This is a genomic window from Moritella viscosa (assembly GCF_900120065.1).
Taxonomy (GTDB): Bacteria; Pseudomonadota; Gammaproteobacteria; order Enterobacterales; family Moritellaceae; genus Moritella; species Moritella viscosa.
The window spans coordinates 1-49,387 of sequence record NZ_FPLG01000079.1; the positions used below are offsets into that span (position 1 = coordinate 1).

At 38.6% G+C, this 49,387-nt stretch carries 39 protein-coding genes; 6 read left to right on the forward strand and 33 right to left on the reverse strand.

All coding sequences use genetic code 11. The annotated features are described in order from the left end of the window. Positions 1-7: 7 nt before the first annotated feature. The 9 genes from BT797_RS10540 to BT797_RS10580 all read right to left on the reverse strand — a co-directional run bounded on the left by BT797_RS10540 (position 8) and on the right by BT797_RS10580 (position 10,264). Positions 8-523 (reverse strand): acyltransferase, encoded by a 516-nt coding sequence (locus BT797_RS10540; RefSeq protein ID WP_045111753.1) that lies wholly within the window; start codon positions 521-523, stop codon positions 8-10. Between the two features lie 88 nt (positions 524-611). Further along, complete coding sequence (locus BT797_RS10545; protein ID WP_045111754.1) at positions 612-1,868, reverse strand: lipopolysaccharide biosynthesis protein; 1,257 nt, start codon at positions 1,866-1,868, stop codon at positions 612-614. 197 nt (positions 1,869-2,065) lie between these two features. Next, positions 2,066-3,301 (reverse strand): hypothetical protein, encoded by a 1,236-nt coding sequence (locus tag BT797_RS10550; RefSeq protein WP_045111755.1) that lies wholly within the window; start codon positions 3,299-3,301, stop codon positions 2,066-2,068. Next, positions 3,291-4,430: a UDP-N-acetylglucosamine 2-epimerase gene (gene neuC, locus BT797_RS10555; RefSeq protein WP_045111756.1), complete on the reverse strand. Its 1,140-nt coding sequence runs from the start codon at positions 4,428-4,430 to the stop codon at positions 3,291-3,293. The genes BT797_RS10550 and neuC overlap by 11 nt, the downstream gene beginning before the upstream one ends. Before the next feature lies 1 nt (position 4,431). Then, positions 4,432-5,475: an N-acetylneuraminate synthase family protein gene (locus BT797_RS10560; RefSeq protein WP_045111757.1), complete on the reverse strand. Its 1,044-nt coding sequence runs from the start codon at positions 5,473-5,475 to the stop codon at positions 4,432-4,434. Beyond that, positions 5,468-6,157, reverse strand: a complete 690-nt coding sequence (locus BT797_RS10565) for an acylneuraminate cytidylyltransferase family protein (RefSeq protein WP_045111758.1) — start codon at positions 6,155-6,157, stop codon at positions 5,468-5,470. Before BT797_RS10565 ends, BT797_RS10560 begins: the two co-directional genes overlap by 8 nt. Before the next feature lie 170 nt (positions 6,158-6,327). Next, a complete protein-coding gene (locus BT797_RS10570) occupies positions 6,328-8,520 on the reverse strand; it encodes a polysaccharide biosynthesis tyrosine autokinase (RefSeq protein ID WP_045111759.1) in 2,193 nt (730 codons plus the stop codon). 105 nt (positions 8,521-8,625) lie between these two features. Further along, the gene (locus BT797_RS10575) at positions 8,626-9,057 is read right to left on the reverse strand and encodes an arsenate reductase/protein-tyrosine-phosphatase family protein (protein ID WP_045111760.1); all 432 of its coding nucleotides are present in this window, start codon (positions 9,055-9,057) and stop codon (positions 8,626-8,628) included. 43 nt (positions 9,058-9,100) lie between these two features. After that, positions 9,101-10,264, reverse strand: a complete 1,164-nt coding sequence (locus tag BT797_RS10580; RefSeq protein WP_045111761.1) for a polysaccharide export protein — start codon at positions 10,262-10,264, stop codon at positions 9,101-9,103. A 701-nt stretch (positions 10,265-10,965) separates the two neighbouring features. On the opposite strand from BT797_RS10580, the gene BT797_RS24100 reads away from it, so the two are divergent. Together BT797_RS24100 and BT797_RS24105 are read left to right on the forward strand one after the other, a co-directional pair. Next, positions 10,966-11,565, forward strand: coding sequence for a Wzz/FepE/Etk N-terminal domain-containing protein (locus BT797_RS24100; RefSeq protein ID WP_217653257.1), 600 nt, complete (start codon positions 10,966-10,968; stop codon positions 11,563-11,565). Next, on the forward strand, positions 11,562-12,158 hold the full coding sequence (locus BT797_RS24105) for a GNVR domain-containing protein (protein WP_211705476.1): 597 nt from the start codon (positions 11,562-11,564) through the stop codon (positions 12,156-12,158). Before BT797_RS24100 ends, BT797_RS24105 begins: the two co-directional genes overlap by 4 nt. Before the next feature lie 87 nt (positions 12,159-12,245). Here BT797_RS24105 and trmB read toward each other — a convergent pair whose 3' ends face one another. The 4 genes from trmB to hpt all read right to left on the reverse strand — a co-directional run bounded on the left by trmB (position 12,246) and on the right by hpt (position 15,500). After that, positions 12,246-12,947, reverse strand: coding sequence for a tRNA (guanine(46)-N(7))-methyltransferase TrmB (gene trmB / locus BT797_RS10590; protein WP_075472017.1), 702 nt, complete (start codon positions 12,945-12,947; stop codon positions 12,246-12,248). Between the two features lie 91 nt (positions 12,948-13,038). Further along, positions 13,039-13,809, reverse strand: a complete 771-nt coding sequence (locus BT797_RS10595; protein WP_075472019.1) for an ABC transporter permease — start codon at positions 13,807-13,809, stop codon at positions 13,039-13,041. Continuing rightward, the gene (locus tag BT797_RS10600; RefSeq protein WP_045111765.1) at positions 13,806-14,765 is read right to left on the reverse strand and encodes an ABC transporter ATP-binding protein; all 960 of its coding nucleotides are present in this window, start codon (positions 14,763-14,765) and stop codon (positions 13,806-13,808) included. Before BT797_RS10600 ends, BT797_RS10595 begins: the two co-directional genes overlap by 4 nt. 201 nt (positions 14,766-14,966) lie before the next feature. Next, complete coding sequence (gene hpt / locus BT797_RS10605) at positions 14,967-15,500, reverse strand: hypoxanthine phosphoribosyltransferase (RefSeq protein ID WP_045111766.1); 534 nt, start codon at positions 15,498-15,500, stop codon at positions 14,967-14,969. Between the two features lie 315 nt (positions 15,501-15,815). Between hpt and BT797_RS10610 the strand changes: the two genes are divergently transcribed. Continuing rightward, positions 15,816-16,445 carry a TetR/AcrR family transcriptional regulator gene (locus tag BT797_RS10610; RefSeq protein ID WP_075472021.1) on the forward strand — a complete coding sequence of 210 codons (630 nt, stop codon included), beginning with the start codon at positions 15,816-15,818 and terminating at the stop codon, positions 16,443-16,445. A 41-nt stretch (positions 16,446-16,486) separates the two neighbouring features. Here BT797_RS10610 and BT797_RS10615 read toward each other — a convergent pair whose 3' ends face one another. From BT797_RS10615 to BT797_RS10625, 3 genes are all read right to left on the reverse strand, one after another. After that, positions 16,487-17,110 carry a flavin prenyltransferase UbiX gene (locus BT797_RS10615; RefSeq protein ID WP_170860741.1) on the reverse strand — a complete coding sequence of 208 codons (624 nt, stop codon included), beginning with the start codon at positions 17,108-17,110 and terminating at the stop codon, positions 16,487-16,489. A gap of 68 nt (positions 17,111-17,178) precedes the next feature. After that, entirely contained in the window at positions 17,179-18,594 is a 1,416-nt protein-coding gene (mpl, locus tag BT797_RS10620; protein ID WP_075472025.1) for a UDP-N-acetylmuramate:L-alanyl-gamma-D-glutamyl-meso-diaminopimelate ligase, read from the reverse strand. A gap of 4 nt (positions 18,595-18,598) precedes the next feature. Then, positions 18,599-19,303, reverse strand: coding sequence for a hypothetical protein (locus BT797_RS10625; RefSeq protein ID WP_045111770.1), 705 nt, complete (start codon positions 19,301-19,303; stop codon positions 18,599-18,601). A gap of 102 nt (positions 19,304-19,405) precedes the next feature. On the opposite strand from BT797_RS10625, the gene serB reads away from it, so the two are divergent. Beyond that, positions 19,406-20,539 carry a phosphoserine phosphatase SerB gene (gene serB, locus BT797_RS10630; RefSeq protein WP_075472027.1) on the forward strand — a complete coding sequence of 378 codons (1,134 nt, stop codon included), beginning with the start codon at positions 19,406-19,408 and terminating at the stop codon, positions 20,537-20,539. An 87-nt stretch (positions 20,540-20,626) separates the two neighbouring features. On the opposite strand, the gene BT797_RS10635 is transcribed toward serB, so the two are convergent. The 10 genes from BT797_RS10635 to BT797_RS10680 form a co-directional block, all read right to left on the reverse strand. Next, the gene (locus BT797_RS10635) at positions 20,627-22,987 is read right to left on the reverse strand and encodes a PilZ domain-containing protein (RefSeq protein WP_075472029.1); all 2,361 of its coding nucleotides are present in this window, start codon (positions 22,985-22,987) and stop codon (positions 20,627-20,629) included. 215 nt (positions 22,988-23,202) lie between these two features. After that, a complete protein-coding gene (locus BT797_RS10640) occupies positions 23,203-24,834 on the reverse strand; it encodes a GGDEF domain-containing protein (protein WP_045111773.1) in 1,632 nt (543 codons plus the stop codon). A 266-nt stretch (positions 24,835-25,100) separates the two neighbouring features. Beyond that, positions 25,101-26,771, reverse strand: coding sequence for an energy-dependent translational throttle protein EttA (ettA, locus tag BT797_RS10645; RefSeq protein ID WP_075472031.1), 1,671 nt, complete (start codon positions 26,769-26,771; stop codon positions 25,101-25,103). A gap of 223 nt (positions 26,772-26,994) precedes the next feature. After that, positions 26,995-27,708, reverse strand: coding sequence for a purine-nucleoside phosphorylase (gene deoD / locus BT797_RS10650; protein ID WP_045111775.1), 714 nt, complete (start codon positions 27,706-27,708; stop codon positions 26,995-26,997). Positions 27,709-27,795: 87 nt separating this feature from the next. Continuing rightward, entirely contained in the window at positions 27,796-29,010 is a 1,215-nt protein-coding gene (locus tag BT797_RS10655) for a phosphopentomutase (protein WP_075472033.1), read from the reverse strand. Between the two features lie 62 nt (positions 29,011-29,072). Beyond that, positions 29,073-30,404: a thymidine phosphorylase gene (gene deoA / locus BT797_RS10660; RefSeq protein WP_045111777.1), complete on the reverse strand. Its 1,332-nt coding sequence runs from the start codon at positions 30,402-30,404 to the stop codon at positions 29,073-29,075. Positions 30,405-30,596: 192 nt separating this feature from the next. Next, a complete protein-coding gene (gene deoC / locus BT797_RS10665) occupies positions 30,597-31,385 on the reverse strand; it encodes a deoxyribose-phosphate aldolase (RefSeq protein ID WP_075472035.1) in 789 nt (262 codons plus the stop codon). Between the two features lie 699 nt (positions 31,386-32,084). Further along, a complete protein-coding gene (locus tag BT797_RS10670; protein ID WP_075472037.1) occupies positions 32,085-33,308 on the reverse strand; it encodes a NupC/NupG family nucleoside CNT transporter in 1,224 nt (407 codons plus the stop codon). Positions 33,309-33,978: 670 nt separating this feature from the next. Beyond that, a complete protein-coding gene (locus tag BT797_RS10675) occupies positions 33,979-35,202 on the reverse strand; it encodes a NupC/NupG family nucleoside CNT transporter (protein ID WP_075472039.1) in 1,224 nt (407 codons plus the stop codon). A 218-nt stretch (positions 35,203-35,420) separates the two neighbouring features. Continuing rightward, positions 35,421-36,188 (reverse strand): TatD family hydrolase, encoded by a 768-nt coding sequence (locus BT797_RS10680; protein WP_075472041.1) that lies wholly within the window; start codon positions 36,186-36,188, stop codon positions 35,421-35,423. 122 nt (positions 36,189-36,310) lie between these two features. On the opposite strand from BT797_RS10680, the gene BT797_RS10685 reads away from it, so the two are divergent. After that, complete coding sequence (locus BT797_RS10685) at positions 36,311-37,342, forward strand: GGDEF domain-containing protein (protein ID WP_045111781.1); 1,032 nt, start codon at positions 36,311-36,313, stop codon at positions 37,340-37,342. Positions 37,343-37,417: 75 nt separating this feature from the next. Here the strand turns inward: BT797_RS10685 and BT797_RS10690 are convergent, their stop codons facing one another. From BT797_RS10690 to dauA, 4 genes are all read right to left on the reverse strand, one after another. Then, positions 37,418-39,484, reverse strand: coding sequence for a S9 family peptidase (locus tag BT797_RS10690; protein WP_075472043.1), 2,067 nt, complete (start codon positions 39,482-39,484; stop codon positions 37,418-37,420). Positions 39,485-39,659: 175 nt separating this feature from the next. After that, on the reverse strand, positions 39,660-41,510 hold the full coding sequence (locus BT797_RS10695; protein WP_075472045.1) for a DEAD/DEAH box helicase: 1,851 nt from the start codon (positions 41,508-41,510) through the stop codon (positions 39,660-39,662). Between the two features lie 344 nt (positions 41,511-41,854). Continuing rightward, a complete protein-coding gene (gene prfC / locus BT797_RS10700; protein ID WP_045111784.1) occupies positions 41,855-43,441 on the reverse strand; it encodes a peptide chain release factor 3 in 1,587 nt (528 codons plus the stop codon). 80 nt (positions 43,442-43,521) lie between these two features. Next, positions 43,522-45,246 (reverse strand): C4-dicarboxylic acid transporter DauA, encoded by a 1,725-nt coding sequence (gene dauA / locus BT797_RS10705; RefSeq protein WP_075472046.1) that lies wholly within the window; start codon positions 45,244-45,246, stop codon positions 43,522-43,524. 317 nt (positions 45,247-45,563) lie between these two features. Between dauA and BT797_RS10710 the strand changes: the two genes are divergently transcribed. Then, on the forward strand, positions 45,564-46,481 hold the full coding sequence (locus BT797_RS10710; RefSeq protein ID WP_045111786.1) for a manganese-dependent inorganic pyrophosphatase: 918 nt from the start codon (positions 45,564-45,566) through the stop codon (positions 46,479-46,481). An 86-nt stretch (positions 46,482-46,567) separates the two neighbouring features. Here the strand turns inward: BT797_RS10710 and BT797_RS10715 are convergent, their stop codons facing one another. The 3 genes from BT797_RS10715 to BT797_RS10725 all read right to left on the reverse strand — a co-directional run bounded on the left by BT797_RS10715 (position 46,568) and on the right by BT797_RS10725 (position 49,344). Beyond that, positions 46,568-48,358, reverse strand: coding sequence for an AMP-dependent synthetase/ligase (locus tag BT797_RS10715; RefSeq protein ID WP_075472048.1), 1,791 nt, complete (start codon positions 48,356-48,358; stop codon positions 46,568-46,570). Between the two features lie 133 nt (positions 48,359-48,491). Next, positions 48,492-48,932: a ribosomal protein S18-alanine N-acetyltransferase gene (rimI, locus tag BT797_RS10720; RefSeq protein ID WP_045111788.1), complete on the reverse strand. Its 441-nt coding sequence runs from the start codon at positions 48,930-48,932 to the stop codon at positions 48,492-48,494. Positions 48,933-48,942: 10 nt separating this feature from the next. After that, positions 48,943-49,344: a DNA polymerase III subunit psi gene (locus tag BT797_RS10725; protein ID WP_045111789.1), complete on the reverse strand. Its 402-nt coding sequence runs from the start codon at positions 49,342-49,344 to the stop codon at positions 48,943-48,945. Between the last annotated feature and the right edge of the window lie 43 nt (positions 49,345-49,387).

Sequence of the window (49,387 nt, forward strand, 5' to 3'; positions counted from 1 at the left end):
TTATGTATTATGTATTATGTGATGAGTCTAAATTTTCGTAATGAGAAACACTTCTTTCAGAAAATTGTTTCGCAGGATGCCCCCCCATGATTGCTAATGGCGGTACATTTTTAACAACAACACTACCAGCTTGAATAATTGAACCATAACCAATCGTAATACCGGCCAGAATTATTACACGAGATCCTAGCCATACATTTTTTTCTATAATAGTATCCGGGGTTATCAGTTTCTCATCATAGGGTAATTTTCCCGCAATTTTATAATCATGCGCATCAGAGATAATAAGACAATCCCGTCCGCTATGAAAGTTATCACCTATAAATACTCTCCCCTTCCCAGTGATAGAAAGTCCATTAAAATGAGTATTAAAACCTAAATGAGTTCTACCATTAAATTCTGATCTTACATTGATTATTGGCTTTCCTTTAAAAGAAGCAATATTTCTTTTAGCAAAAAGAAAGTTTATATTTATATTTAGCCTCCGTCTAATATTCTTAATTATATACTTTAATTTTTCCATCCCTGTATTTACCTCTTAGAAAGCGTTCACATTACAAAAATAATTTATATTCGATTATTAACTAGTAGTCGAAGAACAATCATGGAACCTACATTTTCCACACAGCCCAAGGCATACTAAATACCTTTGCACTTACAATCCACGTCCCAACAAATTGAAATAAATTAGCTATCATAAACGAAATAGCAGCCCCTTTTATTCCTAAATAAGGAATTAGCCATACAAGTAAAACTATATTTAGAACACCTGATGATATTGTAATCATCGATAAATATTTATTTTTTTTAGCATAAAAAATATAATTTGTAACAATAAAGTACATACCTAAAAATACTTGACCTAATATAATAATTGGCACGATATCAGCTACTGAATGGAACTTTTCACCAACAATAAATTTTAGAATCGTAGGTCCTATAATAAAAGATAATGCAGAAAAAAAGAGTAAAAACACAAAATACAAATAAGATATTTTTACAACTTTCTTCTTTTGTGATAATTCATTTTTATTTAATTCAGAAAACAGCCAAGGTGAGTACGCTTTATTAACACTGCTTAAGATTACATTAACTACCAAGCCTAAATTCACTGCAACCATATAAATACCAGTTGCCTCTACTCCAAGTTCTTTATTTATAACTAATCTATCAATAGATAACAACAAAAAACCACCTAATAGGTGAGGGACCAAAGGTATACCAAATTCTAAGGCGTACTTCACATCTTTTTTATTATATTCGAATATAAGTAGATTATCTATTCTCAACAAAAAAAATGATACCAAAAGCACTAATAAACTTGTTATTGAAATCCCATAAATACGCCCTTCAGGGCCTAAGTTAAATAAAATAATAAATACTAAACTAAGGAAAACATTTAAAATTGAGTTGCTTATTTGAAGAGCACCATATGCTTTTGTTTTCCCTCTTATTTGCCATTGAACAAATCTAATGTTTAATAAAAAACTACTAAAAGCAGTTAACACACCGAAATAAACCCAGTAATTAGGAATAGATAAATATCTAGCCAAATAATCATTTGAAAAATATAAAGTAATAGACGTGGCTATTGTACTGACTAATAATATAAAAACACAATTGCCATTAAACCTCGCCAATTCATTTTCTGACACATTCAGTTCAAAAAAACGTCGGCTACTTGCTCCATGCACGCTTAGTCCAATAAGAGCGCTTAAGGCTGAAATTAATAGACTAAACATAGCAATTTGCCCATACTCACCAGGTGTTAAGTAACGAGTTAAGATGGGTAATAAAGCAAATGGAATTGCAGCACTAAAGACTGACGAAAATAAATATGAAAAAATATTTTTAAAAACTGGACTCATTACATTAACCTTATTAAAAAAATGAACAAGTTTCAATCATATTATATACGTCCTATATTTTAATTTATTGGAGGTCCGATCTTGCAATAATTTAATCATACGAAGCCCCTTGAGTCTATAAGATTGGCCATAAGCGCTAATTATTCATCCTGATTTTTATTTTATCTAAATTTGTAAGTTAAACGATTATCACTAATTTAAAATATTTCATTTATCTTTTCGTTAACAACTTCCATATAACTTTTATTTGGCGTTATTTCATAATAAAATTTAGCGGCTTCATATGCATTGTCTTCCAAAGATTTTAAAGGGTGTTCAGCTAATATTTCAAATAATTCAGCAGCATTTTTTATTTTAATACACACATTATTATCTAATAAAGAGTACCAATCAGGTACACTTGATGAACCATTAAAGCAAAAAGAAGGGACTTTCTTAATAGCAGCTTCCAGAAGGAGTCCAGACATCGGACCAACTAATATTGAAATATTGTTTAAGTATTCTATTGGTTTTTGAGCACACGGATTACTATATTCAATTTTATTTTTTAAAGCTAAATTTTTCCATTCACTCATTCTATGATCTGCTGGATGTGGTCTCAATATTATTTTATATTTCCTTTTTAACTCTAGGACCAAATCATTTATTTCGTCCACTTGACTAATTAACCCAGTAGATATACCTATGAGGCAGCCTATTTTATTAGATTTTATCAAATCGTTTATATTCGAACCGACAAGTGTGACCTTACATCGTTCAAATATTCGATATGTTTGATATGCATGTTGACCTTCAAGAAACGCATAAGAAAAATCAAGTTGAGGAAACCCCTTAACTGCCGGAGCATGTTGTACATATAATGTTTTTATTGATAAATCATTACAAGCATACATCAATGTTCTATTTATTGGGTTATGATCATTTGACATTACAACTAATGTTGGTTTATTTTTTTTCAGTCTTATATACCAGCTGATATAAATACCTATCGATAGCAAATAACCATCAAGATTATATTTCAAAGAATCTAATAAATATCTATCATTTCTTTTAAAGCAATATAGTATAAAAAACGGTGACAAAACAAAAGAAAAGATATAAGCAGAGAATAGTGATACTTTAATATCACTATTTAATTGTTCTGAACAGCTTACGCAATCATCTCTCCACAGTAGATGTTCCAATGCTTTCTTTTGATTTACGGAGCCATAATATACCATTTTTTTATCTTTCAATTTTTCATCTTTATCCGAAAAATTCAATTCAAATGCTCTACATAATTTATAAAAAAATAATAAAAGCCTTTTAAATAACCCTATTTTTTTTCTAGATAAAAACAATTCAAAATTACCAACTCGATTAAGTTCTGAACTAGACCATGCAAAATTAGCATCTGAATAGTTGAAGTTAAATATTCTTTTTTTAAATTTCATGTTTTATTTTTATATCTAAAAAAACTTTTTGGCTTGATGTATACCATAAATTTTCATTATTAATAGCCTTAAAAAACAATTTGTTACTTTCGCCAGTTCCAAATTCTTGTTCGGGAGCAAAACGACTTATCAACGACTTATCAATTAACTCCAAAATCACATGACTATCCTCATCACAATTGAGTATTGATATAGCGTTAGAGCGATTATCTTGTCTGCTTCCCAAGTTTATTGATGGTAAACCATAAAATGGCATTTCACGGATTCCGGCGCTGGAATTCCCCACCATAAACTGTGCATTTTTAAGCAACGTTAAAAAACATTCAAAACGTAAACTAGGAAATACTTTAAAGTTAGAATTATCTTTTAAACGAGACAATTCATTAATAATGATCTCTGAACCATGGTCGTTATTTGGATATATAACTACATAATTTTGCTTACTTTCAATTAACGCATCGATCGTTTCTCTAATATTCTTAGGTAAGCTATCAACGTCAGTTGTGACAGGGTGATACATAAAGACTGCATATCTCTCAAAATCTATTTCATATCGTTTTTTAACATCCTGCAATTTAGGTAGATCGGATGATGTCATTATATCTAAATCAGGAGAACCAATTACGTAGATGCTTTGTTCACACTCACCCAACTGTAATAAGCGTTGTTTTGCTTTTTCATTTGACACAAAATGAAGGTGAGACATCTTTGACACTGAGTGACGAATAAGTTCATCAATCGTTCCTGACACCTCTCCACCTTCAATATGTGATACTAAAATATTATTCAATGAACCGACTATCGCACCAGCCATCGCTTCAACACGGTCTCCATGAACAACGATCATATCAGGTTGTAATTCTTTTACATAATCAGATAGTCCTTGAATTGTCTTTGCTAAAATAACATCCATAGAGTCATGTTTATTTTGGTTAATATACTTGTAGATAGATTGAAAACCTGATTTTTCAACCTCTCTTGCCGTCATTCCATATGTTGCAATCATATGCATACCTGTCACAAATATATGTGCATCAAATTGCTCTGCACCTTCAACTTTATGAATCAAACTTTTTAGCTTACCAAAGTCAGCACGAGTGCCGGTTAAGAATAATATTTTTTTTGTCATATTATTTTATAAACTCTTTTTTAAGCTGCACATCAAAGTCGATATTTTGACTCGCTTTTTTACCTAATAGCATTTCATAATCATCCGCTAAAAAGTCACCCGTACCGGGACGTTTTACCCAAAGGTTATCTTTCGTAAATGCCTCACCGGCTTTGATTTCTTTAATTGTCACAACGCTTGCATAAGCGAAATCAATTGTAACTTGCTCTTCTTTAACAGCTCCCTTTGAACCACCACGCATTTGTGCCATGCGTTTTGATTGTGAGATTAACTCAGCACATTCAGCACCATCCATTGAACAACAAATATCAGGACCAGAGCGAGCTTTATTATCTGTAAAATGACGTTCTAACACTGACGCACCAGCTGCTACAGCACCTAGACAGGCTAAATTATCAATACTATGATCTGATAAACCAACAACTACATCTGAAAATTCACGTTGCATTTCTTCCATAGCACCAATGCGAATTAAATGGTCTGGTGTTGGGTACAAATTTGTCGTATGTAATAAACAAAGAGGTGTCTTATACTTTCTGAATATTTCAACTGATTTTCTGATAGAAGGGATATCATTCATACCAGTGCTTAAAATTACAGGTTTACCGTAACTCGCAATTAGATCTAATAACGGATAGTTATTACATTCACCTGAACCAATTTTATAAGCTGATACACCCATTCTTTCTAAACGTAAAGCAGCGGCTCTTGAAAATGGCGTACTAATAAAAATAGCACCTTTAGATTCGATATATTTCTTTAATTTTATTTCATCTTCTTCATTTAAAGAACAACGATCCATGATTTCATAAATTGATACATCTGCATTACCTGGGATAACTTTTTTAGCTTCACTACTCATCTCATCTTCAATAACATGAGTTTGATGTTTAATTATCTCTGCACCACCTTCAATTGCAGCATCAACCATTTCAAATGCTGTTTTTAAAGATCCTTCATGGTTAATACCAATTTCAGCAATAACAAGAGGGGCATAGTCTAAGCCTACTTTACGGCCTGAGATTTCAAATACCGGATTAGTCATTTTGTTTACTCTTTAAAATTAATTCAACGTTAAGTAGATCATCTAAAGTATCAATGTCAGCTGAATTATATTCAGACATAACATATGGATACACGTTTTCTCTTGGGATTTGATTATATTCTTTAAATTTTTCTACCGAAAAAGCATAAATAGCACCATTAGGCTGAAAAGCCCTAGGTAGGTCTTGACGTCTAGAGTAAGGTGCACTTTTACTATATAAACCAGACATAGAGCCATCATCTTTTTCTACATATGCTTTAATAGGCGTGTGTATTGGCTCAAAAACACTAATCACACAACTTGCATTTTTTCCTTCATATAACTCGATAGCTTCATTAATATGTAAACTTGTTCTTAATGGAGATGTTGGTTGAAGTAATACTAACGTATCAAAATTTAGATTACTTGCTTCTAAATATTTTATCGCATGTTCTATAACTTCTTCACTACCTGAAGTATCCAGTGCTAATGTGTTAGGCCTAGGTATAATTTTAGCGCCTAGCTTTAAACTAACATCAGCAATTTCTTGGTCTTCTGTAGAAACAAAAACACTATCAATTAAATTACTATCTAGCGCAGCTTGAATAGACCAACCAATTAATGGGATATCACCAACTGGTAAAATATTTTTTCTAGGTAGTCCTTTAGAGCCACCTCTTGCGGTAATTAAAGCTATTTTCATTCTTTACCTAACTTATTAATTGAAATGATTCAATTTATAATCACAGTTATAAACTTTCACTGAGCCATATTTTATCTATAATGAGACAGATAGTTATGATTAACTACCTGTAACTTATTGATTTGTTATATTTTACTCAACAGGCCCCAATAGGCCTTGTCTTTCATAAACTAAAATTTATCACTCTCATAACTATAGTTATAATAACCATCCCCATAAGACGCACTTGCTTTCTTCTCAACCGCATTAAGAATAAAGCCTTTCACTTCAATGCCCGCCATTTCAAAGCGGTGGCGTGCAACTTCAATTTCTTTCACGGTATTTTGACCAAAACGACCTACCATTAAGGTTGTGCCCGCTAACGCGCCTACAATGCTTGGGTCTGTGACAGCCAGTACCGGTGGCGTATCAATCAGCACTAGATCATATTCACTTGAAGCCCATGTGATAAAGTCGGCAAAGCGTGGGTGCATTAATAATTCAGACGGGTTTGGTGGGATTTGACCACGAGTAATAATATCGAGGTTTTCAATACCCGATGTTTTGATTACGTCTTTAGTGTCTAATTTACCCGACAGCATTTCTGATAAACCGTGATCCCATTCTAAATTGAAGTGACGTTGTAAATAACCTTTACGCATGTCGCCATCAACTAACAATACCTTTTGGCCAGTTTTGGCTATCACGGCCGCAAAGTTCACAGATACAAACGACTTACCAATACCAGGTGCAGGGCCTGAGATCATCACAACGTTATTCTTAGCTTCCATCATCGCAAAATGCATGCTGGTACGCAGACCACGTAATGCTTCAATAGATAAATCCGCAGGGTTCGATTCAGCTAACAAAGTTTCATGTAATGCAAAATTCTTCTTACGTTTATTATGTTTAAACTTAACGTCCATTTCCGCCTGCCAATCTGACATTGGGATACTGGCATAAACAGGTAACCCTAGCGCTTCAACTTCATCAGGGTTTTCAATGCCTTTATGCAGCGCGGCACGAACAAGCACTACAGCCACCGCTAACATGCCACCTAATAAGGTAACCAATACCACAATCAGTGACTTTTTTGGTTTCACAGCTTTACTATACGCCTGAGCAGTATCAAGAATACGTACATTACCGACCGTACCGGCTTTCAAAATACTCAGCTCTTGCACCTTGTTTAACAACTGGATATAAATCTGCTGGTTAACTTCAACATCACGCTTCATGCGTAATACGTCACGCTGGGTTTTTGGTAATTTTTGAACTTGTGCATTCAACTTATGTTGTTTAGCTAACAATACTTCGCGTTTATCTAAAAGCGATTTATAAGCCGGGTGATCTTTGGTGAAACGTTGGCTAATTTCACTTTCTTTAAAGGTTAGTTCATTTAACTGCGATTCTAACGCCACCATTACTTTTAACGTAGAAGCAGCTTCTAAGCCTAAATCGATGGATTCATTGTTTTGTCGAAAACGGTTTAGGGTATCTTCAGCCGCAGTTAACTCTGTTTTAATGTTGGGTAAATGACCTTGTAAAAACGCCAAGATTTTTTCAGCTTCTGCAGAATTACGTTGTACATTTTGTAAGAAATAATTTTGACTTACATCATTCAGGATATCTTCGATTAGGACTTTATCTTCTCCACTGAATGTTAACTGTAAAATACCGGTCTGTTTACCACGTTCGCTTACCAATAAATTCTGCTGTAACCATTGAATTGCATCAAGTTTAGATTGTTTAGCGATTGAAAATTCATCCGTGTTTTTACCAACTAAGGCTTGCACAAACAAACGATAATCATTGTTCTGAGCTAATTCACCAACCACACCAGATAACACCTTACGCTCATCACCGTCATACAATGTATATGCGCCTTTGCTGGAAGCATCAATAATCAGGCTAAATGCTGGTGAAGCATAGCTTGGAATTTCAAAACGACTAATCGTTATGTCATTCTGTTGACCGCTCATGCGTGCTAAGCCTTTACCAATAACAGGCAGGTATTTAGGCGCAGCAAGCGTGGTTAAATTGAATTTTTCAACAGTTTGGCTTAAAACCATTCTTGATTTAATAATTTCAACTTCGGTGGTCGCAGATGACTCACTCGAAAACATATCCCCCATGTCACCAACAAGGGCTGACATACTACCGCTTTTTTGTTCAACTTGGATTAATGCATCGGCTTTATAAACGGGCGTCGTTAATAACGCGTAACAGACACCAAGTACAGAAAAAATAAACGTAACCGCGATAATGCTCCAACGCGCATCAAGTAATATGCCGAATAACTTACCTAAATCCGCATCACTACTATTTGAGGTTTGTGATGATTGCTGCGTTTTATCTGCTTGATTGAGTGTAATACTGCTCATAATAGTAATTAAATTCCAACTTTTAAATTTAAGCGCTAAATATCTTGCCTAATAAGTCGCTTAATAGTCATCGACAGTGCGACATGAATGACTACTTAACGGCTATTAACCTATTTTTTTAGCCCAAGCATTTGCCGATGCTTCGATCAATTTATAAGCATGATCAAACGCTTCTTTACTCTGACGGTATGGATCAGGAATATCTTGCTTTTTCAACCAGTGACTAAACAACATGGTTTTACCCCGCGCTTCTGGTGCAATGTTAGTTACAGCATTGATATGGCCTTGCTCCATCACTAAGATCAAATCAAATTCATGACACAATGCCGATGTAAGTTGACGACCTTGATGACCCGCTAAGGTAATACCGTGCTCTTCTGCAACTTGGCAAGCTAGTTTATCGGCCGGCTTACCGACAAGCGCACCAACGCCTGCCGATGCGATATTTTTATTCGGCAATAACGACTTAAGTAAATATTCACCTGATGGTGAGCGGCAAATATTACCCACGCACACAACTAAAATATTATTAAACATAACAACAACCTTTCGATTAATTCTTCAATTCAGGATTCATAAATTACCAAGCACGAACACGGTTAATTCCTTCAGTCAGGTTATTAAAGCCTGATATTGTTGGTAATATCTGGCCAATAACTCGATTCCAACGGGTAATAGGTGCCGCGGTAACATAGACTATATCATAAGGTTTTAATTCAAACTCTGTACCAATCACTAGCGCAGCTGCATTCGTAATATCTAATTGATAAATATCTGCAATGATATTGCTTTCAGTATCAGTCTTAGTGCCTAATTCAACAGTACGATTAGCGCGAACCACAAAGATACCGGTAGCATCTGCAGCCAATTGATTAATACCACCAACATTACTTAATGCTTCAGTCAAACTCATGCCTGCACGGTCAATTTTTAATAGTTTAGGTTCGTTAACTTCACCCATGACAAACACTTTTTGACCATCATTTCGTGGTACATGCACAATATCGCCAGCAAGTAATAAACGGTTTTGGGTTAAATCACCGCGTTGCATTAAGGCATGTAAAGACAATGTTTGCTCAACACCTTGACGCGTTAACGTGACATTACGCCAATCAGCATCAACGGCTAAGCCTCCAGCGCGATTGACAGCGTCTAATAAGGTTAACGGTACATTACTAATAAATTGTTGACCTGGCTTATTCACTTCACCCGTAATATAGGTTTTTTTAGATCGAAATGCCGCAACATTAACATCGACCTGTGGGCTCTCAATAAATGTGGCTAATTTTTCCGTCATCATAGCGCGGATCTCTGTCACAGTTTTACCAGCTACGGGAACAAAGCCTATATAAGGATAAAAAATAGTGCCATCGGCATGTACCCAGTTACCCGATTCACTTGAACTGCGGTAAGAGCCTGCTGGAATAGTTAATTCAGGATGGTCCCAAATCGTTACATTTAGAATATCACCCGCTCCTACACGGTATTCATAGACGGCTAACTTCATATCGAGTTCAGGATTAACCTTCGCACTCAAACGAGGTGCTTTATAAGCTGCCATTTTGTCAGCTGTTAATGGATAAAGATTAACACGTTCTAAAATATCCTTTGTTTCTGAGCTCTCATCATTGGTACTTGCAGATACCTGTTTATTTGCTACATTTAGGTAAGAACCAGGTACTGTGCAACCAGCTAAAATTACAGGTAAAGCAACAGCTAGCAGTAATTTTTTATAATGCTTCATATGATCCAATTTTTATTTTTAAATAAAGCGGGACTATACCGCTATGATGGGAGAGAGAAAGGCACGCTACCGCCCTAGGGTTGCAGTACCCCAAGACCGATAATTAACTAAATTATAATTTTTAAAATATTGGTACGAAGTAATAAAACAGTGATTCATTTTTTTATTACTCTGTCCCCCTTCAAAAAGGAGCGCAATACTCGCATATTCCCTTACTTTGAGCAAGCAATAAATCACTCCCTAATAGATAACTAAATATCATTAGATATGTCATTAACCATGCTATTAAATATAATAAAAATCATTTGGTATTGATAGCTAAAACGTGACTAACATGGCTGTATTGAGCTGATAATAATGACTAAGTATTAAATTTAAAACCATTCCTCTGCCATATATACTTACAATTGAAACCAACTACTAAAGTGAAAGGCTCCGCATACTATATCAAATGAAAAACAATCGTGATGTAATTAGATGTAAGCGCTTTATTATACATTAATTGTTTTACCATTGATCGATTTAACACGCAAAAAGTTACAAAGTGTTACGTTACAAGCGGTTTTAGGCCTTCTATCCTTTTAAAGGACTCTTTCATTCACTTCTTAATTACAGTAAAATATCCGCTAAATTTATCAGATGAACGCGTTATCTTGCCATTTAAGTGATGATAACTCATTTAACGTTACCTCGAGAGCTAAATGATCAACCAACCTCAACAACATAGCAGTCATGATAATAGCGATGAAGTAGACCTTTTTGAGCTATTTTCCACTCTATGGCAAGAAAAGCTAAAGATAATCTCAGTAACACTCGTATTTATGACAGTCGCTCTTGTTTATGCTTTAAATGCCACTGAGACTTGGTCAGTAAGCGCCACAATTGATACCCCTACTTCACAACAAATAAAGCAATATAATCTCAATCGGGTACTGATTAACGAAGGTATTAAGACATTAAAAAATAATGCAGGATTAAACAACAGTACTGAACAAGTGATTAATATTACCAACAACAACAACAACAACAACAACAACAACAACAACAACAACGACAACGACAGCAACGAGCTACCCAATATTAAAGAATTACATGAGTTATTTGTTAGTGAAGCGCGGATGACTACTAACCAAGTTAAGTTTTTTAAAAGTCAGTCATTATTTAAAGCCATAGTGGAAGAAGAACAGCTTGATCTAATCGCACAAAACAACTATGCGTATGAATGGGTAGAGAATAATATATCTTTACTGCGGAGAATCTTAAAAAAGTCAATTTTAATAACAAGATTGGTACTAGTATGAGTATCAGTGCGATCAAACCCGCAAATGCATTAGCGCTTAATCAGGCTTATCTCAACTTTATTAATGAGATAATAATGACACGTCTTCGTAATCTCATATCCTCAGAATTATCTCTAGCCCTGCAACAGCTCGTTAGCTATAACGAAAACACAACCAGTACCAAAAAAATCATACTCGAACAAAAAATAAACGACATTGCGATTAATATTCAAATCGCAAAAAGAGCAAATATTAAAAACTTTGTGACTCAAAATATTTCGCTCGAATCAGTACCTGAATATGCCAAAGGTTACGAAATATTATCAGCAGAGAAATTTGTATTAAATCAACAACTGGCTAGTTATGAAAACAATACAGTGACAAATAGCAACGCCTTATTAATAAACAAATGGCGTAATTACGATAAAACGATGCAACTCGATGATTTTAACTTTTATCGCTTTACAGATGAACCTAAATTACCAAAAACACGTGATAAGCCAAAACGTGCGCTTATTCTAGTATTAGGGACGTTACTTGGTTTAATGCTTGGTGTTGCATATGTATTAGTTATGAGTGCAGTTCGCAATCATAATAAACCTAAAGAAGCTTAATTCCTTCCTGTTATACATTTGAGATCAAAAAAGCCTAATGGAGACATTAGGCTTTTTATTTTTACTGATTAAGAGTTAATCCAAACGTTACAGTTTTGCGATTAACTGCCAAGACGTTTGGCCACTCGCCCAATACTTACGCTCAAATGGTGTGGTTGCTTCTAATGCTTTGTACGTCTGTAAGTCACTTTTTACATTCGCCAGTAATAAAGCATGCTGAAATTCTTGTAAATATAATTGCCAGTTACTGCGCAGTTCTAATTCGCCACCTAACGCTAAGATTGACGGGAATACCGCAGCACCATGCCAGCGTCGTTGTAAATGTTTAGCTTTTGGCCATGGGTTTGGATACAAAATATAATGTTTATGTAACTGCCAACCTGCATCCACGGCTAAACGCCACAGATCGTTTAAATCAACCTGAAATAAGTGATATACCTGTCCATCGATTTGATGAGCATGGCGGTGCTGTTCATTACGGTCTAGACGGTCGGCTGATTTATCCATACCAAACACCAAACAGTCAGGGTGCAACTGTGCGATCTTAGCGGTGCTTTCACCAACGCCACAGCAAGAATCAAAAATAATCGGACGAGGGTCTGCGGCTACAATCGCTTGCATCTGTTCAAACGCTTCAACTGTATGTTGGCGGTATGGCTTACGGAATTTGTGCTTAAGATGTTTTAATACAACTTCATCTAGGTGCTCGTTTAAGCCCGTTTGGTTAGTTGTAATCTCTCGAGAGTTACCCATCGAATCGTCTTGTGTTGTTTGCTGCTGAGTATTCATTTATTTTACCAATTTTTAATATTAGTGATAATTCCTCCCTTCTTATCTATTAATAAAAGCAGGGGGAAAAACTAAGAACAAGTCTGCTTTATTAACTTCTTAAACCCACACCTTTACTGATCAGGCGATAAACCAAACTGTATAGCACGGCAATAAAACCGATAATGACAGTAAATGAGTAGAATAAAGGGATGTTTTCGATACCTAAGAAACCATTACGGAATGCACTAACCATATAAATGATGGGATTGGCGTGGGAAATAGTTTCCCATACTGGTGGTAACAGTGACGTTGAATAAAATACACCACCTAAATAGGTCAATGGCGTTAATACAAACGTAGGGATAATCGAAACATCATCAAAGCTTTTGGCAAAGATAGCATTTAACAAACCTGCTAACGAAAATAAGATAGAGGTAAATAATAATGTGGTAACGATCACCAATATGCTGTGTATTTGTAATGGTACAAAGAACAGCGACACACCAGTCACAATAAAGCCAACGAGTAAACCACGTGTGACACCACCACCGACATAACCAGCGATAATAATATAAGTGGGTACTGGAGATACTAATAATTCTTCAATATTCCCCTGAAATTTAGCGCTGTAAAACGACGACGCGACATTAGAGTAAGAATTGGTGATCACCGACATCATGATCAAACCAGGTACAATAAATGCCATGTAGCTAAATCCTTCCATCTGGCCGACACGAGAACCAATTAGGTTACCGAAGATGACAAAGTACAACGACATGGTGATTGCTGGCGGTACTAACGTTTGTACCCAAATACGCATAAAGCGGGTTATCTCTTTATTTAGAATACTGTTAAACGCGATTAAATAATTTTTATTCATTTTGCTAACCCACTTAAATCTTTGTTACGCCCTTGCTCGACTATATCCATGAATAACGCTTCGAGACGGTTTTCTTTATTACGAATCCCCTGAACTTGAATGTTCATTGTCGCCAATTGCGCGAATAACGCATTTAACCCGCGATGCTTAGCCACATCCACTTCTAAGGTATGATCATCCAATAATCGACAGCTGTAACCATCTAATTCAGGGTTGATTAACTGGCTGTTGATATCAAGTCGACTCTTTATATCAAGTAAATAGGATTCACTATTTAATTGCGATAACAGGGCTTTCATTGAGGTATTCTCAATCAGCAAACCTTTATCAATGATACCTATATTCCGGCACAACATTTCTGCTTCTTCTAAATAATGCGTGGTAAGAATAATAGTAATACCTTGTTCGTTTTTACGCTGTAAAAAATCCCACATAGTACGACGTAATTCAATATCAACACCGGCTGTTGGTTCATCTAAAATAAGCAGTTCAGGCTCATGTACTAATGCACGCGCGATCATTAGTCGGCGTTTCATACCACCAGACAGGTTTCGCGCTGCTTCATGGCGTTTATCCCATAATTCCAGTTGTTTTAATAGTGCTTCACAACGCACTAACGCTTCTTTACGCGGTACACCATAATAACCCGCTTGATTGACAATAATATTTTCAATCTTTTCAAACGGATTAAAATTAAATTCTTGTGGTACTAAACCGATCTTGCTCTTGGCTGCTTCAAGATCTGTATCAATATCAAAGCCAAAGATCTTAACTTGTCCGGCAGTTTTATTTACCAATGAGCTCATCACACCGATAGTCGTCGACTTACCTGCACCATTAGGCCCTAACAGTGCATAAAAATCACCTTTAGCAACGGTAAGATTTATGTTTTTTACTGCTTGAACTCCGCCAGAATACGTCTTCTGGAGCCCTTTTATTTCAAGTGCTAACGTCATGAGATGAACAAACCTAGAGAAGAATGGGAGATGAATTATACTGGAATGGTGTAGAAATGCGAGGATGGAGTAAAGACCCTAGCTTAAACTCGCCATGAAAAACCGAAGTCTAGTTAAAGGGGATAATAGAGAGAGTCGCTTAAAGAAAGATCAGCTATTGCGGCTGAACGTCTTAAACGACTCGAACAGATTAAGTAAAACTTAACCTTCTAACGGTACCACTTTACCTACGTAAGGTAAGTTACGGTATTTCTGACCATAGTCGATACCATAACCAACCACGAATTCGTCAGGGATCTCAAAACCAACCCAATCAACCGGTACATTAACTTCACGACGAGACGGCTTATCTAATAGTGTAGTAATAGTGATTGATTTAGGATCACGCAGCTCTAACATCGTTTTGATTTTGCTAAGTGTAAAACCAGTATCAATGATGTCTTCAACGATCAGTACATCTTTACCTTTAATGTCGCTATCTAAGTCTTTTAAGATACGTACATCACGGTTGCTTTCCATTGAATTACCGTAGCTTGATGCGGTCATGAAGTCTAACTCAACCGGTAAATTAATATGACGACACAGATCTGACATATAAATAACCGAACCACGTAATAAACAAACGATGATTAGCGTTTCAGTATCTTTATAATGCGTTTCAATTTGTGCAGCTAACTCTTTTACTTTTGCTTGCACGTCAGCTTCAGTGATCATCACTTCAACAGTGTGTTTCATGTTAATTTCTCCAAACGATCCCAATACCACCAGCAAATAACCGATAAATACTGTTCTCTAAAAATGTATGTCTAAAATATACGACCTCAAAAATAATTATTCTCAAAGTTTATATCTAAAATTTGCGCACAGTTTAACAGCCTAATGGCAATAGTCGAAATAGTTTCACTAAAATCACTGAGTTTGTAATCATTAAATACGAGCGATTATCACTTAAAAACATGATTAGTTTCGTATCATAGTTGGACTCGGTACAAGCCTAATGATAACATTAACAATAAATTAACATTTAATTATTCTACTTGGATGCTACATATGGAAATGCCTGCAGTAATCAGACGGCGTACCCGTCTCTCTCCCGAAGCCCGTCGCGAACAATTAATGCAGTGTGCGATTGAAGTATTCTCTAAACGCGGTCTTGGCCGTGCTGGTCACGCAGAAATCGCAGAGTTAGCACAGGTGTCCGTCGCCACTGTTTTTAACTATTTCAGCAGCCGCGAACAACTAGTAGACAGTGTATTAATACAAATTGAAGATTTTTTTAGCAGTATGGTACGTAAGAGCTTTATTGATCTTGCTGGACAACCAAGTAAAAGTGCGCATCAAGCCATTCATGACTACTTAGCCGATTTTGTTGAGGCTGCCATCAATAATCCACAGTTCACTTACATTTGGTTAGAATGGAGTTCCTCTATTCGAGAAGATACTTGGCCGCGTTATCTGGCGCTACTCGATAACAACATCGCAATTATCAGCAACAAGATAGAACCCGCTATCGCATCGGGTGAAATAAATACCTATTTAACCACAACTGAATTTGCCCGTAGTCTATCCAACCAAGGCTATATGATCTTGCAATTGGTGAATCAACCTCAAGCCATGGATAAAGAAAGTATTATTGAATTTTTAGAAAAGTATGTAACGTCAGCATTAGCGAAAGCTTAACGCCCTCCCAAGCCCCCCTTTCTTTCAAGGGGCGGCAGGGGTTAACGGCCCCAACCTGCATAAATAGATTGGTCAACGTCCAAATGGTCAAGAATACGAGCGACCATCAAATCAATGAGATCATCAAGCGTTTTCGGTTTTCGGTAAAAACCCGGCGCAGCTGGCATGATAGTGACCCCTAGACGAGACAATTTCAGCATATTTTCTAAATGAATTGGTGATAAGGGCGTTTCACGAGGAATCAGTACCAGTTGACCACGTTCTTTTAATACCACGTCAGCAGCACGGTGTAATAAGTTGGTCGACATACCTTGTGCCACAGCCGCTACGGTTCCCATACTACACGGACAGATCACCATTTGTTTTGGCGCACCTGAACCCGATGCGACAGGCGAGAACCAATCTTTGCTGCTTGGCACGAATAACTGTTCTGCTTTCGCTTGGTATTTATCCGTTAAGAATAACTGTAGTGCTTTATTGTCTGCAGGCCATTTTTCATCAGTTTCAGTTGCCATTACCACTTTAGCAGCATCCGACATCAACAAATGTACTTGCACATCAGCCGCTAATAATAATTCTAATAAACGTACCGCATATTGTGAGCCTGACGCACCACTAATCCCTAAGGTAATGCGTTTGCTAAATTCAGCCGTTTTAGTTTGCATGATAGTCATCGCCCTTCTTCGTATATTTCATCATTTTCTAGTTATCATTTTTCTAATTATGAATTCACTTATAATTCAGCTAACAATTTATCATGAATACCCGCAAACCCACCATTACTCATAATTAGTACATGGCAAGGACCAGACTGCCCTTTTGCTCGTATCGTAATATCAGAAAGTAAATCATTAATGTGCTGATGAATAGCAGCTTTATGACTATTATCTATACCTGATTCATTTGTCGAACCCGATCTATTCGTGACACATAACTCATCAGCAACAGGCTGTAGATTCCAATCTAAACCAGCTGGTTGATATAACAACACATCATCAGCTTGCATTAACGATTGTGCTAATGCTTGTTGATGCGTCCCCATACGCATGGTATTTGAGCGCGGTTCTAATACGGCAATGATACGTTCACTACCGACAGCAGCGCGTAACCCAGCTAATGTCGTGGCGATCGCCGTTGGGTGGTGCGCAAAGTCATCATAAACGCGGATACCCTGCACTTCACCTTTAACTTCCATACGACGTTTCGGGGTTTTAAACGCCCCTAATCCAGCAATGGCTTGGTTTAACTCAACGCCCGCATAATGCGCAGCTGCAATCGCCATCATGCCATTTTGTAAATTATGATCGCCAATCAAACCCCACTTCACCACGCCAGCTAACTTACCTTTACAGTAGACTTCAAATTGACTGGCATCGTCACGTAATTTTTTCGCTTGCCAGTGGCTGTTATGCTCAGTGCCTAAGCATTGCAGTGGCGTCCAGCAACCCTGTTGTATCACTTCATCCAATGCAGGTACATTATCTGGCATTAAGATCAGGCCATTACTGGGTACGGTTCTGACTACATGATGGAATTGACGCTGGATCGCCGCTAAGTTAGGAAAAATATCGGCATGGTCATATTCAAGGTTATTCATGATCAGCGTATTGGGTTGGTAATGTACAAACTTAGAACGCTTATCGAAAAAGGCCGTATCGTACTCATCCGCTTCGATGACAAAGAAATAACCACCGCCTAGGCGTGCTGATTCAGTGAAATTTTGAGGTACGCCACCAATTAAGAAACCCGGTTCGAGTCCCGCGTATTCTAAGATCCATGCAACCATAGCCGCCGTTGTAGTTTTACCATGGGTACCCGAAGCCGCAATCACATAACGGTGCTGTAACAAATGTTCAGATAACCACTGTGGTCCAGAGGTATAAGCGAGTTTCCGGTTTAACATGTATTCGATACAAGGATTACCACGTGACATGGCATTACCTACAATGACCATGTCTGGCGCAGGGTCAAGCTGACTCGGATCATAACCTTCGATAAGTTCGATATCTTGCTCTTCTAATTGAGTGCTCATTGGCGGGTAAACATTGGCATCAGAACCCGTCACTTTATAACCTAGCTGTTTAGCCAGTACTGCTATGCCACCCATAAAAGTGCCACAAATTCCCAGAATATGTATATGTTTAGACATCAGATTACCCTTTTGAACGAAACTTATGATGAACGCGGTTGATCGTCACGCCGATAATGACCCCAAACAGCAATAACAACAGAAACAATATTAAAATAGACTTAGTGGCGTCAAACTGGAAAATAGTGAAGGTTTTAAGCATTTGTTGATAACTAAAATGCAACTGTAAAAAACCCACAGGTTTATTGTCTGCCAATATAGGTTTGAGATAAACACGCACACCTTTTGGGACTACGTACTGTTTTTTAGCCAGTAATTCTGCCATATAGTCTTCTTGAGAAGAACTTAATAACTTACCATTTTCAGCAAAAATATGCAGGCTAGTAACATACGGATTTTCGCTGACTTCATCCACCAGCTGTTGTAGCTGATTTTTACTATTAACTCGGGTATTACGATCGGTCGACTCACGGGCCACAATCAAATTAGCCGCCATTTTAGTTGGATAGTCCAACAATGAGTGCACGAACATATCAACCTGGTGATAACGAGAGGCTGTGACATTGTTATATAACGAGACAGCAATAAAAATGAAGAGTGAGCTAAGACTTAACGCAATTAATAATGAAGTTTGACGCTTTAAAAACCTATTACGGCCATTAGACTTACCATCCTTATTATACTTTGTCGTCTGGTTCGTCGCTAAATGTGGCTCATGCGGAACAAGCTCTGTATTTACAGGGTTGTCATTATTCTTACCTTTAACCACAACAAGTTCCTCTCTGAATACCGTAATTACGAATCGCAATTTTAAGTCGAATACGTTATCTTTGCTAGCAGTAACCTATCGATTACAAGGATTAGTAGCAAAATGACTCAACTCGCTGAGACTTTATTTAGTAATACTCCGCCAATAGCATGGCCACAATTGTTAACCTTACAAAGCACTGAAATAAAACATGTCACTTATTGTCAGGGGCAATTTAATATTTCGGCGCAAGAATTGCCACTAAGTAGCCGTAATTACTATTATCTCACGTTAATCGCGCCAAGTATAACAAGTGAGGCGCTGCTCAACCTGCTGTCCACATTGAGTCAACGGCTACAGTCAACGCAAGACTCTCGCGATATTATCCTATATCCACCAGCAAACTATGCATTAAACAATAACGTATTAACCGACAAGCAAGTACCACTCGAAAAAGCCGTTAATCAAGGTGACATTATTGTTTTAGGCTTTACCACGTTATCTGATGAACTACAGCAGCAATTCAAAGATACGTTAGTAAGCTGGAGTAGTGATTATCATGTTGATTATGCATTAAGCCAAACACTACCGAGCTTAAAACAACCGGGGGTAGTATTAATGGACATGGATTCAACGACCATTCAAATTGAATGTATCGATGAAATAGCCAAACTTGCAGGTGTCGGTGAACAAGTCGCAGCAGTAACAGCACGCGCTATGAATGGTGAATTAGATTTTTCTGAAAGCCTACGTTCGCGCGTTGCAACACTAACTAACTGCCCTGAAGCCGTATTAACCCAAGTTGCTGATGCTATGCCGCTTATGCCAGGTCTAGAATTACTCATTGCAACCTTACACCAGGCTAATTGGAAAGTAGCGATCGCGTCAGGTGGGTTTACTTACTTCGCGAAGCGTCTACAAGATGATTTAGGATTTGATGCTGTTTATGCCAATGAACTCGAAATCGTCGATGGCATCTTAACAGGTAAAGTGATTGGCAATATTGTTGATGCTCAGGTGAAAGCCGATACCCTGCAAGCACTCGCACAAGAATATCAAATTACCCCACAGCAAACGGTCGCGATTGGTGATGGCGCCAATGATTTAATCATGTTGAAAAGTGCGGCACTCGGCGTCGCTATTCATGCTAAACCGATTGTTCAACAACAAGCCCAAGTCGCATTGAATTATCATGATTTAGAAGGCCTAGTTGGTCTACTACAGGCAGCGAACTGTGTTGACGCGAGCTGGTCGTAACCTACTCTAAAGAAAATAAGAGTCCACGTTAGCGATTGTTTACGTGGACTCTATTAATGAATAGACGAACAAATAGTTCAGTACTCATCAACGCATGCGGCGTAGACCGAGTCGATACAACAACTCATCGGACACATCAATCAAATCCACCACTCCGCGTACACTCCATAATTCGTCTTCAAGCTTTTGCGCTCTGTGTATTGCATAATGGCTTACGTAGTTAAGTTCTTTTTCAATGTATTCCATATCCGGTCGCCCAGTGCGAGATAGCATAACCAGGATCGCAAAGAAGCTCCCTTTTTGTAAACTGTGGGTAATGAACTGGCGACGTTCATGCTCATCACTAAAATCTTTTTCAAATCGAGTTGTTACCACAGAGTCACTGGTTGCAATCGTAATATAAAGCACCTGCTGCCAAGGGCGATAAGTGGGTTTTAGCTCGGCTAATGCATCATCAAAAACCTGCTTAATATTATTATCAGATAACAGAGGGTACAAATTATAGCGGGATTCAGCTTGCCCAAAATATTCAAACAACGGTGATAAACTATTTTCATTCGGGCTAATACCTACCCTATCCATCTGGTAACTCGTGTTTACCTTATGAATATATAACGGCATGGTCGCTAAATGCTGACAATACATATTCCGTAACACCGCGGTGACACCTGGTGATTGCGTTGGCTCAGGAGTACTTTTTAATTTATCTTTATTGCTACTGATTAACAAACTAAAAAATTTACAGCCAATATGTGCGTCTTTATCACCCGAGATCTGCAAGTGTAGAATTGTTTTCGCTTTATTACAGCCAACAACACTGTAAGGTAAATTGGCAAGCTCTACTTTAGTAGACAGTTTTTGTAACATCGGAAGTTCAAGGTAAACGCGATGTCCGATCTGCACATCCAACGGTGCTTCTAATTCGATCTGTAATCCTTCAGTCGAAAAATCATTACTCCAACCTTTGATGCTACGTTCGGTATTACTCACTACAATGGCAGTTTTGTAACTGAATCGTGCTTCTTTACGTAATTGTACAAACTTAAACTGGGCTAATATCGCGCGTTGCCCTGCCGCTGGTAAACGGTATTGATGCAATTGATTAAAATTACTGCCCTGCTGCGCATATGCTTTATAATCATTCAGAATATTTTCATTGGTAATATCTTGCAATAATCCAACCCAACGAATATCTTGTAATCCAACGAGCATTGTCGACCCTATCGGCTGTTGGTTACTTTCCGCTTCAAGCAAATGTTTCTTTTCATCAAACTTTGATGGGTATAATGAAAATTTAAATGCTCTAAAATTAGGACGCTGGCAGGCAAAGGATAAAAATAAGGCTTTCAAACCTGACTTAGCCAAACTAATCGCGTCGGCGGCGTAAAAATACAAACGCCCATTCTGCGTATAATAAAAACTGTAAATGGTCGTTTCGATACTTTTCTTTGTCTGTAATAACCCTTGCATCCAAGGTGTCTGCCAACATGCTTCAAGCTGACTTTTAGATTCTTCATTTATCCAATAATCGTATACTCCACGATTATTTTCATTCAACAACAAATGACTCAATACAGGCTGTTCATCACCCGAAATATACAGAGGTAAGCCTGACATTCGTGGCAAAAAGAACTGTTCATACCCTTTTACAACGACATTCTCTTCTTGATAACGGACGTTAACTTTGTATTTGCTTTTATTTTGCGTGATCAACTTACTGATAAAGATATCTAATTCATTATTATCATCTATCCGCATTAAACGTAAATAATCAAACTTCTCTTCTTCATCGATCCCCATAAGTTTATAAGCAAAGAAATCACGTAATAAATGATTCGCATATTCTTGACGTAAGCTCGAAAAGTTCACATTCACTAAACTGCCTGTCACAATGCCGTGACTTTTATTCACTTTAACTTTAATACCGCTAGTGGATAAATCAGAGGTCATTGCATCAATAACACGGTCACCAAACCGCATTTTTATCGCGGAACTGTAGTGCATACGCTCTTCGTTACGCACAAAATAAGACGCATACTGAATCGGTTCGACCGAAAATTTCGCCGCGGGTTCATGCGTTATAACATTGCGTTCATTTACTGGCTTACTGCGTTCACTTTGATGAAAAGCCAGTACTTCTTCGTATATACCCAGCGTATAATTACCTTGGTGCTGGACTAGTAGCTGTTCTAAAAGCTTAATTTCGACCGGATTAATATGATGTAAAATACCATCATACTCATACGCTACCGCGCCACTATCACCACGTTGACGAAAATCTAGGATCCGCCGTGTAGGTGCAGAAAGACGATTGACCTCCATCTTGATCAAAAAACGTTTACTGTTCGTTTCACCTTCAGTCAATTGTGCGAACAAAAGACTAAAATCAGGTTCATGATACAAGGTCGTTAATTTTTTAATTACATCGGCGTAATTAGATAATTCCATGCTGGCGATCACTGCTTAAATTGGAAAATGAATACAACTATTACGGCTAGGCACTTATGACTAAAATAAGCGACGGTTAAATGCATCGGTAAGGAATGACACAGAAAACACGTTAATCGTTATTTTACAGGAAAAAGTCTGCACGTTACTACTGAGTACACGTACAAAGCGTCAAGTAATAGATAATAACGTTAGATAAGCAAAATAAGTGCCACTTAACAGACTATCTGCTTTCTTTTTTGATGATGCTCATTTTTTATTTCATACATTTGGTTATCTGCACCAGTCAATAGCTCATCTGCGCTCATATTGTGGTGATAAACACTATAACCAATGCTAATACCGATAGATACATTACACACAGATAAGGCGAATGATTGCAATAAAGTACGTTCAATCTGTTCACTTAGCTGACCAGCATAGCGAAGATTAGAGTTCGGCAGTAAAACCACAAACTCATCCCCACCTAGCCGCGTTAATAACTCGCCTGGCGCGCCAAGTAAACGTGACATACGTTGCGCAGCGGCAATAAGTAGTTCATCCCCTGCCGCATGCCCATAACGGTCATTGACTAACTTAAAACGATCCAGATCCATAAACAATAATACCGGTGTGATTTTTCCTTTTTTAGCTAGCGGCAGAATATGTTCAAGTGTCTCCATCAACTGAGTTCGGTTTGCTAGCCCAGTTAAGTTATCATGCATCGCTGCATACCTAACCTGTTGCTCTGCACGTCTCCTTTCCAAAATTTCGCGCTTTAATCTCTGGTTGATGACTAACAAATAAAATAACCACAAGCCATTAAATAACAACGCTACGGCGATAACTTTCACCCAAACGCCCCACACTTTCCAGTCTATTTTGGCTCGAGGCGGCGTATAAATAAACTGACTAAAATCACTGCCTTGTGAAATAAAATTAAGATCAATAAGTTGCTGTTGAATATCGGCAAGATGTTGACGATTAATATACCCCAAAGGCACAAAATCAGGCAAAATATAATCCCGCATAGTAATTAACTGATATTTAAATTGATTACGTAATACATCCAAAGAGGCTGACGGTAACTGCTGATTCAATGCCACCAATACATCAAGCGTTTCTTCAGTATGTGTTAACGCATATTCCCATCCTTGTAACACCGCAGTCCGAACTGCTGCAACACGCTCTGGGTTTAAGCTTGCTTCTGCTGCGCTGGTAAATAAGAAACCACTGTAAAAATCGATACCATAATCTTTCGGCATAAAAATAATCGGTTCCGCGCCCTGACGAACAGCGTTATAGGGGCCACGAATTAAATTAATGCTGAGGGCGTCAAATTGATTGTGAACTAAAGTAGTAATATCACGCGCGGCCGATGTTGATAAAATATTGATTGAATCAATATTCTGTTTACGTAATAAACTGACCACTTCAATATCTTTAAATTCAGGTAGTAACAGCACCCGTTTATCATTTAAATCGGATAACTTATTAATGCCTTTGTTTTTTAATACTAATAAAGCATTGGGTGAGTGTTGAAATATGGCAGCAATAGCAACGAGAGCCCGGCCATTGGCTTTTTCAACCAAGACATCCGCATTTGTCACTCCGTAATCAGCCTCTCCTTGATCGACCGATTGGGTGACTGATTGGCGAGAACGTGTCGACGTTAAGTCCACATTAAGACTCTGAGCACTAAAAAAACCCTTATGCTGCGCCATATAATAGCCCGCAGATTGAACCACCGACGTAGGCGGTAATAAAATACGAACATGTTCGGTTTTATGTTCAGCTCGCACCGCAAAAGCGCTAATACCAAAAGATAAAGATAATGTGATAAAAATAGCGTATTTAATAAAAGTCACAGGAAATAAAACAATCCATTGTTTATATTGTTTCGCTATTCTGCCAAGTTGTTAAATCGAAATCAAAATTTCATTACAAACACTTAGTAAGCAATAACTTATTCGCCAATTAAAATCAGAGTAATAACAACATTTCATCGTAATTTAAAGATAAAGTCATTATATGCAATGAATGAAACAGGCAAAAAAAAACCCGTAATATCATAATTACAGGCTTTTATTCTTAATTCACATTTGTCGTTTCTTCGTCAAAATCGACGGTAAAATTAACTAATGCGTTTGTATTTAATACGGTGCGGTTGTGTCGCTTCTGGCCCTAACGTTTTCTTCAGCCATGCTTCATAGTCGGTGTAGTTACCTTCGTAGAAGTTCACTTTACCTTCATCACGGTAATCAAGAATATGCGTAGCGATACGATCAAGGAACCAACGGTCATGGGAAATAACCATCGCACAACCAGGGAACTCAAGAATGGCTTCTTCGAGTGCACGTAATGTCTCGATATCCAAGTCATTAGTTGGCTCATCCAGCAGTAATACATTACCACCAGTCTGTAGTAGTTTAGCTAAATGTAAACGACCACGCTCACCACCGGAAAGGTGACCAACACGTTTCTGCTGATCGGTACCTTTAAAGTTAAAACGGCTGCAATAAGCGCGAGATGGGATTTCAAAATTACCGATCTTGATCATATCCAGACCATCTGATAATTCTTGCCAAACAGTGTTCTCACCGTTCATGTGATCACGGAACTGATCAACACTGGCAAGTTTCACACTTTCACCTACAGAGATAGAACCTGAATCTGGTGATTCACTGCCATCTAGCATTTTGAATAATGTTGATTTACCCGCACCATTAGGACCGATAATACCGACAATCGCGCCTTTTGGCATAGAGAATGATAAATCATCAATAAGTACACGACCATCATAGGCTTTACCTAGATTTTCAACTTCAATCACTTTGTCGCCTAGGCGCTCACCCGGTGGGATAAACAGTTCATTCGTTTCGTTACGACGTTGGTAATCTGATTGGTTAAGCTCTTCAAAACGTGCCATACGAGCTTTACTTTTCGCCTGACGACCTTTCGGATTTGAACGTACCCATTCAAGTTCTTTCTCAATCGATTTTTTGCGTGCGCTTTCTTTAGATGACTCTTGTTCAAGACGCGCATCTTTTTGTTCTAACCAAGAAGAGTAGTTACCTTCCCATGGAATACCTTCACCACGGTCAAGCTCTAAGATCCAACCAGCTACGTTATCAAGGAAGTATCTATCATGCGTAATTGCAACAACAGTGCCTTCATAATCGTGTAAGAAGCGCTCTAACCAAGCCACAGATTCTGCATCCAAGTGGTTGGTTGGTTCGTCTAGTAGTAACATGTCTGGTTTTTCTAATAACAAACGACAGATAGCAACACGGCGACGTTCACCACCTGATAGGACTTTAATTTTAGTGTCCCATTCAGGTAAACGTAATGCATCAGCAGCACGCTCTAGTTGGTTTTCGATGTTGTGACCATCGTGCGCTTGAATGATAGATTCAAACTTTTCTTGTTGCTTTGCTAGCTTATCAAAATCTGCATCTGGTTCTGCATAATCGGCATAAACTTTATCAAGACCTGCCATTGCATCTTTTAGTTCTGAAATCGCTTCTTCAACGGTTTCACGTACTGTTTTTTCCAGATCCAATACCGGTTCTTGCGGTAAGTAGCCGATCTTAGTGCCAGCAAGTGGACGCGCTTCACCTTCGAAGTCTTGATCTACGCCAGCCATAATACGTAACAGGCTTGATTTACCAGAGCCATTTAGACCTAATACACCGATCTTAGCGCCAGGGTAGAAACTTAGTGAGATATCTTTAAGAATGTGACGCTTCGGTGGCACAATTTTGCCAACACGATGCATCGAATAAATAAACTGAGGACCAGCCATTATGTTCTCTTTTAACAAGGAATAAGGAATGTGGGATAATTGTAAACCTTGCATGCAGTCGACACAAGAAAAAGAGCGACCCCACCCTAACCCTCCCCTTAAAAAGGGAGGGAACTAAAGCAACATCAAGCCAATACAACACTAACTCAATTGATAATAAGGTCTGCTCTTTGCACCTCCCCTTAACTTAGGGGGAGGCTGGGAGGGGGTCTTTATATAATACTTAGTCTTCGATTAACACAGACTCTAATGCCATGATGATCATGTCATTGAATGTTAATTGACGTTCTTCAGCCGTTGTAACTTCACCAGTACGGATATGATCAGATACAGTGCAGATACAGATAGCATTTGCGCCGAATTCTGCAGCTACGCCGTATAGGCCAGCAGCTTCCATTTCTACGCCAAGTACACCTAATTTTTCCATTGAATCAAATAATTCTGGTTTTGGTGTATAGAATAAATCTGCTGAGAAGATGTTGCCTACTTTAGCATCGATATTACATGCTTTAGCAGCACGTGTAACTTTACTTAGTAGTTCCCAAGATGCGATAGCTGCGAAATCATAACCGTCAAAACGTGCACGGTTAACAGCTGAATCTGTACATGCACCCATGCCGATCACGACGTCACGTACTTTAACGTCAGTGCTGATCGCACCACAGCTACCAATACGGATAAGGTTTTTAACACCGAATTCAGTAATTAATTCTTTTGCATAGATAGAGCAAGATGGGATACCCATACCTGAACCCATCACAGAGATACGCTTACCTTTGTAAGTGCCCGTGAAACCTAACATGTTACGCACGTCATTCACTTGCTTAATATCTTCTAAAAATGTTTCTGCGATGTATTTAGCGCGTAGTGGATCACCTGGGAATAATACCGTTTCAGCGAAATCACCTTTTTCTGCGTTAATATGTGGAGTTGCCATTATTGTTACCTTCTTTGTTTTAGTTATACTCAGCATTCTTAGCTGAGTACTTTATTTATGAAATAGTGTATTTATAAACATTGTTATTTATAAAAAGCTTTTACCATATTCAAGCTTTGGTAAATCGTGATACGCCGCAATTGACTGACCAATATCAGCAAATGTCTCGCGTAAACCCAGCGGACCTTTTGGTACATTTTGACCATAAAAGATGACTGGAATATGTTCACGGGTATGATCTGTACCCGGAGCAGTTGGATCACAACCGTGATCCGCAGTTAATACCACAATATCGTCTTCACCTAGGATCTCAAGTAACTCAGGTAAACGCGTATCGAAATACTCTAACCCTTTGGCATAACCAGCAACATCACGACGATGTCCCCACGAAGAGTCAAAATCAACAAAGTTAGTGAATACGATCGTTTGATCACCCGCTTGTTTTACTTGCTCTAACGTCAGATCAAACAAGGCTTCAAGGCCAGTTGCTTTCACTTTTTTAGTAATGCCTTGCTGTGCGTAAATATCCGCAATCTTACCCACACTTACTACTTCACCACCAGCTTCAGCCATTCGGTCTAATAATGTTGGTGCAGGTGGTAACACTGAATAATCACGACGATTACCAGTACGTGCAAAATCACTCTTATCAGCCCCAACAAATGGACGCGCAATAACACGGCCAATGTTGTACGGTTCTAATAATTCACGTGCTAATTCACATAATTTAAGTAAACGTTCAAGACCAAAGGTCTCTTCATGACACGCAATTTGAAATACACTGTCTGCCGAAGTATAGAAAATTGGTTTACCAGATGCCATATGCTCGGCACCCAACTGTTCTAATATCTCAGTACCTGAAGAATGGCAGTTACCTAAATAACCCGGTAAGTCTGCTTGTTCGACTAACTGCTCCAGTAATTCTTGTGGAAAACTGTTTTCAGTATTCGAGAAATACCCCCAATCAAACAGTACTGGTACGCCCGCGATTTCCCAGTGGCCACTTGGTGTATCTTTGCCACTCGAGATTTCTTGTGCGTAACCGTATGCACCAATAACCTCTGTGCTTTCATCTAAGCCGGCAGGAAATGAGCCCACACTATCGGCACAAGCATGCGCAAGACCCAATTTGGTTAAATTAGGGATATATAATGGACCTTCACGACCCTCATCCGCTTTACCTTCAGCACACCATTGAGCGATGTGACCAAACGTGTTACTGCCTACATCACCAAATTTATCAGCATCGGCAGAAGCACCAATACCCAATGAATCCAACATTAATATAATTGTACGTTTCATCATTCTGACCTATTTTTATTATATATTTTTAACTATGCTCTACATTAAATATTAACTAAGTGTTAAACATCTGAAAGTCGAATTTGTTGATAAACATCAGCACTTGCAGCTGGCTTAATATCACCGATATGAATCGATTTCAAGATTTCTGCTTGTGCGGCTTCAAACTGCGCATCACTACGAGCATGCACCATAGCAATCGGTGTTTGTGCATCGAGTTGTTGACCCAGCGCTGCAATATCAGATAAGCCAACAGCATAATCGATTTGATCTGTCGCCACACGACGACCACCACCCATAGCAACAACCGCCATACCAAAACCACGGGTATCCATCTCAGTTAAATAACCACTTTGCGCTGCATATACTGGACGAATAATATCTGTTTTTGGTAAGTGTAGATCATAGTTGTCAACAAAATCAGTTGGACCGCCTAAACCTGAAACCATAATACCAAACAATTCAGCCGCTTTACCGTTATCTAATACGGCTTGTAATTTATTACGCGCATCATCAGCGTCTGTCGCAAGATTTGCTGACAATAGCATTTCAATACATAACGCCATTGTGACAGCAAACAAACGTGGGTTACGGTATTCACCCGTTAAGAAACGTACCGCTTCACGCACTTCAACTGCATTACCTGCACTACTTGCCAATACTTGATTCATATCGGTAATTAATGCTGATGTTTTACAACCAGCACCATTGGCAACTGAAACAATACTTTTAGCCAGCTCAACAGATTGCTCATGAGTCGGCATAAAAGCACCACTGCCAGATTTCACATCCATCACTAACGCATCAAGACCAGCAGCCAATTTTTTCGATAAAATAGAGGCAGTGATCAGCGAAATAGACTCTACCGTGGCCGTAATATCACGAATACCGTAGAAACGTTTATCCGCAGGGGCTAGATTTGCTGATTGACCAACAATCGCAACGCCACTGGTTTTTACCACTTGACGAAATAACGCATTATCAACCGTTGTTTGATAACCAGGGATCGCATCTAATTTATCAAGTGTACCGCCAGTATGACCCAAACCTCGACCTGAAATCATTGGGACAAAACCACCACATGCTGCAACCATAGGACCAAGCATCAGTGAAATGACATCACCGACACCACCTGTTGAATGCTTATCGACGATTGGGCCATTAAGTTGCATTGAATCCCAGTTTAATACATCACCTGAATCTCGCATTGCTGATGTGATCGCTATACGTTCATCCATGTTCATGTCATTAAAATAAGTCGCCATCGCAAATGCGGCGATCTGTCCTTCCGAAATGCTGTTATCAGCAATACCATTAACAAAATATTCAATTTCAGCACGACTTAATATTTCGCCATTACGTTTACGACGAATAATCTCTTGCGGTATGAACATAACTACCAACTCCTTAAATAAGAAAAAGCTACTCCTTAAAATGGGAAGAGCTTAGTTAAATACAGAAAGTTAGGATCGAATAAGCACATGCAGTATTGATTAGGTCATGTCAGTTATTACCAACGTGTACTCTTAGCCAATACAAAACACTTTGTTTGGGAATATTGCTTTATCGAACCCGGAACGAGATAATTAGTAACCGCTGTTATCAGCTGCTTTCTCTACTGATGGGGACTCAGCTAAATCAAGTTCAACTAATAAGTTAGCAAGCAGGCTTGAAGCACCGAAACGGAATTTGGCTGGAGATACCCAGTCTTGACCTAGAATTGATTCTGCTAATGCAAGGTATTCACCTGCTTGCTCAGCATTTTTAACGCCACCCGCTGGTTTGAAACCAACATCGGTGTTTTTCTCACTGATCACTGTAAGCATGATCTTAGCGAATTCGAGTGTTGCATTTACAGGCACTTTACCTGTCGATGTTTTAATAAAGTCAGCACCAGCATCAATCGAGATCTCACTTGCTTGACGGATTAATGCTTCAGTTTTAAGTTCACCTGTTTCTACGATGACTTTAAGTTGAACATTTGCAGGACATACTTCCTTACACGCTTTAACTAATTTAAAACCAACATCAGCATTACCAGCCATTAGTGCGCGGTATGGGAATACAACATCAACTTCATCAGCACCGTATGCAACAGCCGCTTTCGTTTCTGCAACTGCAATAGCAACATCATCGTTACCGTGTGGAAAGTTAGTTACCGTTGCGATTTTTACCGTTTCAGCACCAATTGAATTTAATGTTTTACGTGCGATAGGAATAAAGCGAGGGTAGATGCAAACAGCAGCAGTGTTACCAGCTGCACTTTTTGCTTTATGACACAGTTCAATTACTTTTGCATCGGTATCATCATCATTAAGTGTAGTTAAGTCCATCATATTTAATGCACGTTGTGCTGCTACTTTAAAGTTACTCATATTAAGTCTCCAAACTTATTAATTTTTTATAAAAAACAGTGAAACCAAGGCAATTGTACTAATTGCTGGCTGTAGCTATCCAAGGAGTACTTTAATAAAGAAGTGTTTACCTTAAGCTAGTAGCCAAAAGTAAATAGATGACGTATAAGAATTAATATTTTATACCAATATAAGCATTGATATACGTATTAACCTAACTATCGACATAACTATCTTTAAGACAAATATCCATTAAGAATAACTATGCGGACTTGGTTCCGTGAAGACTTGATATAATTATCAATCAACATCCGTGTAACCGCGCTAATACAACTTCTCTCGACCTTTAATATTAGGTTAAAAAAACAAGTTGTATTGAACGAAAAACACCAAAAGTACATCATGTACGATCAGTTTAAACTGCATAACTGAAGTTACGCTAAGTGAAAAAGAAATCAAGCAAAAAGTGCCCTCATAACCTGTCTACTTCACACAATGAGTAAATAAACAACAATAAAACAACATATTAAATGTACGGTTATATAAGCGCTAAATTTATAACGTTTTGACGAATAAATAGACAGCCAAATGAAGTAATAAAATTATAATTTATTCTATAAAAAAATGCCCCCAAACTATCTATTAACAATCTGAGAGCATTATCTATTTTATAAACGTCATGAATTACTGTATATAAATTATCAAGTCAACTGCGCAATCTTAGACTAAGAAAAGACCCGCTAATGTCGCACTCATTAAGTTAGCTAAAGAAGCAGCAAGTACCGCTTTCAGACCCATGCTTGCAATGTCTGCTCGGCGTGAAGGCGCCAAACTACCTAAACCACCCAGTAAGATTGCAATTGATGAGAAATTAGCAAAACCACAAAGTGCAAATGAGATGATTATTTGAGTATGCTCAGACAGCTCGTTATTTTTGATATAATTAACGAAATCTAAGAAAGCAACAAATTCATTCACAACAAGTTTTTGTCCGATGAAGCTACCTGCAGTAACGGCTTCATGCAATGGCACACCAATAACGAATGCAAGTGGCGAGAACACCCAACCTAAGATTTTTTGAATTGTTAGTTCTGGCATATCAAACCAAGCACCAATACCACCAGTGATACCATTTGCTAATGCAATTAAACCAACGAATGCAATCAACATTGCACCAACGTTAAGCGCAAGCATCATACCTGAAGATGCGCCAGCTGCTGCAGCATCTAGCACATTTACTGGTTTTTCATCTTCACTGTCATCAAGATCATCAAGCGTGACTTTTGGTATCTCTGTTTCAGGTTTAATGATTTTAGCCATTAATAAACCACCCGGTGCCGCCATAAATGATGCAGCAACCAAATACTCAATCTTAATACCAAGACCAGCATAACCAGCTAATACTGAACCAGCGATAGAAGCAAGACCACCAACCATAACAGCAAATAGTTCTGATTTAGTCATTGATTTAATAAACGGACGCACAACAAGTGGCGCTTCAGTTTGACCAACAAAGATATTTGCAGTTGCAGAAAGTGATTCTGAACGGCTTGTACCTAATAACTTCTGTAAGCCACCACCGATAAAGTTAATGACCACGCTCATTACACCTAAATAGTATAAAACAGCGATCAATGATGAGAAAAATACGATTACTGGCAATACGTTAATCGCAAAGATGAAACCAACTTTGAATTTAGCTAAGTCACCAAATAAAAATTGAATACCTTCATTACCATAAGCAATGACGTTTGCGACACCGCTAGAAAGGGCTTGTAACAACTCTTTGCCCGGAGGGAAGTATAAAATGAAAGCACCAATAACAACCTGAATAGCGAATGCGCCACCGACAGTGCGTAAATTAATTGCTTTTCTATTATCAGATAACAGTAGCGCTAAACCGAGTAGAACGAAAACGCCTACAATACCCATTACAAAGTTCATCAAGAATCATCTCCAAATTTATTGAAATTTTTATAAACCAATAGTGAAATCGCAGTAATTAAAATTAATTACTGGCGGTAGCTATTCTGGAATAATTCAAATAAAGAAATGCTTAGCCGAAGATTAAAACCTAAGGTAAATCGATGACGTATAAGTGATCCATACTTATCTTGTAATAAGCGCAAATCGGACTATCGACATAACTATCTTTAAGATAAATATCCATTAAGAATAACTATGCGGACTTGGTTCCGTGAAGACTTGATATAATTATCAATCAACATCCGTGTAACCGCGCTAATACAATTGCCTATCACCTAGATCTAAAGTGTAAATAGTCAGTTATATTAAACGAAGCATACCAAAAGTACTTCATGTACGATCAGCTAAAACCACTCATTTTAGGTTACTCTCAGTGCTGATAAAATCAAGCGATAGATCCCCTCAGAATCGACCTACATCTCACTATGAGAAAATACATATAGTACAATGCAACATGCAAGCTATAGACGTGTCTAAGTGTCTTATTTATAGATTGTTTGGTTATAATTTAGTGATTAACATTTGATTTATACAGGCAAAAAAATGCCCCCAAACTGTGACTTAAACAATTTGGGGGCATTATCTATTTTATAGCTGTCATCGATACAGCTTATAAATTATCAGTACATTAGACTAAGAATAGACCCGCTAATGCAGCACTCATTAAGTTAGCGAGAGAAGCAGCAAGTACTGCTTTCAGACCCATGCTTGCAATGTCTGCACGACGTGTTGGTGCTAAGCTACCTAAACCACCGAGTAGAATTGCAATTGATGAGAAGTTAGCAAAGCCACATAGAGCAAATGAGATAATGATTTGTGTATGCTCAGATAATTCGTTATTTTTAATGTAGTTAACGAAATCTAGGAAAGCAACAAATTCATTCACTACCAGTTTTTGACCGATGAAGCTACCAGCTGCAACCGCTTCGTGCCATGGCACACCAATAACGAATGCAAGTGGTGAGAACACCCAACCTAAGATCATTTGGATTGTTAGTTCAGGCATATCGAACCAAGCACCGATACCACCTGTGATACCATTGGCTAATGCAATTAGACCAACGAATGCAATCAACATTGCACCAACGTTAAGCGCAAGCATCATACCTGAAGATGCACCTGCTGCTGCAGCGTCTAGTACGTTAGCTGGTTTTTCATCTTCACTATCATCAAGATCATCAAGTGTTATTTTTGGAGTATCTGTTTCTGGTTTAATAATTTTAGCCATTAATAGACCACCGGGTGCAGCCATAAATGACGCAGCAACCAAGTACTCAATCTTAATACCAAGACCAGCATAACCAGCTAATACTGAACCAGCGATAGAAGCAAGACCACCAACCATAACGGCAAATAGTTCTGATTTAGTCATTGATTTAATAAACGGACGCACAACAAGTGGCGCTTCAGTTTGACCAACAAAGATATTTGCAGTTGCAGAAAGTGATTCAGAACGACTTGTACCTAATAACTTCTGTAAGCCACCACCGATAAAGTTAATTACCACGCTCATTACACCGATATAGTATAAAACAGCGATTAATGATGAGAAGAATACGATTACTGGTAATACGTTAATCGCAAAGATGAAACCAACTTTGAATTTCGCTAAGTCACCAAATAAGAATTGAATACCTTCATTACCATAAGCAATGACATTTGCTACGCCAGTAGAGAGACCTTGCAGTAACTCTTTACCCGGAGGGAAATACAAAATAAAGGCACCAATGGCAACCTGGATAGCAAATGCACCACCAACGGTGCGAAGGTTAATTGCTTTTCTGTTATCAGATAACAGAACCGCCAGACCGAGTAGGACAAATACGCCTACAATACCCATTACAAAATTCATCAGGAATAATCTCCAAGTTTCGCTTCAAAAATGTTTTGTTTATTTATGTCGTAAACAAAATAGTCGATTAAAGTGTAATTTATAGTAAATTTACGATTTAATCATTGATTATAACAATTGGCGAGATTATAACTGTTATTAGCTACTTGTTAAGTGCTTGAGATCAGACCTCTCAAAATAGTTTCAAAAAAGTTGATTTATTTTCAAAAAGGGTGCAATTACGACATAAATAGTTCAGTAAATGAACTATAATTGGCTTTTGCAATTAATTCTTCCGGCTCTTTCCGTAATTTCGTCAGTATTTTTAACACTTCTGCAATGTTAGCCGGTTCATTTCTCAGTCCTTGATAACCCAATATAGGCATATCTGGCGAGTCCGTTTCTAACAATAACGAGGTTAACGGTAATTCACTGACAGCTTGCCTGGTTTTTACTGCTCTTGGATACGTAATCACCCCACCAATACCTAATTTAAATCCGAGTTTTATGTATTGCATACCTAATTGGCTGCTGCCACTAAAGCCGTGGAGCACACCACCACGTGGTAATCTCACTTGTTGTAATAACTGAATCAATTCGTTGTGTGCTTTACGGCAATGTAAAATAACTGGCAAATCATAGTGTTTAGCGAGCAATAATTGCTGCTTACAAATCTGTAATTGTTGTTCGAACGGAAAATTGACCGCTTTATCAAGCCCAAACTCGCCAACAGCAACGATACCCTTTTCTGCAGCTAAATATTCATCAAGTAATTGCAAATGGCTATTATCAAAGTCTGCCAGAAAATACGGGTGAATACCTAACGCTGGATAAACCCCATCATGCTGATTGGCTAGCACTAATACAGCCTGCCAATTTTGCACGCCAATACCAGGCACTAAGAAACGTTTAACCCCCTTATTTCTCGCTCGATTTAATACCGCTATCAAATCAGTATTAAAATCTACAAAGTCTAAATGGCAATGGCTATCGATGAGTTCTATCACTAAATACGTCGCCTTTTTGATTGTTCACCCAAGTAGTGAAATAAAGAGATAGTGTAACTTGCTGCATAATTTGATTTAATAGCGGGGTTAATCATTAATTTAGAACCTTTATGGAATGTTGCATGTCTAAAAAACTCTTTGCTTTATCTGCTCAATATTTAAAAAAAGCCATGCCGCTGATGATCCAGTATCAAATCCCAACCACGCCAACAAACTACGCGCTGTGGTATCACTATGTTTCAGATAATAATAGTGCATTACAAAAACATCTCGATGATAAAATTGCCCAGCATGGTACTTGTACCCCTGCGGCGAGTGAAGAACTTTATCAACGCTTTATTGTTGATAAGCGCGAGCAAGAAATAACTCAATTACGTACCGAACTCGATTCGATGACCAATGAATTAAGCAGCTCACTACACGATACACTCAATGATACCAATGAATTTGATCGGATGTTGAATAAATGTTTGAACGAATTATCAAGTGTTGAAGAGGATGGATTTTCGATTGAAAAAACATTATCAGCAGTGCGGGAACTGATCAAAGAGTCTCACGATGTGCGTTCGTCAACGCGTCATTTCAAAAGCCAATTGCACGAAGCACAGGCTGAAATTGCGCAGTTACGTGAAACATTATTAGAAACACAGCACGATGCCATGCATGACAGCTTAACAGGCCTACTTAACCGCCGGGTATTTAGCAAAGAAATTGAAACCTTTTGCAGTAATCCAAGCTTGAACCGCACTTTTTCAATCTTAATGGTCGATATCGATAATTTTAAATCATTTAATGATGACTTTGGTCATCAGCTTGGTGATCAAGTATTAAAAGCCATTGCAAAACGTATCTTAGATAGCTGCCAAGAAGGTGAGCAAGTATTCCGTTATGGTGGCGAAGAATTTGTACTGATTTTACCAAATAAAAACTTCACTATTGCTCGTCAGAATGCGGAATCAATTCGCCGCGCCATTGAGCGCCTGAGTATTCGAGATAAGCGTTCAGGTAAAGTTATTGATAACATCACTATATCGATTGGCGTGAGTGAAAATAAGCCCCGTGATACCAGCCATGATATTTTAACCCGCGCTGATCTACAGTTGTATGAAGCAAAACGTCTTGGCCGTAATCGGGTAATGCCTATGCCACGCTAGCAACATATCCTGATTTGATCATTAAGAGCAAGTATCCTAGCTTATATAGCTTAGATCACTTGCTCTTTATTTATTTTACAGCTCTGTAGACTTTGCTAAATCTAACATGAAAGCATATTCCTTAGCAGTATCATGGTAATGCTGAAAACGTCCAGATTTACCGCCGTGCCCCGTTTCCATATCCGTATGTAGTAACAATACGTTCGCATCTGTTTTTAATTCACGCAATTTAGCAACCCACTTTGCAGGCTCCCAATATTGCACTTGTGAATCATGTAACCCTGTCGTCACCAATAAATTCGGATAAGCTTGTGCAGTCACTTGATCATAAGGACTATACGACAACATATAATGATAAAACTCGGCGTCGTTCGGATTACCCCACTCGTCATACTCTCCGGTTGTCAGGGGAATAGATTCATCAAGCATGGTACTAACGACATCAACAAATGGTACAGCAGCAACCACACCATGATATAACTCAGGTGCAATATTTATCACTGTCCCCATCAATAAACCGCCTGCAGAACCACCCATAGCATAGATACGCTTGGGGTCTGCATAACCTTGTTCGACTAAACCTCTGGTTACAGCAGTAAAATCCGTAAAGGTATTCATTTTATTGAGTAACTTACCATCTTCATACCAATGACGACCTAATTCTTCACCACCACGAATATGCGCAATTGCATAAACAAAACCGCGATCAAGTAAGGTTAATAGCGATGCACTAAAATAGGGGTCAATACTCGAACCATAAGAACCATAAGCGTATTGCAATATTGGATTAACATTGCTCTTCGAAAACAGCGCCGTTTTATATACTAAGGACACAGGGATCTTAACGCCATCTTCAGCAACAATCCAAACGCGTTCACTCTGGTAATCTTGCGCACAGAAATCACCAACAACAGTTTGCTGCTTTAATATTTCACGCTCACCACTATCAAGATTTAACTGATACGTTGAGGTCGGCGTCGTTAAACTCGAGTAGCCATAACGTAATTTGTCGGTATCAGGATCAGGATTTGTGCCTAGCCATGCGGTATAGGTTGGATCATCAAATTTAATGATGATATCGGCATTGGTCTGCCAATTAATTTGCCTTAAAAAAGTTAGACCTTGCTCTCGCTCTTCAACAACCAACCAGTCTCGGAATAGTTCATAACTTTCTAATAGCACATCATCACGTGCAGGAATAATAGTTTGCCATTGCTGAGTATCTGCAATCGTCGTCAAGGTCGCAGACATCAAAGCGAAATTCTTACCCGTTTTATTACTGCGAATATAAAACTGCTGACGATAGTGATCAACACTGTATTCATGACCGCGTTCACGCGCACGTAATAACGTAAATACTTCAGTCGGTTTATCCGCTGGTAATACGTGTACTTCCGTTGTCATGGTGCTACTCAACGACAACATGATGTAATCATCAGACGTCGATTTGTAGATATCAGTATAGAAAGTATCATCTGATTCTTCATAAACCAGTACATCAGCACTAATGTCAGTACCGAGTTGATGGCGATATACTTGATAAGGTAATAGTGTCGTCGGATGTTTTTTTACATAAAATAGCGTTTTACTGTCATTTGCCCACACCACAGATTCAGTATCTTCAATCTCTTCGGGGTATGCTTCACCAGTATCAAGATTAAGGAAACGTAAACGATATTGGCGACGACTAACAGTATCTTCAGAAAAAGCCAATACCTGATGATTTGGGCTTATTGCTAATTCACCTAACTGATAGTACTGATGACCTTTAGCACGTTCATTAGCATCGAGTAATACCAGCCACTCGGCATCGGTATTATCCTTGCGCCAGCTATACACAGGATATTCCTTACCTTCCGAAAAACGGGTTTGATACCAATAGCCTTTCTTCAAATAAGGCACTGATGCATCTTCTTGTTTTACCCGCGCCACCATTTCATCATAAAGTTCAGTTTGTAATGACGCTAATGGCGATAAAACCGCTTTCGTATAGTCATTTTCTTGTTCTAAATAGTTTAAAACTTGTTTATTTTTACGTTCATCGTCACGCAGCCAAAAATAGTCGTCTTGACGAGTATGCTGATGAATTGTCATCGAATGCGCTTGCTTCATCGCAACAGGCGCAGTAGTAGAGAGATCCATTTTCACAAGAAAAAATCCTATAAATTTACTGAAGGAGTGTTACTTATCTATTGATGCATAAGTACTAATTACATTAAATAATGTATTTATGTAATGTGATTAGTACTAATATCCCAGATGCAAAAAAGGAGCGCAAGCGCTCCTTTTCATATATTTAACTATTAACTAGCTAAAATTAGTCACGACGTGGACGACGTGGACGACGTTCGCTGTTCTCACGACGTTCGCCACCGTTAGAATCACGGCGTTGACCACGATGGCCATCACGTGCTGGACGATCGTTATCACGTGCTGGACGGCTACGCTCTTGACGACCTTCAGCTGCAACACCTTCAAGTTTGCTCATGCGTAATGCTTTGTTACAAACATAAACTTGTTGTAGTTGTTGTAACTGCTCGCTTGGCATACCTTTTGGTAATTCAATTGTTGAGTAGTCATCATGTAGACGGATACCACCGATGTTACGGCTGTTGATATTCGCTTCATTAGCAATAGCGCCAACGATGTTCTTAACTTGAACACCATCAGTACGACCAACTTCGATACGGAAAACTTCCATTTCTGCAGCTGGACGACGCTCACCACGTTCAGCACGTTCTGGGCGGTCACCACGATCACGGCGTTCGCCACGGTCGTTGCGATCACGGCCACGATCACCACGGTCATCATCACGGAAGCTACGTTCACGACGTGGCGCTTCTGGTGGTAATACTAATGGTTTTTCTTTCTGAGCCATGAATAATAACGCAGATGCAAGATCTAATTCGCTTAGTTCTAACTCTTCAGAAAGTTGACCAACTAAGTTTTTGTAGAAATCTAGATTTTCTTCACCAGAAGAAAGTGTAGATAACTGATCACGGAATGATGCAATACGTTTTTTCGTAACATCATCACGTGAAGGTAGATCCATCATAGTTAATGGTTGACGTGTAGCACGTTCGATCGCTTTTAATAAACGACGTTCACGTGGTGCTGCAAATAGGATTGCAGTACCTTTACGTCCAGCACGACCAGTACGACCGATACGGTGAACGTATGATTCTGTGTCAGTTGGGATATCGTAGTTAATTACTAGATCGATACGACTAACATCAAGACCACGTGCCGCAACATCTGTCGCGATTACGATATCTAATTGGCCATTTTTCAAACGGCTTACAGTGCGCTCACGCATTGCTTGGTTTAAATCACCGTTTAGTGCCGCTGCAGAATAACCGCGAGCTTCTAATTTCTCAGCAAGTTCAACAGTCATTGTCTTAGTACGAGCAAAGATGATCACGCCATCGTAGTCTTCAGTTTCAAGAATACGAGTTAGGCCATCAAGTTTTGCTTGTAAACCACCAATGATTAGACATTTTTGTTCAATGTTTTCAACTGTTGATGTTTTATTTGCAATTTTAACTGAAGTTGGTTCAGTCATAAAACGTTTCGTAATACGACGAATTTCTTCAGGCATAGTTGCAGAGAATAACGCCATTTGACGTTGTTCAGGAGTTTTAGACAGAATTGATTCAACATCATCAATAAAGCCCATACGTAGCATTTCATCAGCTTCATCAAGTACTAACGCTTTAATACCAGAAAGATCAAGCGTACCACGGTTAATGTGATCTATCACACGGCCAGGAGTACCAACAATCACTTGTGGGTTGCGTTTCAGTGCTTTTAACTGAATCGGGTAGCTTTGACCACCGTAGATAGGTAGCACATGGAATCCACGCATGTGACGTGAGTATGCTTGGAATGCTTCAGCAACTTGAATCGCTAACTCACGAGTTGGTGCTAATACCAATATCTGTGGTTTAGTCAGTGACGTATCAATACGACTCAATAATGGTAATGCAAACGCAGCTGTTTTACCCGTACCAGTCTGTGCCATACCTAGCACATCACCACCATCCTGTAGTAACGGAATACATTCAGCTTGAATTGGTGAAGGTGTTTCATAACCTAGATCATTCAACGCTTTTAAAATTGGTTCAGGTAAATTTAAATCAGTAAATTGTACGGGTGATGTATCAGACATTCACGGGCCTCAGGTAGACGGGTCTTTGAATAAAGCTATATCAATTATAGCTCCACATGTTGTATTTTGTGCGCAAAATTAGTGGTCTTTTGCTCAAACTCTCTTAACGAGCGGAGCCACATAAAAAGGCTGACGTAGTGTACATCATTTAAAAATAAAAATCCGGATATATGCGAGCTAAATCACACAAAATTTAAATATAGTAGAAAAATAATAAAGTTTTTCTATAAATCAAACACTTAAAACTTACGAATGAAAGGCTATTGCAGTCATAAATAATACCCAAAAAAAAGCCTCACCTCTTTAGAGGTAAGGCTTTATGCTTATTTTTACTAAGTAATGTATTAGTGTTCGCGCGTCTCACGGAATACAACATCCGGGTAACGTTCTTGTGCTAAACGTAAATTAACCATAGTCGGGGCAATATACGTTAAGTTATTACCACCATCTAATGCAATATTGTCCCATGCTTTCTTCTTGAATTCTTCTAGCTTACGCGAGTCTTTACAGTCAACCCAGCGTGCTGTCGCAACACTGATGCCTTCATAGATTGCATCTACTTTATATTCGGTACGTAAACGATGCACTACCACGTCAAACTGCAGCACACCAACCGCACCTACGATTAAATCATTTGAGCGTTGTGGACGGAACACCTGCACAGCACCTTCCTCAGATAGCTGGATCAGACCTTTTTGCAATTGCTTTTGTTTTAGTGGATCTTTTAGACGAATACGGCGAAACATTTCTGGTGCAAAGTTAGGAATACCGGTGAATTTAAGTAATTCACCTTGGGTAAACGTATCACCAATTTGGATCGTACCATGATTATGTAGACCAATAATATCACCAGGGTATGCTTCTTCAGTTTGAGTACGATCTCCCGCCATAAAGGTTACCGCATCAGAAATACTGACATCTTTATTTAAACGCACATGCTTCATCTTCATGCCTTTGCTATATTTGCCAGAGCAAACACGCATGAAAGCAATTCGGTCACGATGTTTTGGATCCATGTTCGCTTGGATCTTAAATATGAAACCAGAGAAGTTATCTTCATTTGGCGTAATCGTACGCAAATCTGTTACACGAGGTTGCGGCTTGGGTGCCCACTCAGTTAAACCATCAAGTACATGATCAACACCAAAGTTACCGAGCGCTGTACCAAAGTATACCGGCGTTAATTCGCCCGCCATAAATAATTCATGATCGAATTTATTTGCAGCACCTTCAACAAGTTCCATCTCGTCACGTAATTGCTCAGCGTAATCACCAAGTGCTTCGTCAAGTTCTGGATTATTAATACCTTTAATCACACGACTGTCTTGGATCATATGACCTTGACCGATGTTATACATGATCACTTCGTCACGTAAAATGTGATAAACACCTTTTAGTTCTTTACCCATGCCGATCGGCCAAGTAATAGGTGCACATGCAATTTTTAATACTTCTTCAACTTCATCCATCAAATCAATTGGATCGCGAATATCACGGTCTATTTTATTCATGAAGGTAATAATTGGTGTATCACGCAGGCGTGTTACTTCCATTAATTTAACAGTTCGTGCTTCTACACCTTTTGCCGAATCAATAACCATTAAACATGAGTCAACCGCAGTTAAAGTACGGTAAGTATCTTCCGAGAAGTCTTCATGTCCAGGAGTATCAAGTAAGTTGACAAGACTATCACGATACGGAAACTGCATTACCGATGTTGTAACCGAAATACCACGTTCTTTTTCCATTTCCATCCAGTCAGATTTAGCATGCTGACCCGATTTCTTACCTTTCACAGTACCGGCTTTTTGTAATGCGTTCCCGAATAATAATACTTTTTCGGTGATTGTTGTTTTACCGGCATCGGGATGCGAGATAATCGCAAAAGTACGTCTTTTCGACACCTCTTGCTCAAGAATGCTATTTGACATGAATGAGTCTTCTCATTGGGTTAAATCTAATGGCCGCTATTTTCGCTGAAATCACGGTAAGACACAAGGTCGAGCTGCAATTAATAGTTCGCAATTTCAGTTAATGCCTCATGTAATGTCGGACTAAAGGAAGTAACACCACCGATAGGCTGTATACCTGCTCTCGCCAAGGTTTTTAATGGTTGAAATTGCAAATCACAGAATATCACTTGAGTATTGTAGATCTTACACTGATTAATAAATTGCTCCATTGCAGCCAGCCCGCCAGCATCGAGTAATGGTACAGCATCTAAATACAGTACAAAGCCATCAACTTCTGTCGTTTTATCCGCAAGTTCTGAAAATACGCGATCTGCTGCTGCAAAAAATAATGGTCCGTTAATTTTAAACACCCGCCAACCAGCAGGAATATCAACTGTAACAATACGTTTATTATCAGTAATATCAGTAACTTTAACCATCTCAGCAATTTCTTTCATGAATAATACAGCCGCTAACAAGATACCTGCCGTAATAGCCAACACCATGTCAAACAAAATAGTAAACGAAAAACAAATCGCGAAAACCCAAAGATCACTCTTCGGTGCTGTTTTTAATAAGTGTAATGCTTTGCCCGCTTCACTCATATTCCAAGCTACGACTAATAATAATGCAGCCATCGAAGGCATAGGTAAATAAGCTAATAATGGTGCAAGTAATACTAAACTCGCCAACACAACGAAACCATGAATAACCGCAGATATAGGTGTTTGAGCTCCAGCTTTAACATTCGCAGCAGAACGCGCAATTGCCGCTGTTGCGGTAATACCACCAAAAAATGGGACCACGATATTACCAATACCTTGCCCGAGTAATTCACTATTTGCACTATGACGTTTACCTGTCATGCCATCAAGTACCACGGCACACAGTAATGATTCAATAGCCCCTAACATGGCAATCGCAAAAGCGGCAGGTAATAAATCAGACAACAACGTCCAACTTAATGCTAACGGTTGACCATTCGCCCCCGCTTGTAGCCAAGGCCATTCAAAAGTAGGTAAGTAAGGCGGGATCCCTGCACCTTGGCTGCCATCAGGCAATAAGTAATGAAAACGGCTACCAATAGTAGCAATGTCCATCCCCATATTATTTAATACAAGCGCGAACAAACTACCAAAAATAACGGCAGGTAAATGTGCTGGAATAACTGTTTTAAATTTCGGCCAAATTAGCATTATAACAAGTGTAAATATGGCGACCGTAAAACTCGGCAAGTGTAACTCAGGTAATGCACTCACGAGTGATGCAAGTTTATCCCAATAGTGCTCAGGTAAAGTATCAGTCGATAGACCTAAAATATCTTTGATCTGCAATGTCGCAATCACGACTGCGATACCACCAGTAAAACCTAAGGTCACCGCTTCTGGGATATATTCAATAAAGCGGCCAAGACGTAATATAGCCATGATGACCAAGATAAGTCCTGACATTATCGTCGCTAATAATAAACCACCAAAACCATACTGCTGAACGATAGGATATAAAATAACAACAAAAGCAGCGGTAGGACCCGAAATACTGTAGCGACTACCACCCGATATCGCAATAACAATACCACCAATAATAGCTGTATAAAGACCATATTGAGGGGCAACACCACTGGCAATAGCAAGTGCCATCGCTAAGGGAATAGCAATAATACCAACGGTAATACCCGCTAATAAATCTTTTCCGAATTTAGTCGAGTCATAACCATGGCGGTTAATCGACTCACGTAGTGCATGCGCAATACGTAACGAAAAAAGATGAGCCCTTTGCTGCATTCTATTGCCTTAAACTGTTAATTAGATCACGCAATTATAATCTTCTTTACAGCAGATACAATCAAGGTCACATAATTTGGCAACAAAAAAGTTGTTTGCTTGATTCATATCAGAATTACCGACTAATTATCTTAATTTGCAGCAATGCTCACATTAAAAATCCAATGTTATACTTAAACAGTGAATAATAAACGGTCAAGAGCAAGCTCTAACCGAGCTAAATAATGCAGTGATTAAGCGGATTAGGTTGCACAGCTTAACCGAGATCACTATTATGTTCATTAATCCATAAACCTATAATTAATTTGGAAGCAATGATGTTAGTACTAGGACACACAAACCCTGATTGTGACAGCTTAGCAGGCTCAATCTCTCTATCTGCATTTTTAACAAAACGCGATGGCAAAACAGTAACACCAATCATGCAAGGCGAACCAAATGCAGAGGGTCTTTTCTTGCTTGAACAAGCTGGTCTAGCGTGCCCTGAAATTCGTACATCAATTGCAGATGAAGAAGTTTGGATCATTGATTATTCAGATTTTAACCAAGCACCAAAAGATGCCCGCCAAGCTAAAATTCGCGGTATCGTTGATCATCACAAACTAGGTGACTTCGAAACAGATGAGCCACTTGAAGCGTGGATCTGGCCTTGTGGTTGTTCAAACACTATTGTTTACAACATGTATAAGATCCACAACATCGAAATAGACCAAAAAGTGGCAGTGATGATGTTAGGTGCGATCTTAAGTGACACAGTACATTTCAACTCACCTACATGTACACAAATCGATATCGATGCAGCACATGAGATTGCTAAAATTGCTGGTATTGATGATATTGATGCATTCGTTACTGCACAATTTGCCGCGAAATCTGATATTGCAGCAATACCTTCTGAAGAACTCATTTTACGTGACCTTAAAGTTTATACTATTGGTAAAAAAGATTTCTCAATTGCACAAATAGAGATCACTAACGTTGATTCAGCACTAGCACGTAAAGAAGAACTACAGGCTGAGCTCGTTAAATATAAAGCTGAACACGGTTACCACACCGCATTAGTATTACTGACTGATATTACCAACCTAAACTCTATCGCATTAATCGAAAGTGAAGAAGGCGAGTTAGTAGCAGAAACACTCGGTGGTACATTCGTCGGTGAACTTATCGACCTACCAAATGTTGTAAGCCGTAAAAAACAAGTATTACCACCATTACAGACTAAATTTAAGTAAGTCTTAATCAGCTACTTAGCTTACTGAATATAAAGCTAAATGCAAAAAGGGAGCTAATTAGCTCCCTTTTCTATATTTAACAGCGATTACTTTTTATCACTCTTATACATTTCATCAATATCTTTCTTATATTCACTTTCAATCACTTTACGACGTAATTTCAGCGTCGGGGTTATCTCGCCTTTTTTCATACAGAATTCACGACTAAGTAGTTTGAATTTTTTCACTTTTTCAAAGTTAGCTAACTCACTTTGTAAATCTTGAACTCGTTTCTCAAACATAGTGACAATATGACTATGGCGTAACAGTTCCGCTTTGCTTGAAAATTGCAGGTTTATCGAATTTGCATACTCTTCTAAAGCATCAAATGATGGCACGATTAACGCGCTTACAAAATGACGAGAATCAGCAACAATTGCGACCTGATCGATAAAGTGGTCTTTATTTAAGGTGCCTTCTACCAACTGCGGTGCAATATATTTGCCATTCGATGTTTTCATTAACTCTTTAATACGCTCAGTCATCACGACTTCACCATTCGCTAATATTTTACCCGCATCGCCAGTTTTCAGCCAACCATCGATAAAGTTTTTTTCGGTTTCTTCGGGCATTTTATAATAACCCTTCATTACCGTATCACCACGCACTAATATTTCGTTATCAGTACCTATTTTCACTTCCATATCAGGTAGAGGTAGACCAATAGAGCCAAAATCATATCCGATACCACGATGACAGCATACCGTCGCAGTTGTCTCAGTCATGCCATAACCAGCTTGCAGTTCAATACCGATTGATTGGAAGAATATATTTATGTCAGGTTCAACTTTAGCACCACCACAAGGCAAAAAACGCGTGTTACCACCGAGAATCCCGCGTAGTTTAGAAAAAATAAGTTTATCAGCGAGTTTATGCTGAATCGATAAGAATAATGATGGCTGCTGATTACAGTGAATAAGCTTAAAATGTATTAACCCAACGTTAGTTGCCCAGCCAAACAACGCTTTTTTTACTGCTGATGCTGATTCTAATCGACTATGAATGGTACTGTATATTTTCTCATATAAACGCGGCACTGCGACAAGTAGCGTAGGCTTAATTTCTGCGATAACATCAATAATCAGCTTTGGATTTTCGAGATGCACATTTTGCGCACCACAATGCATCAGGTAAAAAGACCAACTACGCTCGAGCACATGACTTAATGGTAAGAATGCAATTGAGGTATCAGTTTCCGAAACATTAATCATTTTATCATGACTACTGAATGCAGCTGCAAAATTAGTGTAATCAAGCATGACACCTTTTGGCTGCCCTGTTGTACCCGATGTATAAATAAGGGTAACTAAGTCATCCATACTCGCGTCAGTAAGTCGCTGTTCAAACTCAGCATCAGCGGCTTCATCATCACCTTGCTGAATAAACTCAGAGAAGTACATCGCATTCGATGCGCCTTTTAAATCGACTGTATCCGTCAGCGCAACAACCAACTTTAAGTCATTGCTAATTAACAGCTCAAGCGCTTTATCAAACTGTTCTTGTCCGCCAACGAATAAATAATCGATATCTGCATTATTAATAATATAGCGCGTTTGCTCTGTGGTATTCGTTGGATAAATAGGAACCGTAACGCAACGTGCAGCTAAAATGCCTAAATCAGCAAAACTCCACTCTGGGCGATTATTTGCAAAGATACCGACTTTAGTTTGAACGCCACAACCAAGAAATAGTAATGCTTTTGCAACGCGGTCTGAATTATCTAGTAGCTCAGACCAAGTAATATCTTGCCATTCACCGTTTTCTTGAAAGCGAATTGCAGTTGTTGCTTTACGTGCCGCAAATTTAGATCTAAAACTGTTTACTAAGTGTTGGGTCATTAGTTTCTCTGATTATCCATAAATAGAATGAACGCATAATATGTCACGGATAGTAATCATTAATCAGGAATAAGTATACAAGCAATAGGCTTTACCTATGGCAAAAACACTAAAGAATCACCCTGTCTTATTTTTAGACAATGTAGCACATCATGATGGCATCTTCTCTGCCCGTTGCGGCAGGATAATAACCAAAACGACGATCAACTTCATTAAAACCAATATTTAAATACAACTGATAAGCTGCATGGTTCGACTCGCGAACTTCTAACCATAACTGAAATAGATCTTGCTGTTGGCATTGTTGGATAAGATGATTAATAAGTAGCTTGCCGTAACCCTTACCTTGATGTGCAGGGGCAACCGCAATATTGAGTAAACTCGCTTCTCCAGCAACTTGACTCGCAAAGTAATAACCTAAAATTTGCTCATCTTTTATCAATAAAAAATTAAAGTATCGAGCGCCGAAGTTACTGGCTAAGACTTTATCCGACCAAGGAAATGCATGGCTCGCAGTTTCAATTTTTTGGATTAAAGGTAAATGTTCAGGTGTTAGCGGAATGATTTTTGGCATTAAAGACTCGTTATTGCATATAACTGACGATTTGTTGCCAAAGCTGCTTTTTCGCTTGAGCAGAATGCAACAGTACATCTAGATGAGGTGATGAGAGTTGCTGTTTTGCAGCAAGATCTGATTGTTTACAACCGATAGTCCAAATCCATTTAGGCGTTTGGTAATAATACTTTAACTCGTCTTCAGTAATGATATGGCTTTGGTTAAATTCAAGCTGTAACGTACGCAAGACTTGTTTGATAAATTGACTGTGCGGTGTAAGTTTATCATTCGCGATAATCAGAATCTGGCAATGCTTAGGCAATGGTTTTTTTTCGGCCTGGCTAGTAAGATGAGGAAATTGCTCAGGCTTATGACATTGCCATAATGTGATACCCATTTGCTGCAAGTAATAACGTGAAAAATTACTCATTGGATAACCATATCTGAAGATTTACAGAAGAAAGTGGCAGGGG

Coding starts and splice junctions, on each gene's coding strand:
- BT797_RS10540 (WP_045111753.1), bottom strand. CDS start 523: ATGGAAAAATTAAAGTATATAATTAAGAATATTAGACGGAGGCTAAAT.
- BT797_RS10545 (WP_045111754.1), bottom strand. CDS start 1,868: ATGAGTCCAGTTTTTAAAAATATTTTTTCATATTTATTTTCGTCAGTC.
- BT797_RS10550 (WP_045111755.1), bottom strand. CDS start 3,301: ATGAAATTTAAAAAAAGAATATTTAACTTCAACTATTCAGATGCTAAT.
- neuC (WP_045111756.1), bottom strand. CDS start 4,430: ATGACAAAAAAAATATTATTCTTAACCGGCACTCGTGCTGACTTTGGT.
- BT797_RS10560 (WP_045111757.1), bottom strand. CDS start 5,475: ATGACTAATCCGGTATTTGAAATCTCAGGCCGTAAAGTAGGCTTAGAC.
- BT797_RS10565 (WP_045111758.1), bottom strand. CDS start 6,157: ATGAAAATAGCTTTAATTACCGCAAGAGGTGGCTCTAAAGGACTACCT.
- BT797_RS10570 (WP_045111759.1), bottom strand. CDS start 8,520: ATGAGCAGTATTACACTCAATCAAGCAGATAAAACGCAGCAATCATCA.
- BT797_RS10575 (WP_045111760.1), bottom strand. CDS start 9,057: ATGTTTAATAATATTTTAGTTGTGTGCGTGGGTAATATTTGCCGCTCA.
- BT797_RS10580 (WP_045111761.1), bottom strand. CDS start 10,264: ATGAAGCATTATAAAAAATTACTGCTAGCTGTTGCTTTACCTGTAATT.
- BT797_RS24100 (WP_217653257.1), top strand. CDS start 10,966: ATGATCAACCAACCTCAACAACATAGCAGTCATGATAATAGCGATGAA.
- BT797_RS24105 (WP_211705476.1), top strand. CDS start 11,562: ATGAGTATCAGTGCGATCAAACCCGCAAATGCATTAGCGCTTAATCAG.
- trmB (WP_075472017.1), bottom strand. CDS start 12,947: ATGAATACTCAGCAGCAAACAACACAAGACGATTCGATGGGTAACTCT.
- BT797_RS10595 (WP_075472019.1), bottom strand. CDS start 13,809: ATGAATAAAAATTATTTAATCGCGTTTAACAGTATTCTAAATAAAGAG.
- BT797_RS10600 (WP_045111765.1), bottom strand. CDS start 14,765: ATGACGTTAGCACTTGAAATAAAAGGGCTCCAGAAGACGTATTCTGGC.
- hpt (WP_045111766.1), bottom strand. CDS start 15,500: ATGAAACACACTGTTGAAGTGATGATCACTGAAGCTGACGTGCAAGCA.
- BT797_RS10610 (WP_075472021.1), top strand. CDS start 15,816: ATGGAAATGCCTGCAGTAATCAGACGGCGTACCCGTCTCTCTCCCGAA.
- BT797_RS10615 (WP_170860741.1), bottom strand. CDS start 17,110: ATGCAAACTAAAACGGCTGAATTTAGCAAACGCATTACCTTAGGGATT.
- mpl (WP_075472025.1), bottom strand. CDS start 18,594: ATGTCTAAACATATACATATTCTGGGAATTTGTGGCACTTTTATGGGT.
- serB (WP_075472027.1), top strand. CDS start 19,406: ATGACTCAACTCGCTGAGACTTTATTTAGTAATACTCCGCCAATAGCA.
- BT797_RS10635 (WP_075472029.1), bottom strand. CDS start 22,987: ATGGAATTATCTAATTACGCCGATGTAATTAAAAAATTAACGACCTTG.
- ettA (WP_075472031.1), bottom strand. CDS start 26,771: ATGGCTGGTCCTCAGTTTATTTATTCGATGCATCGTGTTGGCAAAATT.
- deoD (WP_045111775.1), bottom strand. CDS start 27,708: ATGGCAACTCCACATATTAACGCAGAAAAAGGTGATTTCGCTGAAACG.
- BT797_RS10655 (WP_075472033.1), bottom strand. CDS start 29,010: ATGAAACGTACAATTATATTAATGTTGGATTCATTGGGTATTGGTGCT.
- deoA (WP_045111777.1), bottom strand. CDS start 30,404: ATGTTCATACCGCAAGAGATTATTCGTCGTAAACGTAATGGCGAAATA.
- deoC (WP_075472035.1), bottom strand. CDS start 31,385: ATGAGTAACTTTAAAGTAGCAGCACAACGTGCATTAAATATGATGGAC.
- BT797_RS10670 (WP_075472037.1), bottom strand. CDS start 33,308: ATGAACTTTGTAATGGGTATTGTAGGCGTTTTCGTTCTACTCGGTTTA.
- BT797_RS10675 (WP_075472039.1), bottom strand. CDS start 35,202: ATGAATTTTGTAATGGGTATTGTAGGCGTATTTGTCCTACTCGGTCTG.
- BT797_RS10685 (WP_045111781.1), top strand. CDS start 36,311: ATGTCTAAAAAACTCTTTGCTTTATCTGCTCAATATTTAAAAAAAGCC.
- BT797_RS10690 (WP_075472043.1), bottom strand. CDS start 39,484: ATGGATCTCTCTACTACTGCGCCTGTTGCGATGAAGCAAGCGCATTCG.
- BT797_RS10695 (WP_075472045.1), bottom strand. CDS start 41,510: ATGTCTGATACATCACCCGTACAATTTACTGATTTAAATTTACCTGAA.
- prfC (WP_045111784.1), bottom strand. CDS start 43,441: ATGTCAAATAGCATTCTTGAGCAAGAGGTGTCGAAAAGACGTACTTTT.
- dauA (WP_075472046.1), bottom strand. CDS start 45,246: ATGCAGCAAAGGGCTCATCTTTTTTCGTTACGTATTGCGCATGCACTA.
- BT797_RS10710 (WP_045111786.1), top strand. CDS start 45,564: ATGTTAGTACTAGGACACACAAACCCTGATTGTGACAGCTTAGCAGGC.
- BT797_RS10715 (WP_075472048.1), bottom strand. CDS start 48,358: ATGACCCAACACTTAGTAAACAGTTTTAGATCTAAATTTGCGGCACGT.
- rimI (WP_045111788.1), bottom strand. CDS start 48,932: ATGCCAAAAATCATTCCGCTAACACCTGAACATTTACCTTTAATCCAA.
- BT797_RS10725 (WP_045111789.1), bottom strand. CDS start 49,344: ATGAGTAATTTTTCACGTTATTACTTGCAGCAAATGGGTATCACATTA.